Annotated in this window: 64 protein-coding genes, 1 pseudogene and 2 riboswitches (2 of these 67 only partly in view); of the genes and pseudogenes, 45 read left to right on the top strand and 20 right to left on the bottom strand. The window is 31.8% G+C overall.

Going from position 1 to position 56,488, the window contains the following annotated elements; all coding sequences use genetic code 11:
- Both ACFVRR_RS18990 and ACFVRR_RS18985 read left to right on the top strand, forming a co-directional pair.
- A protein-coding gene (locus tag ACFVRR_RS18990) for a helix-turn-helix domain-containing protein (protein ID WP_387331709.1) crosses the window boundary here: on the top strand, window positions 1-161 show its 3' portion. Its footprint begins 58 nt before the window's first position; the window shows 161 of its 219 coding nt (coding positions 59-219); the start codon falls outside the window, past its left edge; it ends in the stop codon at window positions 159-161.
- Window positions 162-237: 76 nt separating this feature from the next.
- Entirely contained in the window at window positions 238-1,017 is a 780-nt protein-coding gene (locus ACFVRR_RS18985; RefSeq protein ID WP_387331744.1) for a DUF817 domain-containing protein, read from the top strand.
- A 116-nt stretch (window positions 1,018-1,133) separates the two neighbouring features.
- Here the strand turns inward: ACFVRR_RS18985 and ACFVRR_RS18980 are convergent, their stop codons facing one another.
- Complete coding sequence (locus ACFVRR_RS18980) at window positions 1,134-1,316, bottom strand: hypothetical protein (protein WP_069034392.1); 183 nt, start codon at window positions 1,314-1,316, stop codon at window positions 1,134-1,136.
- Between the two features lie 426 nt (window positions 1,317-1,742).
- Here ACFVRR_RS18980 and ACFVRR_RS18975 point away from each other — a divergent pair, with 426 nt between their 5' ends.
- From ACFVRR_RS18975 to ACFVRR_RS18960, 4 genes are all read left to right on the top strand, one after another.
- Window positions 1,743-2,450, top strand: a complete 708-nt coding sequence (locus tag ACFVRR_RS18975; RefSeq protein ID WP_387331706.1) for a hypothetical protein — start codon at window positions 1,743-1,745, stop codon at window positions 2,448-2,450.
- A 427-nt stretch (window positions 2,451-2,877) separates the two neighbouring features.
- Window positions 2,878-3,240, top strand: coding sequence for a hypothetical protein (locus ACFVRR_RS18970; RefSeq protein WP_387331704.1), 363 nt, complete (start codon window positions 2,878-2,880; stop codon window positions 3,238-3,240).
- A gap of 222 nt (window positions 3,241-3,462) precedes the next feature.
- Complete coding sequence (locus ACFVRR_RS18965; RefSeq protein WP_387331702.1) at window positions 3,463-4,056, top strand: hypothetical protein; 594 nt, start codon at window positions 3,463-3,465, stop codon at window positions 4,054-4,056.
- Window positions 4,057-4,150: 94 nt separating this feature from the next.
- Window positions 4,151-4,858 (top strand): DNA alkylation repair protein, encoded by a 708-nt coding sequence (locus ACFVRR_RS18960; protein WP_387331700.1) that lies wholly within the window; start codon window positions 4,151-4,153, stop codon window positions 4,856-4,858.
- Between the two features lie 48 nt (window positions 4,859-4,906).
- Here ACFVRR_RS18960 and ACFVRR_RS18955 read toward each other — a convergent pair whose 3' ends face one another.
- The 3 genes and pseudogenes from ACFVRR_RS18955 to ACFVRR_RS18945 all read right to left on the bottom strand — a co-directional run bounded on the left by ACFVRR_RS18955 (window position 4,907) and on the right by ACFVRR_RS18945 (window position 7,584).
- A complete protein-coding gene (locus ACFVRR_RS18955) occupies window positions 4,907-6,304 on the bottom strand; it encodes an amino acid permease (protein WP_387331695.1) in 1,398 nt (465 codons plus the stop codon).
- Window positions 6,305-6,430: 126 nt separating this feature from the next.
- Window positions 6,431-6,723 (bottom strand): annotated as a pseudogene (locus ACFVRR_RS18950) (glycosyltransferase); the annotation flags it as partial.
- Between the two features lie 102 nt (window positions 6,724-6,825).
- Entirely contained in the window at window positions 6,826-7,584 is a 759-nt protein-coding gene (locus ACFVRR_RS18945) for a L,D-transpeptidase family protein (RefSeq protein WP_387331693.1), read from the bottom strand.
- A 232-nt stretch (window positions 7,585-7,816) separates the two neighbouring features.
- Here ACFVRR_RS18945 and ACFVRR_RS18940 point away from each other — a divergent pair, with 232 nt between their 5' ends.
- The 3 genes from ACFVRR_RS18940 (at window position 7,817) to ACFVRR_RS18930 (ending at window position 9,571) form a co-directional block, all read left to right on the top strand.
- The gene (locus ACFVRR_RS18940; protein WP_387331691.1) at window positions 7,817-7,999 is read left to right on the top strand and encodes a hypothetical protein; all 183 of its coding nucleotides are present in this window, start codon (window positions 7,817-7,819) and stop codon (window positions 7,997-7,999) included.
- A 170-nt stretch (window positions 8,000-8,169) separates the two neighbouring features.
- Window positions 8,170-9,042 carry a protease HtpX gene (htpX, locus tag ACFVRR_RS18935; protein WP_387331689.1) on the top strand — a complete coding sequence of 291 codons (873 nt, stop codon included), beginning with the start codon at window positions 8,170-8,172 and terminating at the stop codon, window positions 9,040-9,042.
- A 118-nt stretch (window positions 9,043-9,160) separates the two neighbouring features.
- On the top strand, window positions 9,161-9,571 hold the full coding sequence (locus ACFVRR_RS18930) for a hypothetical protein (protein WP_387331687.1): 411 nt from the start codon (window positions 9,161-9,163) through the stop codon (window positions 9,569-9,571).
- A gap of 84 nt (window positions 9,572-9,655) precedes the next feature.
- Here the strand turns inward: ACFVRR_RS18930 and ACFVRR_RS18925 are convergent, their stop codons facing one another.
- Window positions 9,656-11,092 carry a glycoside hydrolase family 1 protein gene (locus tag ACFVRR_RS18925; RefSeq protein WP_387331685.1) on the bottom strand — a complete coding sequence of 479 codons (1,437 nt, stop codon included), beginning with the start codon at window positions 11,090-11,092 and terminating at the stop codon, window positions 9,656-9,658.
- A gap of 243 nt (window positions 11,093-11,335) precedes the next feature.
- On the opposite strand from ACFVRR_RS18925, the gene ACFVRR_RS18920 reads away from it, so the two are divergent.
- The 3 genes from ACFVRR_RS18920 to ACFVRR_RS18910 all read left to right on the top strand — a co-directional run bounded on the left by ACFVRR_RS18920 (window position 11,336) and on the right by ACFVRR_RS18910 (window position 13,653).
- Window positions 11,336-12,061, top strand: coding sequence for a MurR/RpiR family transcriptional regulator (locus tag ACFVRR_RS18920; RefSeq protein WP_387331683.1), 726 nt, complete (start codon window positions 11,336-11,338; stop codon window positions 12,059-12,061).
- Between the two features lie 94 nt (window positions 12,062-12,155).
- Window positions 12,156-12,938: a methyltransferase domain-containing protein gene (locus ACFVRR_RS18915; protein ID WP_387331682.1), complete on the top strand. Its 783-nt coding sequence runs from the start codon at window positions 12,156-12,158 to the stop codon at window positions 12,936-12,938.
- A gap of 235 nt (window positions 12,939-13,173) precedes the next feature.
- Window positions 13,174-13,653, top strand: coding sequence for a hypothetical protein (locus tag ACFVRR_RS18910; RefSeq protein ID WP_387331680.1), 480 nt, complete (start codon window positions 13,174-13,176; stop codon window positions 13,651-13,653).
- Between the two features lie 23 nt (window positions 13,654-13,676).
- On the opposite strand, the gene ACFVRR_RS18905 is transcribed toward ACFVRR_RS18910, so the two are convergent.
- Window positions 13,677-13,916: a DUF6429 family protein gene (locus tag ACFVRR_RS18905; protein WP_387331678.1), complete on the bottom strand. Its 240-nt coding sequence runs from the start codon at window positions 13,914-13,916 to the stop codon at window positions 13,677-13,679.
- A gap of 482 nt (window positions 13,917-14,398) precedes the next feature.
- Here ACFVRR_RS18905 and ACFVRR_RS18900 point away from each other — a divergent pair, with 482 nt between their 5' ends.
- From ACFVRR_RS18900 to ACFVRR_RS18870, 7 genes are all read left to right on the top strand, one after another.
- Window positions 14,399-14,824, top strand: coding sequence for a DUF7878 domain-containing protein (locus tag ACFVRR_RS18900; RefSeq protein ID WP_387331676.1), 426 nt, complete (start codon window positions 14,399-14,401; stop codon window positions 14,822-14,824).
- 205 nt (window positions 14,825-15,029) lie between these two features.
- On the top strand, window positions 15,030-15,395 hold the full coding sequence (locus ACFVRR_RS18895) for a hypothetical protein (RefSeq protein ID WP_387331674.1): 366 nt from the start codon (window positions 15,030-15,032) through the stop codon (window positions 15,393-15,395).
- Between the two features lie 44 nt (window positions 15,396-15,439).
- On the top strand, window positions 15,440-15,760 hold the full coding sequence (locus ACFVRR_RS18890; protein ID WP_387331742.1) for a VOC family protein: 321 nt from the start codon (window positions 15,440-15,442) through the stop codon (window positions 15,758-15,760).
- Between the two features lie 597 nt (window positions 15,761-16,357).
- Window positions 16,358-17,419 (top strand): DmpA family aminopeptidase, encoded by a 1,062-nt coding sequence (locus ACFVRR_RS18885; protein ID WP_387331672.1) that lies wholly within the window; start codon window positions 16,358-16,360, stop codon window positions 17,417-17,419.
- A 117-nt stretch (window positions 17,420-17,536) separates the two neighbouring features.
- Window positions 17,537-17,797, top strand: coding sequence for a hypothetical protein (locus ACFVRR_RS18880; protein WP_387331670.1), 261 nt, complete (start codon window positions 17,537-17,539; stop codon window positions 17,795-17,797).
- 248 nt (window positions 17,798-18,045) lie between these two features.
- Window positions 18,046-18,591 carry a hypothetical protein gene (locus ACFVRR_RS18875; RefSeq protein ID WP_387331668.1) on the top strand — a complete coding sequence of 182 codons (546 nt, stop codon included), beginning with the start codon at window positions 18,046-18,048 and terminating at the stop codon, window positions 18,589-18,591.
- Window positions 18,592-18,695: 104 nt separating this feature from the next.
- Window positions 18,696-19,181, top strand: coding sequence for a cysteine hydrolase family protein (locus ACFVRR_RS18870; RefSeq protein ID WP_387331666.1), 486 nt, complete (start codon window positions 18,696-18,698; stop codon window positions 19,179-19,181).
- 153 nt (window positions 19,182-19,334) lie between these two features.
- Here the strand turns inward: ACFVRR_RS18870 and ACFVRR_RS18865 are convergent, their stop codons facing one another.
- Complete coding sequence (locus ACFVRR_RS18865) at window positions 19,335-19,478, bottom strand: hypothetical protein (RefSeq protein ID WP_175403504.1); 144 nt, start codon at window positions 19,476-19,478, stop codon at window positions 19,335-19,337.
- 286 nt (window positions 19,479-19,764) lie between these two features.
- On the opposite strand from ACFVRR_RS18865, the gene ACFVRR_RS18860 reads away from it, so the two are divergent.
- From ACFVRR_RS18860 to ACFVRR_RS18850, 3 genes are all read left to right on the top strand, one after another.
- The gene (locus ACFVRR_RS18860) at window positions 19,765-20,721 is read left to right on the top strand and encodes a S8 family peptidase (RefSeq protein ID WP_387331664.1); all 957 of its coding nucleotides are present in this window, start codon (window positions 19,765-19,767) and stop codon (window positions 20,719-20,721) included.
- An 84-nt stretch (window positions 20,722-20,805) separates the two neighbouring features.
- On the top strand, window positions 20,806-21,894 hold the full coding sequence (locus ACFVRR_RS18855; protein ID WP_387331662.1) for an NAD(P)H-dependent flavin oxidoreductase: 1,089 nt from the start codon (window positions 20,806-20,808) through the stop codon (window positions 21,892-21,894).
- Between the two features lie 49 nt (window positions 21,895-21,943).
- Window positions 21,944-22,384 (top strand): NUDIX domain-containing protein, encoded by a 441-nt coding sequence (locus tag ACFVRR_RS18850; protein ID WP_387331660.1) that lies wholly within the window; start codon window positions 21,944-21,946, stop codon window positions 22,382-22,384.
- Window positions 22,385-22,456: 72 nt separating this feature from the next.
- On the opposite strand, the gene ACFVRR_RS18845 is transcribed toward ACFVRR_RS18850, so the two are convergent.
- Window positions 22,457-23,074, bottom strand: coding sequence for an RraA family protein (locus tag ACFVRR_RS18845; protein ID WP_387331658.1), 618 nt, complete (start codon window positions 23,072-23,074; stop codon window positions 22,457-22,459).
- 414 nt (window positions 23,075-23,488) lie between these two features.
- Here ACFVRR_RS18845 and ACFVRR_RS18840 point away from each other — a divergent pair, with 414 nt between their 5' ends.
- The gene (locus tag ACFVRR_RS18840) at window positions 23,489-24,100 is read left to right on the top strand and encodes a hypothetical protein (protein ID WP_387331656.1); all 612 of its coding nucleotides are present in this window, start codon (window positions 23,489-23,491) and stop codon (window positions 24,098-24,100) included.
- A 94-nt stretch (window positions 24,101-24,194) separates the two neighbouring features.
- Here ACFVRR_RS18840 and ACFVRR_RS18835 read toward each other — a convergent pair whose 3' ends face one another.
- Entirely contained in the window at window positions 24,195-24,383 is a 189-nt protein-coding gene (locus ACFVRR_RS18835) for a hypothetical protein (RefSeq protein WP_387331654.1), read from the bottom strand.
- Between the two features lie 320 nt (window positions 24,384-24,703).
- Between ACFVRR_RS18835 and ACFVRR_RS18830 the strand changes: the two genes are divergently transcribed.
- The 7 genes from ACFVRR_RS18830 to ACFVRR_RS18800 all read left to right on the top strand — a co-directional run bounded on the left by ACFVRR_RS18830 (window position 24,704) and on the right by ACFVRR_RS18800 (window position 31,697).
- A complete protein-coding gene (locus ACFVRR_RS18830) occupies window positions 24,704-25,882 on the top strand; it encodes a MalY/PatB family protein (protein WP_387331652.1) in 1,179 nt (392 codons plus the stop codon).
- A 16-nt stretch (window positions 25,883-25,898) separates the two neighbouring features.
- Window positions 25,899-26,348, top strand: coding sequence for a VOC family protein (locus ACFVRR_RS18825; protein ID WP_387331650.1), 450 nt, complete (start codon window positions 25,899-25,901; stop codon window positions 26,346-26,348).
- Between the two features lie 45 nt (window positions 26,349-26,393).
- Window positions 26,394-27,272 carry an aminoglycoside phosphotransferase family protein gene (locus tag ACFVRR_RS18820; protein ID WP_387331648.1) on the top strand — a complete coding sequence of 293 codons (879 nt, stop codon included), beginning with the start codon at window positions 26,394-26,396 and terminating at the stop codon, window positions 27,270-27,272.
- A gap of 441 nt (window positions 27,273-27,713) precedes the next feature.
- Window positions 27,714-28,691, top strand: coding sequence for a VanW family protein (locus ACFVRR_RS18815; protein WP_387331646.1), 978 nt, complete (start codon window positions 27,714-27,716; stop codon window positions 28,689-28,691).
- Between the two features lie 184 nt (window positions 28,692-28,875).
- The gene (locus tag ACFVRR_RS18810) at window positions 28,876-30,150 is read left to right on the top strand and encodes an ATP-binding protein (protein ID WP_387331644.1); all 1,275 of its coding nucleotides are present in this window, start codon (window positions 28,876-28,878) and stop codon (window positions 30,148-30,150) included.
- A 223-nt stretch (window positions 30,151-30,373) separates the two neighbouring features.
- Window positions 30,374-30,958 carry a hypothetical protein gene (locus ACFVRR_RS18805; protein ID WP_387331642.1) on the top strand — a complete coding sequence of 195 codons (585 nt, stop codon included), beginning with the start codon at window positions 30,374-30,376 and terminating at the stop codon, window positions 30,956-30,958.
- Between the two features lie 175 nt (window positions 30,959-31,133).
- On the top strand, window positions 31,134-31,697 hold the full coding sequence (locus ACFVRR_RS18800; RefSeq protein ID WP_387331640.1) for a GNAT family N-acetyltransferase: 564 nt from the start codon (window positions 31,134-31,136) through the stop codon (window positions 31,695-31,697).
- A 318-nt stretch (window positions 31,698-32,015) separates the two neighbouring features.
- Here the strand turns inward: ACFVRR_RS18800 and ACFVRR_RS18795 are convergent, their stop codons facing one another.
- A complete protein-coding gene (locus tag ACFVRR_RS18795) occupies window positions 32,016-32,507 on the bottom strand; it encodes a hypothetical protein (RefSeq protein ID WP_387331638.1) in 492 nt (163 codons plus the stop codon).
- 401 nt (window positions 32,508-32,908) lie between these two features.
- On the opposite strand from ACFVRR_RS18795, the gene ACFVRR_RS18790 reads away from it, so the two are divergent.
- Together ACFVRR_RS18790 and ACFVRR_RS18785 are read left to right on the top strand one after the other, a co-directional pair.
- Entirely contained in the window at window positions 32,909-34,177 is a 1,269-nt protein-coding gene (locus ACFVRR_RS18790) for an MFS transporter (protein WP_387331636.1), read from the top strand.
- Window positions 34,131-34,748 carry a TetR/AcrR family transcriptional regulator gene (locus tag ACFVRR_RS18785; protein ID WP_387331634.1) on the top strand — a complete coding sequence of 206 codons (618 nt, stop codon included), beginning with the start codon at window positions 34,131-34,133 and terminating at the stop codon, window positions 34,746-34,748. The genes ACFVRR_RS18790 and ACFVRR_RS18785 overlap by 47 nt, the downstream gene beginning before the upstream one ends.
- A 39-nt stretch (window positions 34,749-34,787) precedes the next feature.
- Here the strand turns inward: ACFVRR_RS18785 and ACFVRR_RS18780 are convergent, their stop codons facing one another.
- Both ACFVRR_RS18780 and ACFVRR_RS18775 read right to left on the bottom strand, forming a co-directional pair.
- Entirely contained in the window at window positions 34,788-35,366 is a 579-nt protein-coding gene (locus tag ACFVRR_RS18780) for a peptidoglycan recognition protein family protein (protein WP_387331632.1), read from the bottom strand.
- Window positions 35,335-35,562, bottom strand: coding sequence for a hypothetical protein (locus ACFVRR_RS18775; protein ID WP_387331630.1), 228 nt, complete (start codon window positions 35,560-35,562; stop codon window positions 35,335-35,337). Before ACFVRR_RS18775 ends, ACFVRR_RS18780 begins: the two co-directional genes overlap by 32 nt.
- Window positions 35,563-35,860: 298 nt before the next feature.
- On the opposite strand from ACFVRR_RS18775, the gene ACFVRR_RS18770 reads away from it, so the two are divergent.
- Together ACFVRR_RS18770 and ACFVRR_RS18765 are read left to right on the top strand one after the other, a co-directional pair.
- Window positions 35,861-36,079 carry a hypothetical protein gene (locus ACFVRR_RS18770; RefSeq protein WP_335481602.1) on the top strand — a complete coding sequence of 73 codons (219 nt, stop codon included), beginning with the start codon at window positions 35,861-35,863 and terminating at the stop codon, window positions 36,077-36,079.
- A gap of 116 nt (window positions 36,080-36,195) precedes the next feature.
- Window positions 36,196-36,708 carry a hypothetical protein gene (locus ACFVRR_RS18765; RefSeq protein ID WP_387331628.1) on the top strand — a complete coding sequence of 171 codons (513 nt, stop codon included), beginning with the start codon at window positions 36,196-36,198 and terminating at the stop codon, window positions 36,706-36,708.
- Between the two features lie 166 nt (window positions 36,709-36,874).
- Here the strand turns inward: ACFVRR_RS18765 and ACFVRR_RS18760 are convergent, their stop codons facing one another.
- Complete coding sequence (locus tag ACFVRR_RS18760) at window positions 36,875-37,015, bottom strand: hypothetical protein (RefSeq protein ID WP_175403438.1); 141 nt, start codon at window positions 37,013-37,015, stop codon at window positions 36,875-36,877.
- Between the two features lie 80 nt (window positions 37,016-37,095).
- Window positions 37,096-38,595: a glutamate/gamma-aminobutyrate family transporter YjeM gene (gene yjeM, locus ACFVRR_RS18755; protein ID WP_387331625.1), complete on the bottom strand. Its 1,500-nt coding sequence runs from the start codon at window positions 38,593-38,595 to the stop codon at window positions 37,096-37,098.
- Between the two features lie 201 nt (window positions 38,596-38,796).
- On the opposite strand from yjeM, the gene ACFVRR_RS18750 reads away from it, so the two are divergent.
- The gene (locus tag ACFVRR_RS18750) at window positions 38,797-39,495 is read left to right on the top strand and encodes a DUF421 domain-containing protein (RefSeq protein WP_387331623.1); all 699 of its coding nucleotides are present in this window, start codon (window positions 38,797-38,799) and stop codon (window positions 39,493-39,495) included.
- A 49-nt stretch (window positions 39,496-39,544) separates the two neighbouring features.
- Here the strand turns inward: ACFVRR_RS18750 and ACFVRR_RS18745 are convergent, their stop codons facing one another.
- The 5 genes from ACFVRR_RS18745 to ACFVRR_RS18725 all read right to left on the bottom strand — a co-directional run bounded on the left by ACFVRR_RS18745 (window position 39,545) and on the right by ACFVRR_RS18725 (window position 43,986).
- Window positions 39,545-40,057 (bottom strand): cupin domain-containing protein, encoded by a 513-nt coding sequence (locus tag ACFVRR_RS18745; protein WP_335478836.1) that lies wholly within the window; start codon window positions 40,055-40,057, stop codon window positions 39,545-39,547.
- A 16-nt stretch (window positions 40,058-40,073) separates the two neighbouring features.
- Complete coding sequence (locus ACFVRR_RS18740) at window positions 40,074-40,700, bottom strand: methylthioribulose 1-phosphate dehydratase (RefSeq protein ID WP_387331621.1); 627 nt, start codon at window positions 40,698-40,700, stop codon at window positions 40,074-40,076.
- Window positions 40,697-41,350: a 2-hydroxy-3-keto-5-methylthiopentenyl-1-phosphate phosphatase gene (locus ACFVRR_RS18735; RefSeq protein WP_387331619.1), complete on the bottom strand. Its 654-nt coding sequence runs from the start codon at window positions 41,348-41,350 to the stop codon at window positions 40,697-40,699. Before ACFVRR_RS18735 ends, ACFVRR_RS18740 begins: the two co-directional genes overlap by 4 nt.
- A 5-nt stretch (window positions 41,351-41,355) precedes the next feature.
- Window positions 41,356-42,576, bottom strand: coding sequence for a 2,3-diketo-5-methylthiopentyl-1-phosphate enolase (locus ACFVRR_RS18730; RefSeq protein ID WP_387331617.1), 1,221 nt, complete (start codon window positions 42,574-42,576; stop codon window positions 41,356-41,358).
- A 64-nt stretch (window positions 42,577-42,640) separates the two neighbouring features.
- A riboswitch (SAM riboswitch) is annotated at window positions 42,641-42,744 on the bottom strand.
- A gap of 57 nt (window positions 42,745-42,801) precedes the next feature.
- Window positions 42,802-43,986: a pyridoxal phosphate-dependent aminotransferase gene (locus ACFVRR_RS18725; protein ID WP_387331740.1), complete on the bottom strand. Its 1,185-nt coding sequence runs from the start codon at window positions 43,984-43,986 to the stop codon at window positions 42,802-42,804.
- A gap of 146 nt (window positions 43,987-44,132) precedes the next feature.
- Here ACFVRR_RS18725 and ACFVRR_RS18720 point away from each other — a divergent pair, with 146 nt between their 5' ends.
- The 10 genes from ACFVRR_RS18720 to ACFVRR_RS18675 all read left to right on the top strand — a co-directional run bounded on the left by ACFVRR_RS18720 (window position 44,133) and on the right by ACFVRR_RS18675 (window position 55,954).
- Window positions 44,133-44,915, top strand: a complete 783-nt coding sequence (locus tag ACFVRR_RS18720) for a carbon-nitrogen family hydrolase (RefSeq protein WP_387331738.1) — start codon at window positions 44,133-44,135, stop codon at window positions 44,913-44,915.
- A gap of 63 nt (window positions 44,916-44,978) precedes the next feature.
- Window positions 44,979-45,137: riboswitch (SAM riboswitch) on the top strand.
- 71 nt (window positions 45,138-45,208) lie between these two features.
- Window positions 45,209-46,384: an S-methyl-5-thioribose kinase gene (gene mtnK, locus ACFVRR_RS18715; RefSeq protein WP_387331736.1), complete on the top strand. Its 1,176-nt coding sequence runs from the start codon at window positions 45,209-45,211 to the stop codon at window positions 46,382-46,384.
- A 6-nt stretch (window positions 46,385-46,390) separates the two neighbouring features.
- Complete coding sequence (mtnA, locus tag ACFVRR_RS18710) at window positions 46,391-47,440, top strand: S-methyl-5-thioribose-1-phosphate isomerase (protein ID WP_387331615.1); 1,050 nt, start codon at window positions 46,391-46,393, stop codon at window positions 47,438-47,440.
- On the top strand, window positions 47,440-48,543 hold the full coding sequence (locus ACFVRR_RS18705; RefSeq protein ID WP_387331613.1) for a substrate-binding domain-containing protein: 1,104 nt from the start codon (window positions 47,440-47,442) through the stop codon (window positions 48,541-48,543). The genes mtnA and ACFVRR_RS18705 overlap by 1 nt, the downstream gene beginning before the upstream one ends.
- 2 nt (window positions 48,544-48,545) lie before the next feature.
- Complete coding sequence (locus ACFVRR_RS18700; RefSeq protein ID WP_387331611.1) at window positions 48,546-49,916, top strand: ATP-binding cassette domain-containing protein; 1,371 nt, start codon at window positions 48,546-48,548, stop codon at window positions 49,914-49,916.
- A complete protein-coding gene (locus ACFVRR_RS18695) occupies window positions 49,913-50,890 on the top strand; it encodes an ABC transporter permease (RefSeq protein ID WP_387331609.1) in 978 nt (325 codons plus the stop codon). Before ACFVRR_RS18700 ends, ACFVRR_RS18695 begins: the two co-directional genes overlap by 4 nt.
- Window positions 50,891-51,133: 243 nt before the next feature.
- Window positions 51,134-51,535, top strand: coding sequence for a MerR family transcriptional regulator (locus ACFVRR_RS18690; RefSeq protein ID WP_056470089.1), 402 nt, complete (start codon window positions 51,134-51,136; stop codon window positions 51,533-51,535).
- A 57-nt stretch (window positions 51,536-51,592) separates the two neighbouring features.
- Window positions 51,593-52,894 (top strand): glutamine synthetase family protein, encoded by a 1,302-nt coding sequence (locus ACFVRR_RS18685; RefSeq protein ID WP_387331607.1) that lies wholly within the window; start codon window positions 51,593-51,595, stop codon window positions 52,892-52,894.
- A 115-nt stretch (window positions 52,895-53,009) separates the two neighbouring features.
- Window positions 53,010-54,344, top strand: coding sequence for a type I glutamate--ammonia ligase (gene glnA / locus ACFVRR_RS18680; RefSeq protein ID WP_056470085.1), 1,335 nt, complete (start codon window positions 53,010-53,012; stop codon window positions 54,342-54,344).
- A 791-nt stretch (window positions 54,345-55,135) separates the two neighbouring features.
- Window positions 55,136-55,954, top strand: coding sequence for an SDR family oxidoreductase (locus ACFVRR_RS18675; protein ID WP_387331604.1), 819 nt, complete (start codon window positions 55,136-55,138; stop codon window positions 55,952-55,954).
- Window positions 55,955-56,261: 307 nt separating this feature from the next.
- On the opposite strand, the gene ACFVRR_RS18670 is transcribed toward ACFVRR_RS18675, so the two are convergent.
- On the bottom strand, window positions 56,262-56,488 hold the end of the coding sequence (locus tag ACFVRR_RS18670) for a cyanophycinase (protein WP_387331602.1). 997 nt of this gene lie beyond the right edge of the window; only the last 227 of its 1,224 coding nucleotides appear in the window; the start codon falls outside the window, past its right edge; it ends in the stop codon at window positions 56,262-56,264.

The following is a 56,488-nucleotide window of genomic DNA, read 5'->3' as shown; positions in this document are numbered from 1 at the left end:
AGCTTTCGGAAAAGGTTGGGATTACGATGGCGAATCTTTCTATATTGAAAAACGGTAAGGCAAAAGCGATTCGTTTTGCAACTTTAGAAGCAATTTGTAAGGCTTTAGAGTGTCAACCAGGAGATATTTTAGAGTATCAAAATGATGGAGACAACAAATAGATCGTTGAGATTGATATCAATTTATGAAGGAGAGCTAATTGTGAATTTAATACTTCAAAAGGCTGAGTCACATTTGATAAGAGCGGTTAAACAACTTGTTCGATTTGGTTGGGAGCAAGCTTTATCATGTATTTTTCCTGTTGTGATTTTTGCCTCTTTAGCTTTTACTAAAATTGTGCCACTTCCATTTCTGCCAAGATATGATTGGTTACTATTAATCTGTATTTTGATGCAGTGGTTAATGGTGCGTACTAAGCTTGAAACATTGGATGAATTAAAGGTCATCACACTGTTTCACCTAATCGGACTTGCACTTGAACTTTTTAAGGTACATATGGGCTCTTGGGCTTATCCTGGGGAAGGATACTCCAAACTATTTGGAGTGCCACTATATAGTGGCTTTATGTACGCAAGTGTTGCCAGTTATTTATGTCAAGCATGGAGAAGGTTGAATGTTGAACTAATTAATTGGCCACCATTTTTTGTAGTTGCTTCACTTACAGCAGCCATTTATTTGAATTTCTTTACTCACCATTTTTGGATGGATGTTCGTTGGTGGTTATCAGGGCTTGTCATAATTGTTTTTTGGAAATCTTGGGTTACTTATAAAGTTAATGGGACTAGGTACCGTATGCCAATCGCACTATCTTTCGTGTTAATCGGATTTTTTATATGGATAGCCGAAAATATTGCAACGTTTTTTGGTGCTTGGCAATATCCTAATCAATCGGTTGCATGGAGTTTAGTACATCTAGGTAAAGTAAGTTCATGGCTCTTATTAGTAATTGTAAGCTTTCTAATCGTAGCAACGTTAAAGAGGGTTAAAGGCAAGAACACTAAAAAAGCAAAAATGTAGAAGTATTTATGTTTGGCATCAAAAAAAATAACCTGTATCTAAGATTAACTAGTAATCTGATACAGGTTTATTTAATAATTTGTATCGTTAGTATATTTCTAAACCTAATATACTTCCTACTTACCGATAAGATTCATAAACCCTTTGTATATTAGGAAAAGGGAGAAAATTAAAATAGCTAAAATACCAATTAAATCTGTTAATGGCTCTACACTTGATAAGAATGTGCCTGCTAAAGGCATTTTGATTAAAGCAAAACCAGCAATAATACTAGCTAACATTAAAAAAATTCTTTCCATTCATTCATCCCTCCATTCAATATATTTTATGTGCAAGTAAAATGTAAGTGCTTTCAAATGCAAGCTTTTATGAAAAATGTGCGTTTGTCACGGAAAATTAGGGGCTGTTTTCATATGATTGCACTTAGGGAAATTAAGAGGAGTGTGGCATTTAGGATATTATTTAATCTTTTAATAGATTTAGTTTTCTAGTTCCTTTTACATAGATGTGTAGTCGAGCTATTTCTTTCCTTTCTTTTAACCACTTTTTAATCTAATCGCCGTTTCACTTTATATTCTCTTTCATCTATTAATAGAAATTAATAATAATAGGAGTGAAGAATAATTGAGTTCAAGGCATAAACATGATGTATAGCAGAATCTATGAAGTGCATTTCATTAAAGAAATTGAATACTATTTAAAATAGACATTTTTAGGAGGTTTTAATGAAAAGAATTAGTCTGTTCAAGCTATCGTTTATCATATTACCTTTACTACTTGTCGCTTGTCGTTTCACCCCTTCAGAAAGCCAATCAATTATAGATTGGGTAGACTTTGTTAGATGGAATGGGGTTGAGTACTATGGCATACAATCAGGAATTTTAGCTAATGAAGATTTTATTGATGAAAAAGTAGGGGAAGTAAAATTCAGGGTAGCAGATCATGTTACAAATCCCAGTTATAAAATAAAAGATGGAGATGCAGCATTCCATGAGAAAGGAACGGGAATTTTTTCAATCAAGGATAATCCTGAATTAATTGCCTTAAAAGATAAAACTGCAATAAATGGATATAGAATCTATTATGCAAAAGGAACAACTGATTATAAGTGGTATTTTAAAGATGTACCAATCGAAAAAGTAGATTTGATTGAAATATACCAATCTTATTCAACTAGCGCGAAAAAGATATATGAGATTAAAGACAAAGAAAAAATAGTTAACTTTCTAGATATCTTAAAGAATAGTAAGGAAGATTCAAATTTTCAACCAAATAATGCTAATAAAAACCCTACTCAATATGAAATTATATTGTATACAGACGAACCAATCGCCTATAAGTATAATATCGAATTTGACGGTATTAACTACTATTGGCATCCGTGGGATACATCCATTTTGTCAAATGAGATTGGAAAATTTATTCCAAAATAATTTTTTTATATACATGTGAAAGTGATATTCAGGCAAATAATAGTAATGAATTTTTAGTACCTCAAGCATCATTTTTTTTACTTCATTAAAAAAATTGGAACTAGTACTCCAATTGCTGATCTCTATAATGTAGCCTATTTAGATCAGAATGGAAAAAGTATCGAATATTTTATTCAAAAATGAAACTCACAAACTTTTTATTGAGTTTTTACTTTACTACTTACTTTAGTATTTGTTGAGATATTGGAGTAGACACGAAGCTACCATTAACTCTCCGAATGTTATTTACTAAATGAAACAACAACTAGTAAAGAATGTGAAATAAAATATGAATCTAAAACATTTATTTTATACTAAACTCTACATAAAAATGGTAAAATATGGTTATATATTTGTCGCAATCGGATTTTTTACGGAGGGGCTATAATTGAGAAAGCCATATATATTTTTGATATGCGTAGCAATCCTAGCTTTATGCTTAGGTGGATTTTATTTTGAAAAAATGAAGTATACCAAAACAAAAAATGAAATATTAATTGGTTATAACTACACAAATTTCGGGAAAAATGTAATCAAATTTGATCCAGTAAAAGTAGAAAAACAAGAAAAATTAAATCAATTAGAAGAAATATTTTTATTTAGTAAAAAAATAGAAAAACCAATTGTTGATTTAGCTAAATATGATGTCCAGTTATCATTCAGAAGTCCAATAGATGAAACAGTTGAATATAGTTCATTACTTTGGTTCACAAAAAGTGGTGCAATCATAAAAATTAATGGATTTAACTGATATCGAAGTGTTGGTATTGAGAATGCCAAATCAATAAAAAATATAATAAATTACATAGAGTTGTAATGATTAAATAATGTTTAGTAAATAAGTTGTCATGGCAACTTATTTTTTTATGTTATAAGGAAGAGTTGGTTGAATATTTAATAGTAGCAGAAATGATATAATATTGTAGTGGTTTAAAAAGCAAACTTATTAATTAAACTTTAAGTTGGTGATTGAATGTTTCGTTTCTTTAAATCTAAAAAGAAGGTAAGCTTCAGTGAACAATTATGTGAACTGCAAAAGATTGGTATAGAATTAAATTCAAATTTAAATGAAGAATTAATACTTGCTGAGTATAGTGAAGAGGAATTTGAGAATGAACCTTATCTACTATTATTAATTGCATTAGGTAGTGAATTGGAGCTAAACGAAAATTATAATAACTGCTCAAATGAAATATGGTATTTGGATACGGAATGTATTGAGGACACAGGAGATTATGTTCGAATTGCAGAAAGAATTAAAGACTTATCAAAAAATTACCTAGATCTTAAAAATATTAAAGATTATGTAGATATTGAAAATCAAGAGGCATCAATTTCTTTTACTTTAGATGAAGAAGATTATTGTTGGAAGTTAGAAGTAAATGATGACTGGATTGATGAGAAAATTATTGTTAAGTTTAATGATTTATTAGAAATAAAAAATTCGAATAAGAGAGTTTATATTCTAGATTTAAGAGGACAAGATTGTTTAGTTGGTATTTATTCCAAGGAACAAGTAAAGAAGTTAAATAACTTACTCAAAGAATATAAATTTGTATCATTATAAAACAACAAAAACTTGATATTTAACTATTGTGCTAAAGTATTATGGATAAAAGGAAAAAATGTTGAGGGAATGTAAAGAAAGGAAGTGTAAAACGATGGAATTGGAAACGGTTATGCAGGAGTTAGAAGCACTTGGTAAGGAACGGACCAAAAAGACATACATAAGTAATGGTGCACATGAGCCACTATTTGGGGTGGCAACAGGGGCAATGAAGCCGATCGCTAAGAAAATTAAAATGGATCAGCAATTAGCGAATCAATTATATGCTACAGGTAATTACGATGCGATGTATTTTGCGGGGATCATTGCAGAGCCTTTGAAAATGACTGAAGAAGACTTTGAAAGCTGGATTGATGGAGCTTATTTTTATATGCTTTCAGACTATGTAGTTGCTGTTACTTTAGCTGAAGGAGATATTGCGCAAGAGGTAGCCGATAAATGGATTGCAAGCGGAGATGAACTGAAAATGTCAGCTGGTTGGAGCTGCTACTGTTGGCTTTTAGGGAATCGATCGGATACTGAATTTGACGCACTCAAGATTTCAAATCTGCTTGACAAGGTGAAAGATACAATCCATGAATCTCCTGAACGAACAAAATCTGCAATGAATAATTTTGTTTACACAGTAGCCATTTCATATTTACCTCAACATGAAAAAGCGGTGGAAACTGCAAAAGCTATTGGACCAGTCGAAATGAAAAAGGACAAGAAAAAAAGCACCATTTTACATTGCTCTGAAAAAATTCAAAAAGATTTAGATAAAGGATTATTAGGATTTAAACGTAAACATGTAAGGTGTTAAAATCGTCAAAAGAAAAAGCTGAATCATTTTTTCGATTCAGCTTTTTCTTTAATCTTGATATGACTTTTTTCTATTTTTGAAAATAAAAAAGTAGCTTAAGAAGATAATGAGAATTAAACCTAAACTAATAAAGACTCCCATTCTTTGAGTTGCGTGAACTAATCCACCTGAGACCCCCACTAGTATTAATAGAATGCCTAAATAAGAAGTGAAAGGATAACCGAACATTTTAAAATGATCATTATGATTTCTTTCTTTTCTTAGTTTAATTTGTGATGATAAGATTGTTGTCCAATTCAAAATCATCATAACGCCTGCTGCAGTTGTTATATATTCATATATTTTTCCCGGTAGAATAAAAGATAATATTAAAGAAATAGCTACTGCAAACCCCGTTAGAAATAATGCTTTTAAAGCAGTTCCTCGCTTGTCCCTGTTAGCTATTCTTCTAGGTGCCTCACCATCCTCCGCTAAAGAAACCATAATGTTAGTAACTGAGAAAAGAGATCCCACCATCGTTGATAAAGCAGCACTAATAATAATTAAGTTGAAAAAGGAATCGATATAAGGAAAATGAAAAACGGATAAAGCTGAAACGAAAGGACTTTTTGATGCGTTAATTTTTGACCAAGGTACCATCATTAACACAAAGAAAATAGATGAAATATACACAGCAACTAGTGCAATAAGCATTCCGATTCCCGCTTTTGGAAATTCTTCTCTATTTTTCAATTCAGATGAAGCGATTCCAATTATTTCTATGCCTCCAAAAGAAAAGAATACAAATATTAAAGCCGACCACATTCCTTTCATTCCGGTTGCTAAAAATGGGTGAATGCTGTTTAATCCTTTTACTGAATTAGTTTCTGGGGTAATAATTTGGGCAATTAATAATATCCCAAATAAAATAAAGATAACTAAAGTAGATAATTTTATAATGGCGAAAATCGATTCTATTTTCCCGAAATTTTTGACTCCTAAAAGATTAATAGCAAATGCAATAATGACAAAGAAAACTGTAAAAATCAAAAGAGGAGCATTCGGGAACCAAAATTTAGCAAAGGTTCCAAGTGCTACAGCTTCACTAGAGATTATAAATACACCAGATAACCAATACATCCAACCAGATACAAATCCCATCGAGTTGCCAAATGCTTTTTTCGTATACGTTCTAAAAGAGCCTGGCTCAGGATCTGCTACTGTCATTTCCGCAAGTGCACTAAATACAAAAAAGGCGGTGATTCCACCAATTATGTAATTTAACAATATTGCTGGACCTGCTATTTGGATCGATAAACCAGTACCTAAAAAGAAACCTGCCCCTATGATCGAACCAATTCCAATCAAAGAAAGCTGCCACCAAGAAAGTTTAGATGTTTTTCCTTTTTCAAGATTAGCTCTTTTTTTGTCAAGTACTGCCTGTTTTATCGAATGATTATTACCCATTTAAAAGATCTCCTTGCTATTTAAATCAATACTAGTTATACATTCCCCATTTGTATAAATTTAAAACGGTTATTTTAGAAATTTTTATAAATACTTAGAATGACAGTGTCAGTCTATTTTTGGTTAGAAATCTTCTCCCTTAATTTTTTCAAGAACACTAGGTATTCGATTTCTGCTGTATGTAATAGACCATTGAATCTTTCTAGCAAATGGGTACGACCACCTGAGAGAAAGGTTTTAATAAATTTTTGTTCATCAATTGACCGCATTGTAGCCCCAGTCTTTTCAATTCGATCTCGAAAAGACTCTATCGAAAAGTAGACAACCTCTTCACCTCGTGAAATAAGCTCTTCTACAACTGCAATCGTAGGATTGATATGCCCTTTTGAGCCTCCATTAATAAATAAAACACGTGCCATTCCAAGTAGTAGCATGATTTTGTAATTTTTAAGGTGGGAATTATGATAATTTATAACTTGAATATAAAAAAATAGAGGAAGATCCTCTATTAATAGTCGAACCTATAAACCGCCAAGCGCTTTAATCGTAGCAGGTCCTACAATTCCGTCTACTTTTAAATGCCGGTCTTTTTGAAATTTGCGCACGGCTTGGTCTGTATTGTTTCCAAATATACCATCTATACCTTTTGTACTATATCCGAGTGATGTAAGTTTTTGTTGAAGCTTTTTAACTGTAGCTCCACGATTTCCCTTTTTTAATACAGTTCCAGTTGGGATAACGGCATTTGAACCACCACTACTACTTGTTACTTTATATCCATTTGCATTTGCTATTGAGTTAAATGATTTACTTGAAGTTGTAATGACTACAGGTGTGCTCAATTTTACTCTATTAAAGAGCCACTCTACTTCATTATCATACATTCTAACACAGCCATGACTGACGTATTTTCCAATCGAACTTGGGTTATTGTTACCGTGGATGGCATATGTAGTTCCCCATGTACCACGAGCATTTAATCCAAGCCAACGGTTTCCGAGTGGATTTCTAGGATCCCCGCCAGGAATGTGACCTTTATAGTAAGGTCTATTCACAATCTTATTTACAATTTTAAATTTACCTTCTGGCGTCAGAGTTGGACTTTTACCAGTGGCTACTTTAAAAACTTTGTAGAGTTTACCATTTTCATAGTAAGCTAATTGATTTGTTGATTTATTAATTATAATGAATTGAGATGTAGCTGCCTGGCTAGGTTTGATACCAATTCCCACAAACATAAGACAGGTTAAAATTAAAACAGCAAGCCATTTTCTAATCAATACCGTCCCTCCCGAATCATTTTTTTCAAAGTCTTAATCAATTAATCCTATGATTGTAGAAGTTGTCCATTTGTCATTTTTTTCAAATATGTTTAAAATAGCTAAAGAAGATGACATTTGTAATGAATTTTCATAGTTCTTTTGGTTTGTATTATTAGGTGGGAAAATCGTAATGTAATACTAATGGCTCGAAAAGGGGAAATGGTATATATAAAGAAGTGGAGGTGAAAAGATGAAAATTAATAATTATATGCTCCAACTATCAATACTAATCATCATTATTTTTGGTGGGACTTTTATCATTCATTTAATGAAAACGGGTGAATTTTTAATAGATCAAATTATTGGATTTTCAGTAGGGATCTTAATCCTATTCTTTACTTTAATTTGGAGAAAATCTAGCAAACTTTCATAAGTCTTAAAATTTGAGAAATCTACTATAACAAATTTCGGTTTATATAGTAGAATGAATATAAGTTTAAAAAATTATTATGTTCTTGAATTGTATAAGAAATTAGACTCAATATTTAAGAATAAAAGTTAACTATAATAGTCTTTCAAGTAATTAGTTAGGGAGGAACGATTTTGTTTAAACGTATTTCTTTCTTTATTTTTGTTAATATTTTAGTGTTAATTACAATTACAACGATTACAACATTATTAGGCGTACCACGTTATATTGGTAATGGGGGATACTGGGCACTGCTTGCATTTAGTGTAATTGTAGGTTTTAGTGGAGCGATTATTTCATTATTATTCTCTCGTATAATGGCCAAATGGGTAATGGGTGTTAAATTAATTGATCCTCGTTCTTCACAAATTGATCGTTTAAATTTTGTATTAGAAGAGACTTATCGTTTAGCAAAACTTGCTGGTTTAAAGAAGATGCCACAGGTGGGCGTATATGATTCAGTTGAGGTTAATGCTTTTGCTACAGGACCTAGTAAAAGACGATCTTTAGTAGCTGTTTCTAGTGGAATGATTGAGACAATGGATCGTCCTGCGATTAGTGGTGTTTTAGCACACGAAATTGCTCATATAAAAAATGGAGATATGGTTACTACAACTTTATTACAAGGTATAATTAACACTTTTGTCATTTTCTTCTCCCGTTTAGTTGCAAAAATTGTTTCAAATTTTGTAAGAGAAGAGTTATCTTATGTAGTTTATTTTCTTTGTTCAGTAGTATTTGAGATTGTATTTAGTATTTTAAGTAGTCCAATTATTTTCTGGCATTCAAGAAAAAGAGAGTTTAAGGCAGACAGTTATGCGGCAGAACTTGGTGGAAAAGATAACATGATTCATGCTTTAGAATCATTAAGTCGTAATATTAGATTAGTTGATGATCGTCAAAAATCGATTGCAGCTTTTAAAATTAGCGGAAAAGAGAAATTCGCAAGATTATTCTCAACGCACCCACCATTAGAAAAACGAATCGAGCGTTTAAAATCATTATAAAAGATAAAGGCTTTTTACATTTAACAATGTAAAAGGCCTTTTTTTACATGAAATTGAAAGAAGGATTTCATTTAGTTTTAGGGAATATAGATACTAAAAAGATGAGGTGTACTTTAATTTGGAGAGAGATAAAATTGAAAAATTGAAGACAGCAGGAATAATTTTAGGTACCTTTGTTATAACCCTCGGAATTATCATATCTATTTCTATTATTAATTTTAAACACGCTAAAGCACATCCCATTATTATCAAAATTCCTAAATCACAAAGAATCATTACACTAGTTAATAAACAAGAATTAATGAACGTAGATTCAAATTTAAAAACTAATGTTTGTGAAGTTCTCGAACTTCCAAAAACAGATAATAAAAATCAGTATCAAATTGTTTGTGATGATTCTGAGAAATACGGATTTACTGCCAAAGAAATAATAGACAAAAATTCTCACCCTGCCTTGAAAGTCGGTGATACGGTTTACTTAACAATTTATAAAGATGGAAAATTAGTGGTGAGAATAGAAAATGAATAATGGTTAGAAGTCCCAAAAAATGTATGTGATTTATAATATGAATAAAGGAACTTCAAATTAGCTGAAGTTCCTTTTTCTTCTTAATTATCGTTTTTCTCCATTTGAGACAATTACGTCTTTGTACCAGAAAAATGATTTTTTCTTCTTTCGTTCTAATGTTCCACTACCGTCGTCATGTTTATCGACATAAATGAAGCCATAACGTTTTGAGAACTCACCTGATGATGCACTTACAAGATCAATACAACCCCAGCTAGTATAACCCATCAATTTTACGCCATCTTGAATTGCTTCTCCCATAGCATTAATATGCTCACGTAAATAATCAATTCGATAATAATCATTAATTGATCCGTCATCTTCTACTTTGTCATATGCACCTAGACCATTTTCTACAACAAATAATGGCACTTGGTATCGGTCATACAATTGATTTAAACTAATGCGTAAACCTACTGGATCAATTTCCCAGCCCCAGTCACTAGCTTTTAGGAAAGGATTTTTAACTCCGCCAATCAGATTTCCTTGAGAGCTTTCTAAGTCAGATTTTTCCTTTTTCTCTGTTCTAGACATATAATAACTAAACCCAATATAGTCAACAGTGCCTTCTTTAATTAATTCTAAATCCCCATCTTGCATTTCAATATTAATATTGTTTTCTTTAAAGAAGCGTTTAATAAATGACGGATATTCGCCACGAACCTGAATGTCTGCACAGAAGTAATTAAAAAAGCGCTCTTCTTCAAGGGCATACATTACGTTGTTAGGATTCGAATCAAATGAATAAACCGGAGCATATAAAATCATACATCCAATTTGAGAATCTGGAATGATTTCATGACATGCTTTGACAGCAATACTACTTGCAACAAATTGATGATGAAAAGCCTGAAATGTTGGTTGGTATTTATCTTTTTCTTCTTTGATCGAAAAACCAAGACCCATAATTGGCATAATTAATCCACTATTAATTTCATTAAAAGTCATCCAATATTTTACTTTGTTTTTATAACGATTGAAGATTGCGTTCACATATCTTTCAAAGAAGGTTACTACTTCTCGATTTCTCCAACCGCCATATTGTTTTACAAGATTTACTGGCATTTCATAGTGTGAAATTGTAACAACTGGTTCAATGCCGTATTTGTGTAGTTCGTCAAAAACACGGTCATAGAAAGCCAATCCTTCTTCATTTGCTACTAATTCATTTCCATTTGGAAAGATTCTTGTCCAAGCAATAGACATTCGGAAAACTTTAAAACCCATTTCTGCAAATAAAGCAATATCTTCTTTATATCGGTGATAGAAGTCGATTCCTTCGTGGTTAGGATAATTATACTTTGAACGATCAATCTCAAAATTAAATCCAGGAGACTGTAATATGTTCAGTCTTTCCTTTCCTCCTGGAAGAACATCGGCTATATTTAAACCTTTATTTCCTTCATAAAATCCGCCTTCCATTTGATTAGCAGCAGTAGCGCCACCCCATAAAAAATCTTTAGGAAACTTAAACTGATTCATTTTATTACCTCCTAATTTCTTTTTAGTTGTTTACTTAAATCCATATTTTTAATTAATGAGAATATAAACGAATCATAACGTTAACGGAGATGTTAGTAAATAAGTGAATGGAATCTAGTTCCTATTCACAAAAGTTAAAAAATGTTTCATAAATGTAACGCTGTGTTTTTTATTTTGTATGTTAAGATAATAAAATGGATTAAATATATTTAGTAGCTAGCTATAAAAGGAGAACTAATTAAAATGTTTTCAATTGATCAAATCGCGTCTTTTAATGAGTTAGAGTTATCTTTATATAATTACATTTCACAAAATATGGAAAAAGTCGCTTATATGCGTATACGTGAAATTGCTGATGAAACCCATGTTTCAACTTCAACAATATTACGCTTTTGTCGGAAACTAAATTGCGACGGCTTTTCTGAATTTAAAGTAAAGTTAAAAATGTATTTGGAAGCGGAGAAACGAACCTTTGTAAAAAGCGCACAACATACACTAGTGGAATTTTTTGAGAGATCTTTAAAAGGGGATTTAGAAGATAAAGTGAAAGAGGCTGCTATTGAAATAAACAAAGCTGAAAATATAATTTTTATTGGAATAGGTAGCTCAGGTATTCTTGCTGAATATGGCTCGAGGTACTTTTCAAGTTTAGGAAAATTTTCACTTTATATAAAGGACCCACATTTTCCGATCCATTCAAAATTAACAAAAAATAGTATAGCAATCGCTTTGTCAGTCTCTGGAGAAACTATTTTCACAGTAAATCATCTGAATTTACTTAAACAAGAAGGTTGTAAGATTATTAGTATAACGAACAACAAATTAGCAACAATAGCAAAAATTTCTGATCTAAATATACCCTATTATGTAACAGAAGAGTATTTTGAAGAGGCAAATATTACTACTCAAGTTCCAGTGGTTTATATTATTGAATCAATAGCGCGCGAAATTTATCGAATCAATCAATAAGTCAAATGGTTTTTTTACTCATTTTAAGAAGGGATTTCTTCTCATGTGAGGAATGTTATTTATTCTGAAAATGAATAAAGGAGTATTAATATTTATGAAATTAATCGATCCCACATTACATAAAGATTGGGTAACACCACATTCACAAATATGGTACGAACAAATAGGCAAATTATACGGGGAATACACATATCCTTGGAATTCAACAATTACTGAGCCGAATGCGGAGTTAATTTTTATTAATGAAGTATTTGGAATGATTTATAACAAAACTGTTCTAGATGTAGGGTGTGGACATGGAGAATTTACGATTAAATGTAGTGAAAAAGCAAAAGAAATTGTAGGGTTTGATCTTACAACTGATTTTATTAAAAGTGGAAATGAATCGAAAAAACCAAATGTGTCTTTTATAGTTGGCAGTACAAAAAATGAATTACCTTTTGAATCGGAACAGTTTGATTGTGCATATAACCGAAAAGGACCTACATCAGCTTATCAAGAACTTAAAAGAGTAGTAAAAAAAGGAGGTACAATCCTAGGACTTCATCCTGGTGATGAATTAGGAACTGAATTGCCAAAATTATTTCCTAATCTTTTTGAATCAATTAATAGTGAGAATCTAATTTTAAAAACGATAAAACAAAGAGTTGAATTAAGTAAGTTTGAAAGTGTAGAAATACAAGTTATTAATAGTTTTGAATTTTTACATACGCCACTTGATGTTTTAAAACTAAGATGCTTCGGCCAAAAACAATCACTATTAAAAGATATAATAGAAAATAATTTATTAGAAGTAAGTCGAATATTTGAACAAAATGCAACTAATGTAGGATTGCCGATTACTTTTTCGCGTTACATTGTTAGAGCTCAGGTTTAAATTTAGTTAAGAGGAAAAGATATCTCTTTTTTGAGTTCTAAAGTATAAAAAATATCTATTTTACATTTAACCTCAAATAACTGACAGTTAGGATAGAATTTACTGTCAGTTATATGGGGATTTTTTATTTAGAGATAATTTAAAATAGATAAGATGTGCATTAATCTTCAACTAAAAACAATTTATTTTTTTTCACATACTTTATAAATACAAAAAAATTAAGGATGTGGAGAATTTGAATCGCTTTAATAGCCGTAAAGTCGATCAGTTACAATTCGATCTTGAATATAGAACCCAATTTACTTTTATGGTAAATGATGAAACCTTAAGTTGTATTTTAAAAGATATAGCTAAAGAATCAGTAAATATAGTTGGAATATTGCTGACAAAAAGTGGTGAAAACAAAAATTTCGTTAGACTTGTACCAGGTACAACTGAATCACAAGTTAAACATGATTTAAAAGTAGTTAGAGAAATACTTGAATCATTTAATGTGAAATCTAAAGAAGAAACTATTTTCGCACTATTAAATATTCCCCCTGGTATTCCAGGAGTATTTAGTAAAATTTACGGTAGTTTATGGTGTAAGGTTGGTGTGAAATCATTCTTTATAGGAGAAAAAGATAGTCTTTTTTTAACCGTATCAAATATAAAAAAAGCAACGGACATTTTAAAGAATGATTACTTGATACAATGCGAAAATTATTGTGAGTAACCTTGATCTAGATTCTAAAATTATCATTTTTGAATAGTATATTTCTGCAATAATTTGTTTGCTAATTTTATCCCATCTTCTGTTAAGTAAACTGATTTAGCACGATTACTAAAAAATATGAGATTATTATTCGATAAATTATTTAATGTATCGAAAGGATAGCCTTTCCAACTTCGGAGTGTAGTTTCACCTAATACCGTGTTTTCTTCAAATGCTGTTAAATATAATAATAATAAAGTTAATTCATCGATTAGTTCTTGCATTTAAAATAATTCCTTTCTAATTTATATTAAAAAAATAAGGAAATAAGAGGAAACCATTTTAATTATAAGGTTTCCTCTTATTTCTAATTAATAAACTATAAATTAGTACCTCATAATGGCAGCGAAAATAATATCGTAATTTAATCATCTATAATTGGCATTCGATCTCTATGACCACAAACGGGACATGTAACGAGCCGTACATTTACTTTACCGGTTTTAAAAGCTAAAGCAAAATTTAATTTTGATAATTAAAAGCGACTGCTACATCGAGGACAAACAAAATGAGTAGTTCTTGTGCGAATTTCTGAATATTTATAGATAAACACGAATGCTAATATTAAAGTTTGATAATTAAAGAATCTAAAATAAAGTTAAAAAAGAAAAATAATATTGAGGGAAATACCAAAAATAGGAAACAATAGAAAATAAGTACTAAAATACATAATTAAAGATTGAACTAAACACGAAAGGAGAATTTTATGAATTTAAAATTCTTGTTTATATTAAATGATTATATACCTACAGAACCGGCTTACGTTGCCAATACTGGAAAATATATAGATGGTTCATTAAATATCTATTTAAATGAAACTTTATTTTTTCATGATTCGAATTTAAATCTTACTGAGTTTGCGAGTCAATTAAGTGAATGGGTTCAAAAGGTTCAAAATGGATCAAGAGATAACATGAATTATGAATCGATTAATCGAAATGAAGATCTTATGAATTTCCTATATAAAGGAGATAACAAGTGGGGTATTTATTCGGTGTGGCAAATGTTTGAACCGACAGAATATATTAATACGGAGGTATTAGTTGAGTCTGTAAATGGATTTCTTACTGCGTTAAATGATGGACTTATTGAAATCAATTATGATTATACGCTAGATAAATTTAATCAGTAATTTTATGATTATTAATCAATGTTGTTTTACTAAAAAGAGTTGCAAGAGTAACTCTTTTTTTAGTGCACTTTGATAGGAGAATTTTACTAAAAAGATTTGATTTCATATGCTTAATATATCTTTTTAATTATTATATAAAGGTTTAAAAGGAGTAATAGGTAAAATGTTGAATTTTATTAGAAAATCGTAAAAAAATGGAGGATTAATGAGAAAACTTTTAATCGTTTTTTTTAGTTGGATATTCCTATTTGGCTGTTCTATGAAATCAAATACAGAGAGTAAAATTAGTGAAATTGTTGGTATCATTGGAGTTACTTCAATAGATACAATTATTTATTCGGCGGATAAAGATCATGATTTAATTAATAAAATCGAAAAAGGTTTTAAATTAAAAAACATTGAGGATAAACAAATTGAATCCACAGATTTAAGACTCACTTTTCTTGAGAAAGATGGTAAAAAAGAGGAATTTGAAGTGGACTACAAGCAAAGTATGTATTGGCAAAATGGAAAAGGATATAAACTTGATTCTAAGATAACCAAACTTTTACAGGAACAGTTTGGGAATTAAACAATAATGAAGAGGGGCACACAGTTTTTCTAGATCCAGGTACCATATGGACTGAGAAAGTAGGCTTAAGTATTATTTCAGATAATAATAATGGTCAAGGAATGAGATGGATAGAAGTTGCACCTTCAAAAAATGCTGAAACAAGTATTGTACTTCATAATAAAGAATTAATTTCTCAAATACAGCCATCTCTTAATCTAGGTACACCTTCTTTAATGTTTTTTACAAATAAACTTGATGAAATGTATAGTGATTTAACGAACAAGAATGTTACTGTTGGTGAAATTGTTGAAATGCCAAATGGAAGAGTGTTTAACTTTGCTGATGATGAGCAAAATTATTTTGCTGTAATGGAAAAAAAGTAAAAGATTTATGTAATATAAAGCACAGGGTAAAATTTTCCCTTGTGTTTTTTTTATTAATTTTATTTAAAAATCACTTTTACCATGATGATAAAAGTGATTTGTACCTGTTTGCCAATGCCACCAAGAAAACGAGGTTAATACAGGGTATGTTATGAAAATGGGAATAGTTCATTTTTTTCATATGGTAATAATTTCCTAATAAGTAAATCATAGGAATTTTTAGATTGAGGATGATCTTGGGGAGTAATTGAGATTTTTATCAAGTAAATATCTAATTTTCTAAGTTATCTGTTAAAATAATTCGTAAGAGATTATCATAAAAGGAGAATTCAACTTATGATGAAAGTATTTTCAAAAAAAATCGTACTAATAGTCACTTCATTGATGATTTTACTAATGATAAGTGGAGCGTTAATTTCTTTAACTTATATCCCTTTAAAAGTCAAAGAAAATCAAGAGAAACTGAAAATAACAGAAAGTAACTGATATATTTTTTAACAAAAAAGCTCTGAATAAGGGCTTTTTATAGTTCAGAAATTAAAATCACTTAATTAAATGCTACTACACTTGGTGAATATGAAACTGGGGGAATATCTAATGAGTCAAAAAAGAATTAGAGATTACGGTGTGGATATTGGGTACCTGGAAACAGGAAAACTAAATTCGATTACAGATGTTGAAGGAGTTACAGTAGGTCATGTAACGATTAGCGATCAAGACATACAAACTGGTGTTACAGCAATATTTCCTCATCAAGGTAATCTATTTAAAGATAAGTTAATCGCGGCATCGCATGTTATTAATGGGTTTGGTAAGTCGATGGGAATGATTCAGATTAATGAGTTAGGAACGATCGAAACGCCAATTATTTTAACAAATACGCTAAGCATTGGGACAGCTGCAGATGCTTTAATTGAATATATGTTAGAACATAATCCAGAAATAGGTCGTACGACAGGTACTGTTAACCCAGTAATTTGCGAGTGTAATGACATGCTTTTAAATGATGTACGAGCTAGATTTATTACGAAAGACCACGTTTTTCAGGCATTAAGTAATGCTTCTACAGATGTGAAAGAAGGAACTGTTGGAGCAGGAACTGGAATGCTTTGTTATTCATTAAAAGGTGGGATTGGAACAGCTTCGCGAGTTATGAAGATGGAACATGGTACATATACAATGGGTGTTTTAGTCTTATCTAACTTTGGGATTTTAAGCGATTTAAAAGTAAATGGAAAACCTGTTGGAGCAAAATTGCGAGACCATATCTTAAAGGAACGAGACGAACAAGATAAGGGTTCAATCATTATGATTGTTGCAACGGACCTTCCCGTATCTGAAAGGCAGCTAAATCGTATTATTAAAAGAACAGTTACCGGTTTATCAAGAACGGGCTCAATTATTACAACGGGAAGCGGTGAAGTCGTTATTGGCTTTTCAACGGCAACAAAAATACCTCATGAAAAAACAGCGCATTGCATTACGGTTCCGACAATACATGAAGAAGATATTGATCTCACATTTAGAGCAGTAGGAGAAGCAACAGAAGAAGCAGTTTTAAACTCTTTAGTAACAGCAACACATATCGTTGGAAGAGATGGAAATGAAAGACCAGCTTTTAAAGATTTAATAGAAAAATACAATGTTAACTTAATATAGATTATGAAATTCAAAAATCTAACTAGAAAGAAAAGACTTCTAGTTCTAATAACGAGATAAATTTCATAAAATACTCTTAATCTTAAGGATGGACAAGCAATAAGTTAGGAGGATACTATGAAAAAAATTGTATTTTTTGTTTCTACAATTGTCATTTGCTTAGGTGTTAGTTTTTTAGCTTTTGATCAAATTGGTCTAAAAAAGACTAATGTAAAAGAACGCATTCAGATTAAAACTCAAAATGAAGAAATTGCCGATAAAAATATAAATATATTGAAACTACCTTTGCCAAATGCAGATCAAAGAAAATATAGTGTAAAAAAATTACCAATCAATGGCGGTCAAATAGAAATAAAAAAATTAAACAATAAATCATAATAATGTATATGACTAAGTGAAAATTAATCAGATAAAATGACATACCTAATCGTATATTAAAGGGCTGTCATTTTTTCGTTTCGGCTAGAAATAAATAAGTTTTAATAAAAGATTTTACGTCATCTAATTTAATAGAAAGATAGATGCAATAATCGAAAAGGAATAACTACTAGAGGAATATAGTGTGAACATTTTTGACCATTTAGATGAATTGCAAGTAGATCTAAAAGAGAGAAACCTTGAGGAGCTTGAAGAGAAGTATTTTAATATGTAATCAATTAGCGGGGACTGAAAGGGCTAATAAAATTAGGCAAATTGATTTAAAAGACTATATAAAAGAATTGAAAATGGGACTTGAACAGTCAATAAAAATTGCTATTGAACTAGATTCCAAAGCAATCTATTTTGAATATGATTTAGATCATAATTGGGAAGGTGCATTTTACATATGTGAAGAATACAATTCGTTAGAAGAATGTGATGAAGATTGGGCTTGTAATTGGACCGATGACTTTGGAGGTCCAAGTTTTAAACAATTTGCTGAAATTTATGAGGAAAACGGTTTTGATCGTAGTAATTTAGCAATCGGTACAACAATATACCTAGTTGCAAGAACAGTTATATCTTGCATAAGAGCTTTAAATGAGCTACCTAATCAAATTACAATTCCTTTATCCATCGCATTTCATGACCAAGACCCAATTCTTCTGAAACTCAAGTTTTATGTACTTTGTCTACACACTGGAGCATTGATAACTATATCAATGCTTATTTCTATTTTTCAAAATCTATAAGAACTGTATTGAGTGCCTCTTTTATTTTTAAAAAAAGGTAGGACTATAACAAAACAAATAGAATAATAACTTAAAAGAAATATAAAGTTCATGGAGGGTAAATAATGAAAATTGCTTTTCTTATCATTGATATGCAAAAAATATTTTTAGAGGATAAAAAAGAATCATTGAATGTCGAAGGTGCATGTGAATATATAAACTTTGTTGCTGATCGTATCCGATCAAAAGATCACTTAGTTATACATGTTCAAGATATCGAAGGAGCAGAGGAACTAAATTCAGAATTACTTTCTTTCATCCCAGAAATTAAAGTTGAAGAACAAGATATTTGTGTTACAAAAGAACATTCAAATGCATTTTGGAATACTGAGTTAGAGCAGATTTTGAAAGGAAATGACGTTGAGTTAGTAATAATAGCTGGATTTGCAGCAGAACACTGTGTTCTATTTACTTATAACGGAGCTAGCGAAAGGGGCTTTAAACCAGTTTTATTGCAAAATGGAATACTTAGTACAAAAAGTGATGTAATAACTCAAACGTATCGTGATCGAAATATTATTTCATACAATGTTGTCCCATACATTATTTAATAGATTGATAACATAAAAAATGCTCTTATAAGTCATGGTACATTTGAGCACTATTTTATTGGAGAATAAACAAAGAAACCACAAGTTAAAATTAATGATCTTGTGGTTCTGATTTTATCTATAGGAAATGTAGACAACCTTCCTCATATTCTTCTAATGGATACGAATTAATTCATAAATATCAGAGTCAAATCGAACTCTTGTATGCTTGGATTCAATTCGTTCAATTTCTTCTATTTCTTCTCGTAACTCTCCAAACCACCAAAATTTGATTTCAGTTAAAAAATTAGTAAGCATTGTATTCCCCCTAGTTTGAATAATGCCTTAACACTATTAGATTATAAATCCATTTTTTTAAGCTAAGATTAATCTGATGTAAAGGTTAGCAAAGTTTTTTATATAGAGAAATAAGATTTAAAATTTCTTAATTAAATGGTGAATCTATTAATCTCCAACCGTTTTAGAATTAATTTTAAATAAAGTTGAATTAGTTTAAAGGAAAATTATGGATGGATGTAGAATACTAATCTATACCTCAAAGATTTATCCTTTATGAATAAATCCCAAAAAGGAGTTGGTAGGCATGTCTAAATTTAGATTAATTCCTTACAAGCTGGAAGAAATTAAAGGTAGTACAAATGAAGTACCACCTGGAGTTCGTTTAATTGAAGCTAAATCTATTTGGGACAAAGGGTGTCAAGGGGAAGACGTGGTTGTAGCAGTTATTGATACTGGCTGTCAGACTGATCACCCTGAATTACAAGAACGAATTATTGGTGGATTTAATTTTACTGAAGATTACGGTGGGGATCCTAACGTATTCTTAGATAATAATGGTCACGGTACACATGTATGTGGAACGATTGCAGCTTCTGAAAATGGAGAAGGGGTTGTAGGAGTAGCTCCAAAAGCTAAACTTCTCGTTTTAAAAGTACTAACGGGTGCTGGGGAAGGTAGCATTGAATCAATTGTACAAGCGATTGATTATGCGACGAATTGGAAAGGCTCTAATGGAGAAACTGTTCGAGTGATTTCAATGTCATTAGGAGGTCCAGAGGATGATTCTTCGTTGCATGAAGCGATTCAAAGAGCGGTTGAACAAAATATAGCCGTCGTATGTGCAGCTGGTAACGAAGGTGATGGAGATGGCTCAACCAATGAATATAGCTATCCAGGTGCTTACGATGAAGTTATAGAAGTAGGTTCCGTAAGTCTTCAAAAACGATTATCTAATTTTAGTAATACAAATAACGAAATTGATTTAGTTGCTCCGGGAGAAAAGATTCTTTCGACTTATCCGACTAATCAATATGCTGTTCTTTCTGGAACATCAATGGCAACACCACATGTATCAGGGGCAATTGCATTATTAATTCAACAGTTTGAGTCTGAGAATAATGAGAAAATCACTGAACCAGATTTGTTCGAACTGCTAATAAGTCATACAGTTCCAATCGGATACAGTACGTTTGAGGAAGGCCATGGACTTTTAAATCTAGGCGTAAATATACCCTCAAAATCTCCGAATGTAATAAAATAATCGGTAAGGTCCCGGATAGTGTTGGTAGACTATTCGGGACTTTTTTGGTGAGTAAAAAAAGTAAAATTAATAGAGGTGAAAGGAATGTTTAAAAATCAACTAACTGAACTTTTAAAGATAGAATATCCAATTATTCAAGCTCCGATGGCTGGTGGCACCACAACCTCAGATTTTGTAGCTGAAGTATCAAATTGTGGAGCTTTAGGTACAATCGGAGCAGGCTATATGACTCCATCACAAATACGTGAACAAATTAGAGAAATAAAAAAGTTAACAAATAAAAGCTTCGGAATTAATTTATTTGTCCCAAATGATTTTAGAGTAAACGAAAATGAAATTTCAAAATCCAATAATTTATTACAACCTTTCAATGAAGAATTAAATATAAAAAAAAATGACCTCGTACAAGTTCAAAATTTCCATTCTTATAATGATACATTTCACGAACAAATAAAAGTGATCATTGAAGAAGGTGTTCCTATTTGTTCATTTACATTCGGTATACCGTCAAAGGAAATGATAAAAGAGTTGAAGCTTCATAATATTATTTTGATTGGAACAGCAACTACTGTAAATGAAGCAATTGAAATTGAGAAATCAGGAATGGATCTAATTGTCGTACAAGGTAGTGAAGCAGGTGGACATCGAGGTAATTTCTTAAACGATCATGAGGAAAGTTTAATTGGATTAATGTCGCTAATTCCACAAGTAGTTGATCAGGTTAGTATTCCAGTAATTGCAGCAGGTGGAATTATGGACGGAAGAGGCTTAATGGCGTCTCTTTGTTTAGGAGCGAAAGCCGTTCAAATGGGTACTGCTTTTCTAACCTGTATTGAAAGTGGGGCACATGAAGTACATAAGAATGCTATACTAAATTCTACTGAAGACCAGTTAGTTTTGACCCGAGCATTTTCAGGGAAATGGGCAAGAGGAATTGAAAACAAATTTATTACCGAAATGAAAAAATTCGAAGTTGATTTACCACAGTTTCCCGTTCAAAATACGATTACCCAAACGATGAGAAAAGCGTCCTCTGTACAAAATAATAAAGAGTTTATGTCACTTTGGTCAGGACAAAGTCCTAGATTAGCTAAAAAGGAATCGGTAGAAAACTTAATAAATGAAATAATGGATGAAGGTAAAAAACTAGTTCAAGGTTTAGAAAAAAAATGAGTTTAATGCTATGAAAATTAGTTGGTACTAATTTAGATTAGGAGGCTTTATGAATTATTGTGAAGATATGAGAGAAAAGATTGGTAATGCCCCTTTAATTATTGTTCGTCCAAGCGTTGCTATCTTAAATTCTGAAGGTGAAATCTTACTTCAATATGGAGGAGATAATTGGGGTATACCAGGTGGAATTTTACAATTAAATGAATCGGTTGAAGAATGTATTAAGCGATCTATTCTAGAAGATATTGGACTTAAGTTAAATTCTTTATCATTAATTGGAGTATATTCCGGTGCAGAATTTATAAATAAAGTTGAGGGAAGCGGAGATGAATATCATACAGTAGCAATTGGTTATATTTGTAGAGATTTCGAAAATGAAATTTCTCCAAATCAAAATCAGTCAATAAAAGCGCAATTCTTTCAGTTAAGTCAATTGCCTGAGGATATTGATCCTTTTATAAAAAGTCAGTTGAAAAAATTAAAATTTTAGACAAGTAAAAAAGGTTCTAATAGGTTTTTTTCGAAGAACCTATATTAGAACCTTTTTTGTATTTTTTATCAGTTACCTTAGAAGCATACGATCAATATAAGATTTTATAGCTTCAATATTACCAGATACTTGTTCTTCTCTTTGTTCATCTTTTTTTATTTTATCTAGTGATTTTTCTAAAATCGTTTTTGCTTCCGATTGAGGGATTACGACTACACCATCTGCATCACCAACAATGATATCACCTGGGTTAACTGATGTACCTCCACATGATATTGGGATATTAATATCACCTACTCCAATTTTTCCACTTGCAGCTACGGTAGTTCCTTTACAGAATACAGGGAAATTTAATTTTTTAATACCGCGTATATCCCGGATTGCCCCATCAACAACTATTGCACTAACACCCATTGTTTGTGCCATTCCAACAACAAAGTCTCCTGCAATTGCCCGGTATCGATCCCCTTTTGCATCGATTATGATGACATCTCCTGGATTTGCTTCACGAATTGCCTTTAATACAGCCAAGTTATCACCAACAGGAATTTTAACAGTCAGTGCCCTACCTGCGAATCTATATTCTTCTTTTAAAGGCTTTATGGACGGATCCATATTATTAAGCCCATCCATTACATCTGAAATACAAGTTGTTGGTATATTTTTAAATTGATTAATAATAGAAATCACTCCCTTATAAATCATTTATTTAATGAAATTATATAAATAATTTGCTCTCGTGAGAATTTCGAAAAAATTATTAAGCTTGATAAAAAATAATTATTGAATTAAGAAAGGTTGCAATAGATTAATATCGAATAAAATAAGTTGATAATAAAAAACAGTGTAATCTTTAAACATCTTGAATTTAAACATCATGTTAATAAGGATGGATTTCTGATTGAAGTGGAAATAAGTTACTTTCAAAAAAAGTTTATGAGGTTCATTAAGCTTCACTACTTTATTAATATTTTACATTCGTCTATTTTTAGACCAGTCCTATTTAAATTAAGAGTTTGTTTAAGAATGTAACATGATTGACTTCATTATTTAATATATAGATTTATCCTTGTATAGTAACATTTAATTAAGGAGTTGAGGTGCTTGAGAAACAAAACCAAATACGTCTATTTAACACATAAGGTTCAAATAGAATCCACTGAAAAACTGGAAAAGCTATCCCAACTTACAGGGAAAACTAGTGCAGAATTAATCGAAAAAATGATAGAAGAAATGTATGAACTACATATAAATTCAAAGGAAAATGAAGAAGTTATTAATGAAGTTCTTAACGATGAAAATTTATTTGAAGAAATTACCGATCAAGAAATAAGAGATGCAGAGCTAAGATGGCAAAACTCAAAACAAGGGATTAAAGATTTTAGTCAAAGAATGGAAGATTGGAAGAAAGAAGAAAAAAGGAAAAATGCTGAGAAAGCAAAAGAATATAAAAAGAAAATAGTTGATTGGGCTAGAGTTTGGGAAGAGTATTTAAGAAATTACTCTACTTCAATCAAGAAAAATAAAAAACATAATTTCAAGTATTTCAATCCAAATGATAGCGCTGAAGTTTGGAAGAAACAAATGAGGGAATATACAAAGCTTTGGCACCCTGATTATGCGCCAGACCATGGAAATCCTCAAAAATTTGGTGAAATGAAAGCTGAATATGATATTTTAAAAGGTAAAATTCCAACTGAAGAATATAGTTTATAAACGGTAATACATATAAAGATTCAAATTTTCAATTTTGTAAAAAGTAACAGTAGTGGAACAAATATCGTTCCACTACTCATTTAACCTACTGTATTTAATCTTCTTTTGCACTATCCTCAGCAATTACTCGTAGTTCTTGATAAAAAATGTCATGATTACATTCTGGATTTTCAGGTTGTTTATACTTGTCTACAATTTCAAGTAATTCACCAGTATCACCTTTTGCATTGATAATTTCTAATATTTGATTCATATCATCAGTGTATTCATCTTCTTTTTTCATTACAGACCCTCCATTCACATTTTGATGTTAATTATTATTTGCTAGCTTTATGAAAAAAATAGATCGATTTTTAAATATATAGATATCTAATAAAAGTTTGAAGCTAGATATTCATATAAACCCCACCATATTAATAAAGAGTTGTTCTTAGCCAGGAACTTGATACTTTTTTAAATTAATACTAAAGTTTGAAATTTTTAGCGGATTAGTATAATTTGGATAGTAATTATGTTTACGAAAATACTATTAGTTAACTATATACTGGCATAAAAATAGTAAAATCATATTCATAAATGATCGAAAAATGGTGGGGGATTAATATGAACTTTAACTTTAATGAAGAACATAATAGAAAAAATACAAATAGTACAAAGTGGGACTCCGTTGATCGAGTATTTGGATGTACGGATGTACTACCTTTATGGGTTGCCGATATGGATTTTGCTTGTGCACCTGGGATTGTAGAGGCTATAACGAAACGAGCTCAGCATCCTATTTATGGTTATGGACATATACCTGAAGAATTTTTTGAATCAGCAATGAATTGGGCAAGTAAACGTTATAATACTTCCATTAAAAGAGAATGGTTAACAAATATACCTGGTGTGGTACCTGCATTAAATTTGGCCATTGATGCTTTCACAAAACCAGGTGATGAAATCATCATTCAGCCACCAGTTTACTTTCCATTTTTCAGTACAATTCGAAATAATGGAAGAAACATCGTTGAAAATTCTTTAATTGAAGAAGATGGATATTATTATATAGATTTAGATGATCTAGTAAATAAAATTACTTCAAAAACTAAAATGATTATTCTATGTAGCCCTGCAAATCCTGTTGGAAGAGTCTGGACGAAAGAGGAATTATCAGGTTTATTTGAAATATGTAAAAAGAATAAAATTGTTGTAATAGCAGATGAAATACATGCAGATTTAGTCTACAAGAAAGGTAGTCATATACCTTTTTATTCATTAAGTGAAGATGCAGCTAATATGAGTATTACATTTATGTCACCAAGCAAAACATTCAATATTGCAGGCTTATTTTCGTCACTTGCTGTTATTCCAAATGAAGATTTATTTACTGAGTTTTCTCATGCAATTGCTCGTTCTAGTTTAGAAAACTTAAATATTTTCGGAATTGAGGCAGTTATAGCAGCTTATAACGAAGGTGAAAAATGGCTTGATGAATTATTGATTTATTTAAAAGGAAACGCGGATTTCATACATAATTATTTAAAAACAAATATTCCAGAAGTAAAAATGAGAGTTACAGAAGCAACGTATTTAGGCTGGCTTGATTTTAGAGGTTTGGGCCTAAGAGGCGACCAATTAAACGAATTTATGATTAATGATGCTAAACTAGGTTTAAATGAAGGTCGCGGTTTTGGAATAAATGGGGATGGTTTTATGAGGTTGAATTACGCTTGTACACGTAAAACATTAGAAGAAGCCATGACACGATTAGAGAAAGCTGTAAAAGCTAGTAAGAAATAGAGAAGGAGATGACATTATGACGTTAAAAATAACACCATGTATTGTTATGAGTGGGAATGCTAAAGAAGCGGTTCATTTTTATGAAAAAGAACTTGAAGCAGAGGTACTTAATATACAAACATACGGTGAAATGCCAATACCTTGTCCAGAAGCATTAAAAAATAGTGTTGCAAATGCAATTTTAAAAATCGGAGAAAGTGACCTTATGTTATTCGATGCGCCGATTCAATCGAATCCAATTATGGACAAAGATTTTCAACAAAATACACCTAATTATGAACATAAAAAAGTAGAAGTTGCGATTAATCTTTCAATCGATAACGTAGAAAAAACAAAGCGCATTTTTAATTCATTACAACAAGATGGACATGTTATTGCCCCTTTAGAAGCAGTACCATTTAGTCCCGCATTCGGAACCGTTACTGACAAGTTCGGTGTTACATTTATATTAATTACTCAAAAGTAAAATTCACATAATTTATTAGTTTGATAGCAAAAATAGGGAGATTAGATGGATAAAATAACTGTTGAATTAGTAAAACAATTAATTAATGAACAATTTCCAATTTGGTCTAGCTTAGATATAAAGCCTGTAGAATTTAGTGGCAACGATAACAGAACGTTCCATTTAGGGGATAAAATGAGCGTTAGATTACCAAGTGCAGAATGCTATGTTCCTCAAGTTGAAAAAGAGCATAAATGGTTACCTATTTTATCGAATAAACTAAGTTTACCAGTATCTAAACCGTTAGCAAAAGGAAGTCCTAGTAAATACTATCCTTGGCCATGGACAATCAATGAATGGATTGATGGAGAATCTTTAAATAAAGAAAATATAAGTGATTTAAGTCAATTTGCAATAGATTTAGGACAATTTTTAAAGGAGTTCCAGTCAATTGATGCTCATGGAGGGCCGATTGCAGGAAAGCATAATTTCTTTAGAGGTGGAAACCTAGATGTTTACGACCAAGAAACTAGAGATTCAATTGACCAAACGAAAGAGATTTTTAACAAAGATTTACTAACAGTAATTTGGGAAACAGCTTTAAGTTCCAAATGGGAGTATGAACCAGTATGGGTGCACGGTGATATTGCTCCTGGAAACTTGCTTATTAAAAATGGTGAACTATGTGCAGTCATTGATTTTGGAATACTTGGAGTAGGAGATCCATCATGTGATGCTGCAATGGCATGGACATTTTTCGATGATGAAAGTAGAAAAGTTTTTAAAAACAGTTTAAACTTTGATGAACATACTTGGAATAGAGCGAGAGGCTGGGCTCTATGGAAGGCTTTAATTACATTTAGTGCAAATAAAGACAATGGTACACCTATAAGAGAAGAATCATTTAATACGATAAATGTCATCATGAATGATTTTACATATTAAATAGATGAAAAATTTACGAGTTGCTTTATGAGCGACTCGTATTTTTTTTGGTACTTCATTGAGGGTGCAAATAAAAAAGCTCGAACTGCAATTAAATAATGTAAGTGCAAATGAAATGGTTAAAACTGCAAATAAAAAAGTGAAATCTACAAATTAAAAAGTCAAAACAGCAAATAAAATTTTGTAATCTGCAAATAAGCTACCAATGATGAATAAATAGAATGAAAACCACAAAAATAAATAGAAATAATAATAACAATGACTTTAAAATCGATGAAAATAATCAATAAACTGTAAAAATAGCTAAGAGAAGACGAAAAGTCATTCTCTATTTTTATGGTAAAAAAGGATTGGTAAGAAAGAGCATACGAGTATGACTATAATGAAAAAACATGAAAGTATTGAATCTTGTTCATACTAATGTTGGGGTGAAATACGACTATGATACAAAAATTACTTGCTAGTTTATTATTAATGACGCAATCAGTTGAACTTCCTGACAGCTTAACTGTGATTCAACAGGGCCATCCAATTGCTGTAGTTAATCGTGAAGATTTTACAATGTCACTTCCGGGTACACCATTGATAAACGATAAAAAGTTTAATGAATTTATTGAAAAACTTGATCAACAAATTTACCGTAACCCTATAAATGCGACAATCAATGAACAAGGTAGGATTGTACCAGGCCAGGTAGGTTACAGGCTATATAAAAAAGAGTTTAAGGATAAATTTACTACCTATTTTTATAGTAAAGGACCCTCTAAAATTGAAGTACCAGAGTTAGATATTTATCCTAAAGTCGATAGTGAATTATTAGCTCATATTAGGATTCAACAAATTGGACAATATGTAACTTACTTTAATTCGAATAATAAAAGTCGAGTACATAATATTTCTCTTGCAGCAAAAGCAATTGATAATTACGTAGTTTTCCCAAATGAAGTTTTTTCTTTTAATAAGGTAGTAGGAGAGAGAAGCGGAGCAAAGGGATATAAACGTGCACCAATCATTGTAAGGGGAGAATTGTCTGAAGGGGTAGGAGGAGGAATATGTCAAGTGTCCTCTACTCTATTTAATGCAGTCGATCGGGCTGGTCTAAAAATTATTGAAAGATATACCCATAGTAGACGAGTACCTTATGTACCAGCAGGACGAGATGCTACTGTTAGTTGGTATGGACCAGACTTCCGTTTTCAAAATAAATATAATCAGCCAATTCTAATTCGAGCAAAACAATATGGCGGAAGTATGATTGTTACACTTCATTCTTCTGATGTAATCAATTATGAAGTAAGAAGTGTCCCTATAGCTCCAACTCGTTTGCCTGAAGAAATAAATACAGAAGAAGACAAACATTCTTCAAATCCTTCTAGAAAAGGAAAAATAGTACCACCGCATAAGTCGGTAGGTGATTAAAGATTAATACATACTAAGTAAACCCCACAAGGTAAATTAAAGAGCCTTATGGGGTTTTTGTGTTTTTCATGAACAAGAATCATTTTGAATAAAAATTAATGAAAGTCTAATCCTTTCAACACTAGACTTATAGAAACTATAGATTTAGAATTATAAGAAAGATTTGAAAACAAAGGAGAATTGCATGACAAAAATAAATGTATTATTTGATTCGAGGGATATGGAACGAAATACATTACCTTATTACTACGATTACGGAAAGATCATTTCAACAATTCAAAGTCAGCTAATTGATACATTTGGAGTAGATTTTCAAATGTATTCAGATGAGGATACTACAAATGAAATCTGGGAAATTCTAGAAGAAGATCTTAAAGAAGAATCGAGTGAAGTTCAATTAATCAGCCATATTTATAATGAGCTTGAAACAAAAACTATTTCTTCGAATCACACTGATAAAAAATTGGAACTCATCATTAAGCCAAGGGTTGAAAATGGATTATATTATTATCCTAATTACGGAGTAGCTTTATCGAAAGCGATGATCTTTGAAGCGGATAATCAATATAATAGAGACCTGATTTTTGCTAAAAATGATTCATGTCTTTCATCCTTTTTTCAATACGTACTAAAAAGAAAACGAGATTATATTAAAAATTATGTAACAGTCTATACAGATACAGATGACGGTGTCGAAACAACGATTGAAAATATTACCAAAATGGTTAATAGAGAAGATGTATTTTTAGAAGAATCATTAAAAAGAGAAATATATCGATCAATAGATCATTTCTTTAATGAAAGTCGAGATTTCTTTAGAACATATGATATCCCATATAAACGAGGATTTTTATTATATGGAAATCCAGGAAATGGAAAAACAACATTAGTAAAATCAATTGCAAGTAGTATTAACGCACCGGTTGCATATTGGCAAATAACTGAATACACATCAAGTTATACAATTAAAGAGGTCTTTAGTTCAGTGTTAAAATTAACGCCAATGGTACTAGTTATCGAGGATATTGACAGTATGCCTCCATCGGTTCGCTCAGTATTCTTAAACACGATTGATGGTGCAACTTCTAAAGAAGGTTTATTTTTAATTGGAACGACGAATTATCCTGAAAAAATCGACCCAGCTTTAATGAATCGCTCTGGTAGATTTGATCGAGCATATGAAATTAAACAACCAACAAAAGAAATGCGTTCTGAATACTTACAAAAGAAAAAATTAAATCGAATTTTAAACAATGAAGAATTACAGCTACTAATCGATTCAACAAATGACTTCTCTTATGCTCAATTAAATGAGTTATATATCTCAATCATCATTGAGTGGGACTGTGAACAAAAAGTAGATATCATTCGATTATGCGACGAAATGAGATCAATTTTACGTAAACAAAAAAAGCAAAATTGGGAAAAGAATCAAACTATGGGATTTTCTTTTGAATAATTGATTTTATTGTATATGTAATTGTTTCGTGTAAGTTAACTCTCAAAAGATAGATGCAAGGGCTTCTATCTTTTTTCTTTTTGGCTTTGTTAAAGTAGGTGGTTGAAATTGTTCTTCAACAAAATACTAGATTAGTTGCATAAGAAAAAGGGATTATGAGGAAAAAAATGGAATATATTTAATAGTGAAAAATGTGCTTTGTCATTAAAATTTGGAGGAATAAATGAAAAAAAATCTTATGTGCCGATTCTATTCATTGACAATGATGTCGTTTCTTTTATTAGGAATCATTATAGTAACTGGTTGCTCTTCAACCAATATTGTAAAGTCCACACCTCAGGATCAAAATGAAAAGACTATAAAAACTGTCTTAGAAAAACAGTTTACAGGACCTGATATAAAATTAATTGAGATGTTATCGTCGGAAGAAAATGTAACAGTCATAGGAAAAGATGGGGAAGCTACGCAACCCCCAAAAAACACAGAGCTAGAAAAATATTATGAAAAAAACTACCAACCTTATTTTACTGAAAGGATGTACAACAATTTTATCGCTGCATATGCATTTAATTATCAATTTTTAGCACACAAAAGCGGATATCAAATAAAAGTAGATAACATTGATATTAAAAAAATTGAGACGACTGAAGGAGCCTATGAATTTAAAGTTTATGTATTATACGGAAAAGCTGGAAGTAAACAAAAGCTCGCTGAAGTTTCAGGTAGAGTTTATTTTACCAAAGATGGCAAAATAACTAATATTCGATACTTAGATGATGGCGGATTTACAAAAGCGATGAATAATTAAATAGCGAATTGTAAGTATTAGCTTTGTGAGCAAGGATTGAGCTTTTTGTTATACATTTTCTTTCTTCTGAAAATGCTTGCTCTCTTCCTCAAGAATTATTTCTTTGGGGTGACAGTTTTTTTATTATATAAGTTTGATTAGGTCATAATTTAACGTTTTCGAGAGGGGAAATGATATGAATCCTATTTTATTAGATGTTCCGTTACAAATAGAAACAGACAGACTAATTCTTCGAGCACCACTTCAAGCTGGTGACGGCAATGTAGTATACCAAGCTATTAATGCTTCATTTAGTGAATTAAAGCAATGGTTGCATTTATTCCAATCAATTCCTACTATTGAAGAAACGGAAATTCTCCTTAGAAATGCCCATATAGATTTTTTGAAAAGAGAAAGTTTTCGCTATCTGATCTATCATAAGGATACTAATGACTTTATTGGAACTGCTAGCCTTCACAGAATTAATTGGGAGATTTCTAAAGGTGAAATTGGATACTGGATTAACACGCAATATAGTGGCAATGGATTTATGACAGAAACAGTAAGTGAGTTAACAAACCTTGGCTTTCAGCAACTTAAATTTAGAAGAATTGAAATAAGATGTGATTCTAAAAACACTAAAAGCCGTTCGATCCCTGAAAAACTAGGTTTTGAGCTTGAAGGTACATTACGTAATGAGGATCTTACAGCTGACGGTAAAAAACTAACTGATACCTGCATCTATGCAAAGGTAAATTAGACTAAAATTTTTAAATCCATTATGCAACAAACGCATACATTAGTGAATAAAAAAAGAATAGCGCTTCTACTTAAAAGTACCCTATAGAATAGACATTTAAAAGTCTACTCTATAGGGTACTTTTGTTAATTATTAGAAAACCGGAATCGTGGAAATTTGAGATGAGTAAAAAGTATTCACTGAGAAAGAAGTTAAGTTACTTTTTAATTATCAGTACGTGAAAGCAGTTAGTTCAAAAGGTATCACTTACATTGAATTTAAGCGTATTTGTATCCTTTACTATCGCTCAAAAATCAAGTTTTAAATTTAACAAAAACTTTATTTAAAATAAAACTTTTTCTTTTCCCAATAATTTACTAGATTAGTATGCATTTCCCTTGGTTTTTCAATTTCACTCCATTCAATACTCCCACTATATCTCCAAAAAATATTTTTTAAGGGAAGTTTATGTCTTACACGAACTTGCTCTTCTTTCGAATAATGAACACGAATAAAGGTAGTTCTAGAAGATTTTGTTTTAATAAATTCAATATTTTCAATTTCATCCCAAAATATTTTATTACCAACAAAGTCTACAACTACACCTTCTTCGTCCCAGTAAATCCCGATCCCTTTTTTACGATAATTCCATAATTTTATTGAACCCCTAAAAAGTAAAAAGATAAATAACAAGGAGCCAATGAATACAAATATAGTTGAAATTGAGAAATGTTTGGTATTTATTATTGCCATCAAAAGTATTAAAAGAAATAGTATACCAAATATGACAAAAAGGAATATTGTTAAAATCTTTGGTTTGTATGCTTTCACTTATCTATTCATTCTCCTTATCTACATCTATCTTTATATTATTAAAGAATATTTTGAACATGTATAGGAAAATAAAGTAATTTTAATTAATTTTATCATTTTAATTTTCTAAATGTACCAGAATTTTAGGTCCCTAGATTTACGAATCATTTAGAATGTTATTAAACTAATATGCGTTTTCGTAAGTAAAGTAATTTATTGAACAGGCCCATTTGGCATACGGAAAATGGATTAAAGAAAAATTAGCAATCTAAAAAAATAATAATTTTAATTCCATTTTTTGAATAAAGTTAAACGAGGAATATAACTAATTTTCAGAAAAAACGATTGAAAACCGACACTTGTGTCGTTATAATTAAATAAAAACGACACAAGTGTCGGTTTTAAGGGGGCTAAACAAGATGAAAGTTCTAAGGAATAATAAAGGTTTCTTAACAATAATGGTTGCTCAAGCGATTTCAAATATTGGTGATTGGTTAAGTATTGTCGCGATCATTACGCTTGTAGGGTTAAAATGGAATGCTTCGCCAATTGAGGTTTCATTTATTATTTTATGTCTCGCTGTTCCTATGGCATTATTAGGACCTGTTGCTGGAACAATAGCAGATCGCTTTAGTAGAAAGCAATTGATGGTTTTATCGGATATTGTCCGTGCTGGTTTATTTGTTTTACTTGCATTAGCAAATACGTTGTGGATGGTCTATATTTGTTTGTTTACGATTGGATTGTTTTCTGCAGTTTTTAATCCTGCCAAAAATGGTAAGTTAAAGGAACTAGTTCCGAATGAAGAAATAAAAAGCGCGATGTCAATTACAGCTATGATTGACTCTGCTACAAAAATTTTCGGACCGATTTTGAGTGGAATTCTAGTTTCGGCAGCTGGAACAACGCCAGTATTTTATATTAATTCAGTATCATTTATTATTTCTGCAATCTTGATTTTCTTACTACCAAAAGTTGCCCAGCAGATTAAAGAAGAAAAAGTGAAGGATAAAGCTAAATCTTCCTATAAAACTGAATTTATGGAAGGTGTTTCGTTTATTAAATCTAATACTCAAATTTTAGTCGGTATGTTTTTTTTAGGTTTTAGTCTCTTAATCTTGCAGTTATCAGATTCGCAAATTATAGTTTTAATAAGGGAACTTAAACATGCATCACCAGGTTTATTTGGCTATTTAGTAACTGGTTCTGGTGTAGGAATGTTTTTTTCTAGTTTAATATTAGCGAAAAAAACAAATTATCGTGCCTATAATTTAATGTTAATAGGAGTTTGTGGAATCGGATTTGGTTTTGGTATGATGGCTTTATTCACACATTTTAATCTCGATTTTTCAATTGTTTGGGCACCATTATTAGGGTTGTTTGCCGGATTTGCAGCTGGCTTAGTATTTGTTCCATTCCAGGCATCTGTTCAAGTCGATACCCCAGTTGAGTTAACAGGTAGAGTATTTGGCGTAATAGGAAGTGTTACCACAACAGCAACAATTATTGGACCTTTATTAGGTGGATGGCTATCCACTGTAATTGGTGTCATTCCAACATTTATTATTTCTGCATCACTTTTAGTATTTGTCTCAATAATAGGTTTCTTAACGAAAAATAGAGTAGAGCGGGGGAAGAAAGATGTCTCCGAAAGTCAGCAAGGAGCACCAACAGCAACGTCGAACTAAAATTTTAGAAGCAGCAAAACAAGTGTTTATCGAAAATGGGTATGAAAGAACGACTATGAAGCATGTGATGGACGCATCAAATGTAAGTAGAGGTGGATTATATCAATATTTTGCTAATAAAGAAGAATTGTTTGAATCACTTTTATATGAGTCACTACTAAGAGTGTCTGAAGAAACAAGGAAATTATTGAATCAACATGTTGATTCATATTGGGAATTACTTTTATTAAGAATGTTCGGTGAAAGAAGAGTGCCAAATGATCGAATGGATCCTTTGGCACCAATTACTTTAGAGTTTTTCATAACTGGTAGAAATGATGAAAGAAGAAAAAAGTATGGGAAAGAACGATATTTTTATGGAATTAAAATCTTTTCCGATGTCATAAAAGAAGGTCAAAAAAACAAAGAATTTAGTAAAAAGTATGATAGTGAAATTTTAGCAAGAATGATTGTTTCATTTATTGATGGACTTGCACTAGACTATGCAATACTCTCAGCGGAAGAAATAATGATAGAAGAACAATCGATTATGTTTGTACAATTTTTAAAATTTGCTCTCGAAGTAGAATAAAAATGCGGTATTGTTATTAAATTAACATCCCGATTAAAATTATTGATTTAACATTTTCCAAGTCTTTTCTCCAACAATCCCATCCAGTGTTAGACCGATCTGTTGTTGAAAAAGCTTTACGGCATTTGCAGTCTGAGTACCAAAATGACCGTCTGGTGTAATGCCTAAAAGCTGTTGAATGGTAATGACATAAATATTTGAATCTCCTATTTTCATAACATGACCGGGGTATATTAATGAGCGATTTAATAAATGTCCTGCATTTATTTTGAAATGATTAAAAATCTCGTTATATTTTACAAACGGGTATGGACACGGTTTTCTAGTAACATCAAAATGACGGACGATATCTTTTTGGGTTAAATTAAACATTGAACATAAATCATTTACAACCATCATTGTTCGATTGATGGTCGTATTTGAAATACGATTATCCTTTTCAACACACATTTCAACTGATATCGATAATAAATTGGCATTTGGCTTTAATGCATCTACACCTCGAAAGGGTACACCATTCACATAAGTATATTTTTCATTTGCATGGAATGTGACCTCATTTAAAGGGATAATACAAATTGCCTCTTTAGGATCGACAAAAATATGTGCAAAAAGCATAAGATGGTTTTCTCCCTTGACTAATTGCCTCCGCATTTTGCCCAGGTAAAACCTCGCCAAAATATTTATAATGTCCGGTTGCTGTCGCACCAGGATTTGCAGTCCAATGAATAACGATTTTTTTAACTCCATTTAATTTTTGACCAGATCGTGTAAATTGATTAATTGGGATGAATTTATTTGTCCAACTTGGCATGAAACAACCTCCAAATATAAATTTTTAAGGATTTTAGTAAAAATGTTTCCAATTATCACTAATATTAGATTATGAGTACTAAATTTTTATCATGTTGAAAATGGTAGCATTTCAGGAATGCGATCAAAAAATAGTACGATAATCGTTTCCGAGACTGAATAAAGCGAAATAGACTGTGGGAGCTTGGAAGGAAATCTCTGTACGAGACTTGGACAGTTATATAATTGAATTCGATATAGTACATAAAATTGAAAACTAAGAATATGGCTATACTAATCGTGACCAAAGGAGTGATTAGATGAATTTTCGATCAAAGGAACAAATTTTGACGGAGCAGCCATCAATAGAAAGAAAAATAGAATTTAGAGGAAATAAATACAAATTAGTTGATACAGTTCATGATGTTTCACACGGTGGATTTGATGATCTTACATGCTATACTTACCGAAATGATACGGAAAATGCGGAAATATTGCTATATGTGCAAAAAGGAAAAATCGTAATTGTTGAACCTTAAAGGATTTAAGACTGTCCTGTATATACAGGCAGTTTTTGTTTGTTTTAGGGCTAATATGATGGCATTTAGAGATATTAAGTGAAAGGGTAGATTTGGAAAAATAGGGGGCATGTGGATTGAAAAAAATTATTCTTTTATTCTCAATTCTTTTGTTAACTGCTTGTTCACATGGTAATGGTGCAGTTGAATCATTAAAAAAAGAATATCCTAAAACGATAAAACAAGTGGTAGATCAATTATCAAAAGATGTACAAAAAGAATTAGTTGTACCAGAAAAGATCCCGTTTAGAGCAAAGGATGTCACAATGGATGTACAAAAAAATCAAAAAAATGAAGCTATTAATGCTACCTCGTTTAATTACTCAAATGAAGAAGTAGAGGTTACAATGTTTGTCATCACATATCATAATAAAAAAGCTTCCTTCCCAGATCAACAACAAGCATTAAAAACAACCAAATTAAAAGATGGTACAAAAGTTTTGATTGTTGCTGATGATGATAATACAAAAACAATTCGATGGAAGAAAGACGGTCTTTATCATTCAATTTCACTTCTTTTTTCAGAAGAAACTGGTAAACAATACACTATTCGAGATTTAATAAAAACTGCAAATTCGATGAGTAAATAATGAAAAGAGACCGCCAAAAAAATGACGGTCATTTTTTTATACATTTAAGCAAATTGGCAAACAGGGTAGAAAAATCGACTAGAAGCCATTTTTAGGTATCAGTATAAATATAAATGCATCTACGCCTCTGACTTCTCCTAACGGCTCGCCAATCGGTGAGTTTTCTTTATGAATTTTTAACTTCATTAAGAGCTTCAGTATTTGATTTACTTGGAGCAAAATAACCTTCTGAATTAACTGCAGCTGGTGTAGGTTGCCCTTTATTTTTGTTCTTCTTTTTTACATGTGGATTTTGATTGTGACCCATGAATATCACCTCCAACTTTAGTATGTGCTATATTTCCGACTTACTTTCGGAATTGTTATTAACAATAAGTGGGAAGATTGCTAGGCAATTTTCTTCTCTTTTTGGGTATGCTTTCTTGAACGGTTAAGAATGAGTAAAGCTAATATTGAAAAGAAGATTGGACCTGCAATCATCCAGATTGTGGAGTTGTAATCACCTTCAATAGCCGGTTGAATGATTGTAAAAAAGTTTGCAAATCCAACTACTAATATAACGAGAATGCTTGCAAATAAAGCAGATGAATTTGATTTTAATATTTGGAATGGTTTATCGATTTGATCATTCCTTTTAAACATGGGATAGGCAATTCCTAAAAAAATATAAGGTAATGTCATTGAAACATTCGTCATTAAAGTTATTTTATTAAAAAATGCAGATGCTCCTTGACCGCCAAAGGAAGTTAGGACAATAATGATGGATACAATTGCAAATTGTACCCACATTGCATTGACAGGCATACCTTTTTCATTTGTGTCTGAAAATTTTGTCGGCCATAGGTATTTTGGTGTGCCTTTTATGATTGTTTTTAATGGTGCATAAATTAATGTGAAAAATGCTCCGGTATATGCAAGGAACATTGATAAACCAGTAATTCTTGCAAACCAAATGCCAATTAGATCGGCAGTATGTGTTGATAAATTAAAAGCTTTTCCAAGTTCTAATCCTAAATTGTACATAAGTACATATGTTATGTTCCCTAAGTTCGTTGTACTAGCACTTAAATCATTTGACCAGTTAATAAAAATACCTACTAAAAAAATACCTAACGAATATCCTACTGAGATAATAATTGCTGAAATTGTAATCCCTTTTGGAAAATTACGTTCAGCGTTTTCCGTTTGATCAACTAATCCGCCGATTGCTTCTAAACCGCCATATGCAAAGATTGCAAATACAACAAATGATAAGATTGAGAGGGTAGATAGATAATTTGGATTAGGAGAGTGAGCAAATGCTGATGAAAAGCTTTTAATTGGTTGCGCAAATTTTCCTCCATTGAATAGAAAAATAAGGATACTTGTGATTAGCAATACTATATTTAATGAGAAAACTGTAATTCCACCAATCGTTGTTACCTTACTAATACTTTCAATCCCTTTTGAAGCAAAATAGGTCACAACTAACATCCAAAGTAATGCTAATAAGCCAATTGATTGAGTAGATGAAAGTCCAAATAATGAAAGGGACTGCGTTTTGTCTCTACCAAAAATAAAGGTTGATAGGGGAATCCAAACCTTTGAAGAGACACTAACCATAAAAATTACATAGGAAGAGAACCACATAAAGGTTCCAATAAAAGCGAATCTAGGCCCAACTGAATCGGCCATCCATGTATAAATTCCACCTTCTGAATGCTTATATGCAGCTCCGAACTCAGCCATCATAAAAGCAAAAGGAATAAAAAAAGTAATAGCTGAGAGTAAATACCATGGAATTGCACTATATCCCATTAAATAGAATGCTGTAGGTATATTTCCAAAACCATATACAGTTGTAAATACCATTAATATTAAGCCAACAAGTGAAAGTTTTTTACTCAAGATCTCACCTCAGTTAATTAGTCGATTATAAATGAATAGTATTATTTTCTTCAATAATCGGTAATTTATGAGGACATTACAACCAATCAGGTTTACTAATTTTTTAGAAATAATAAAGAATAGTTTCGTACTATTTTTCAAACGCTAAGTTGATTGATAAATTCTTAAAATAGATGGTTTGAAAGAGAAAGGATGAACTAAATGAGCTTTAATGAAGTAGTATTAAGAGTTATATGCTCATTTTTTGTTTTATTTATTTTAACGAGATTAATGGGGAAGAAGGAGATTAGTCAATTAGATGTTTTTACATTTGTAACAGCTATTACAATAGGAAATATAGCAGCATCAATTACGACATCTAAAACATTAACTATTGAAGATGGGATTATTGGATTAGTTGGCTGGGCAGTTTTGACGATTATCATGGGGTATTTAAGTTTAAAATCTAAAACTGTACGTCGGGTAATTCTTGGGGAACCAATAATTTTAATTAGACAAGGAAAAATAATGGAAAATGCATTAAAAAAAGCTAGATTAGATACAGAGCAATTTCAAGGAATGCTTCGTAATGAGAATATTTATTCGTTGAAAGATGTAGAGTACGCTATATTTGAAATCGATGGCAGTTTATCTATTATGAAAACAAAAGATGTTAAAACGAAAAAAAATAAAACATGGAAAAAAACTTTATTATTTCCGACTTCAACAGCAGTCATATCTGACGGGGAAGTAAATGAAGATGCATTATCAAATTTAAACTTGGATAAAAAATGGTTAATGGCTCAACTTGAAAGGGTAGGTATAAAATCAGTTTCAGATGTGTTTTTTGTTGAAGTACAAACCGATGGGTCGTTATATATCGATTACCGAGAAGATCATTTCAATGAAGAGGAAAATTAATTGACTCACATCCTAAAAGTGGATATGAGTCAATTTAGTTTTTATCAAATTATTCGTAAATCGGCACCCAGCCTTCAGTAGTAACAAACAATCGAACAGCAACTACTTTACGATCCTCTGCTAATGTGAAGTAGTGGCGTACATTTGGTGGTACAGAAATTAAATCTCCAGGATTCAAATTAACATGGAAAAATCCTTCATTTCCTTCGATAATAAACGTACCGTGACCGCTAACTATGAAGCGAACTTCGTCATCTGTATGATGATGCTCGCGGTTGAAGTTTTTAAGTAAATCATCAAGATTTGGAGTTGCTTCTGAAAGAGTAATAATATCACTTGCTAAATAGCCACGTCTTGATGAAATACTGTCGATTTCAGCTTTAAAAGTTTCAAGAATTGCTGCTTTTTCATCATCTGATAAAATAAATTTTTCTTGTAACGAACTATGTAATTGTTCGATATTCCAATTTTCGTAAATTACACCTTGTTCTTCTAAATATGCTTTTACCTCAACATCACTTGTAATATGATAATCTTTTTTTTCTACCCAAATTGTTGCCATTCTTCATTCCTCCAAATTAGTTCTTTATAAATGTATTTTTTTGTATACCTTGTAAAGCGTATTGGAATAGAAACTCATAAGCTTCTAAATGTTTTTTTGCTTCAAATGCTGATTCTGCCCATACTGTTATACCATGATTGTGAATTAATACAGCACCATGATCATTCTTAATATGTGGAAGAAATTCATTTGCAAGAGTGGGGATATGCGCATGATTTTTTATAATTGGAATTGTAATTTCTGCATCTTCTTCCCAAAGTCCCAACGCTTTAATAATTTCAATACCAGAAAAAGCTAACTCATCTTGATATGGGAAATCCTTTGTTATAAAGTTATTTGCTAAAGTGTGTACATGAAGAACGCATTTTGCATTTGTGTGCTGATAAATTAGACGATGCAAAATGGCTTCCGCTGATGGTTTTTTTGATTCATCCCAAACAGATTGGTCAAATTCATTAACGAGTAAAAAATCGTCATAAGTATGTTTAGTTTTATCTTTACCACTAGTTGTAACTAAAAAGTTTAAAGGCTCCTCATTTACTTTAATTGATAAATTTCCGCTAGTTCCTAAAAACCAATCTCGATCAGCAAGTACTTTTTTTACTTCGCGAATTTCATCATAATGTTTGAAAAAGTCCTTCATACTAGCACCTCCGTCTCTAATGAAGCTCGAATATCATAGAAATTTTCAAAAGGAATGAAAGGTAAAGATAATTCTTCACATTTATCTTTTAAGAAATCTCGAGCAAAAATTAAATTAGCTTCTTTTGCAATTTGTAAGTCAGTAATTGAATCACCAATGACAATGATAAAATCATTTGCTTCACTAAATTTTCTTTTAACAGATGGTTTACACATTCCACAATCATTCGTACAGTTTTCATCACAAGAATGATCCCAATGAATCTTTACAGTTTGGCCTGTAAAGTCAGTACGATTACATAAAATATCCGAAGATGGAAGGTAATCAGCTAATATTGGATGAACGAAAAAATCTAATCCGCCACTTACAACTTTTAACTCATATTGTTGTACGCTTACAAATTGTATAAAATCGCTAAAACCATCTCGAATGACTGTACGATTGATTACATAATCGGTCATTTCTTGTTTTTTCGTTGAAGGAATCGTAGCAAACATTTTCTCTACACCTTCTCGAATCGATATATTGCCATTTAATACTTCACTTGTTAATCCACTTACTGAAGGTGGAGCAAATTCTTTAATTAAATTAACGATATTGTCTCCCTCTGTAATTGTTCCATCAAAATCACAAAAAATCTTTATTGCCATTGTTGTTACCCCCAAAGTTGTAATGCTTTTTGTAGTGATGTATTTGGAAGTGCGTAGTCTTTTAGGTCAACTCCAGATAATGTTGCTGAAATTGCTTCTCTAAATGCATTACCTCCACCAATTGGTCCATCCGGATGACCATGAACACCGCCGCCAGCGTTGATGACCTGCTCAATTCCAAAATCTTGAATTAATTGAGGAACAAGTCCTGGGTGAATTCCAGCAGAAGGTACTGGGAATGTCTCTTTTAATCCATTTGAAACTGTTAAATTTTCAGCGATTTTTAAAGCTGTCTCTTTTTCTAACGCAACTGATCCATATGGTGAAGGGAAAAGACTAAAATCTGCGCCAGCAATTCGTAAAAGTTTACCAAGTAATAATCCTGCGTCAATACCATAAATTGGAGATGAACTAAATGCACCCGATACAGCAGGATGGGCCATAATTGGAATATTAATTGATGGATCTTCTGCCAATCCTTGCAGTACATCAATTCCATACGAGAACACATTTAATAAAAATACATCAGCACCAGCTTCAGCAGCACGTAATGCTTTTTCTTTTAACTCGTATGTTCGGCCAGTTAAATTCACCGCGTATAATGTTTTGTGTCCTGTTTTTTCATAAACTTGGTTCAAAATATTTTTTCCGTGAGTGACGCGATCCGTAATAGATGTAATTGTGTCAAAAAGGATCTCGTCATCTTTTATTAAATCTACGCCACCTAAAGCTTGCTTTTTTAATTCCTCTGAAATGTATTGAATATCTCTGCCGATAATTGATTTAAAAATGCTCATTAATAAAGGTCGATCATATACATCCAATTTCTCTCGAATACCTTTAATACCAAATTTTGGACCCGGAAAAAGAGCTAAAATGTCATCCGTAAAATTTAAATCAATCAGTTTAATTTCACCATCAAGGGATAGCTTACCGAAAACGGTTGTTAAAATTGCTGGTAGATCAGCTGAAAAATTTAAGCTAGGATAATAGATTTCAATAATCCCTTTTGTCGGTTTATAGCCTAGAAAGTTAACGACATTTTCTTCGCATTCTATTTCACGTACTGAAAGAACTTTGCCTTTATGCTTTTGTAATTGAATTTGATCATTTTGAGGTAAATTCGTCCATGAACCAACCGTTAAACCTAGCGCGATTGACTCTGCCTTTTTTTCTAAATGATGATTTTTATCATAAACTTGGTAAGTTGCTATTACTCCACTCATTTCAAAACCTCCAAAAAGTTTTAGTCAAACAAAAAACCTCTCCACTAAGGAGAGGTTTACCTACACCTTATCTGCCAGCAAATGCTGCGAGAATTAGCACCGTACTAGTTAACTAGCCGGTTGCCGGGTTTCATCGGGCTCGGTCCCTCCACCTACTCTGAATAAAGTAATATTTAATTTTGAATTCTTAATCTAATCGAATTATTTCATGAACAATCACAATTGTCAAACATTAAATTTTGAAAATATTTCAATCTCTTTTAATCTAGCAACTGCTTCCTTCAATCGATCAATATCTGATAGTAGGCCGACTCTTACATATCCTTCTCCATATTCTCCAAATCCATTTCCGGGAGCGACTGCAATATGAGCCTTTTCAAGTAAAAGATCAGCAAATTCCTGTGATGTAAAACCTGATGGGATTTTTAACCATGCAAAAAACGAACCTGCAGGTGCAGTTACTTCCCATCCAATTTCGTGACAGCCGCTAATAAATACATTTCTACGCTCTTCATAAAGTGCTAATAGTTGTTTTACACTTTCTTGAGATTCAGTTAGCGCAGCAGCTGCAGCTTCTTGAACAGCAGGGAAGATGCTAACATAAAGATGATCCTGTAAAAGATTAATTGCTGAAATAATCTCTTTATTTCCAACTGCAAAACCAATTCTCCAACCAGCCATATTATAAGTTTTAGAAAGGGTATAAATTTCAATCCCGCATTCCTTTGCTCCTGGAGTTTGAAGATAACTTAAAGGTTTTTTGCCGTCAAAACCAAATGCACCGTAAGCAAAATCATGACAAACAGTAATCTGATTATTTTTTGCAAGCGCAACTGTTTCTTTAAAAAATTCTTCAGATGCTATAGCACCTGTGGGATTATTTGGATAATTGATAAATAATATTTTACTAGCATCCAAAACATCTTGAGGAATTAATTTATAATCTGGTAAAAATTGATTTTCTTCAAGTAATGGAAGCATGTATGGAACTGTTTTTGAAAGAGATATACCAGATAAATAGTCTGGATAGCCTGGGTCTGGAACTAAAATTGTATCTCCTTCGTCACATAAACAAAGTGGTAGCTCTACTAATCCAGCTTTTCCACCGAATAATATGGCTACTTCTTCCTCTGGGTCTAAATCAACATCATACTCTCGTTTATAAAATTCTACAACAGCATTTTTTAAAGAGCTCATTCCTCTAAACGGAGAATAACGATGAGTTAAAGGGTTTTCAACAGACTTTTGTAATGCTTTTATAATATGGTCGGGTGTAGGTTGATCGGGATTTCCTTGACCAAGATTAATGACATCATGACCATTATTAATTGACTGATTCACTTTTTGGACTAGTGAAGCAAAAAATTGTTTTGGTAAATTGTTTAATAGTTTACTATGATTCAAGTTAATCACTCCAAAAATATAATAAAATTAATTTGAATAGATCGTTTCTTAATCGACTGATTTTCATGAACGACTGTTGCAATAACTTTCACCATCATATATGCTCGATTTAAAAATGTCTATAAAATTTAGAATAGGGTGAATAAATTGTGATTAAAATTGCGTGTATTCAATCTGACGTTATTTTAGGTGAATCAAAGACTAATTTAGAGAAAATGAAAACTCAAATAAACGAAGCTATTAAAGAAAATATTCGTGTAATCGTACTACCTGAGCTATGGACAACAGGCTATTGTCTGGAAGAAATTGGTTTGCACACAGGTGAACAAGAAGTGATTATTTCTGAACTTCAATCCATCGCAAAATCAAATAATGTAATATTGATTGCTGGTTCGTTCCCAATTGCAAGAGAAAATGGTGTTACGAATACATTAATTGTTATTAGCAGTACTGGTGAATTAGTAAAAACTTATGATAAAGTTCATTTGTTCCAGTTAATGAACGAGCATCACTATCTTCAATCAGGGGAAACAGATGGCCTTTTTGAAATCGATGGATTAACGGCTGCAGGATTTGTTTGCTATGATTTGCGTTTTCCTGAATGGATTGGAGCTCATTCGCAAAAGGGTGCAAAAGTTTTATTTTTTGTTGCCGAATGGCCAATTCAAAGAATGAATCATTGGGAAATCTTACTAAAAGCAAGAGCAATCGAAAATCAGTGTTATGTTGTTGCATGTAATCGAGTAGGAAAAGATTTAGCAAATACATTTGGTGGAGGATCAATGATCATTGACCCTTGGGGAGAGGTAGTAACCAAAGGTAGCACGAATGAAGAAATCGTTTATGGCGAAATTGATTCAAAAAAAGTTGATGAAGTACGCGGTACAATCCCTATTTTTGAAGACAGAAAAGAAGAAATTTACAAAAAGTTTTAAAAAAGTAATTGACAAATTAAAAATCAATAAACTAAAATACGAATATAAAATCAAATATGCGAACTCTTATTTCGAGTAGGCGGAGGGATTTGGCCCGACGATGCCCAGCAACCGACCATAATACCATTGTGAAATGGGGCGTATTGTTTACGCCTGAGCTTAAATGTTCAGTAAGGCACGGTGCTAATTCCAACAGAAAAGAAATTTTCTGGTAGATAAGAGACGAAAGTCAATTAGTATTGCCTCTTTTCGTCTCGGAAAAGAGGCTTTTTATTTTGCAAAATTCAAGGGGGATGAATTTGGTGACTGTCATTGAACGAAAAGAATATAGACCTTTAACAGAAGCAACTGCAATTACTTATTTACAAAAACTTGGCTATTTTAAAAATGAACTATGTGAATGTATAGAAATTGGGGATGGGAATTTAAATTTAGTATTTAAAGTTAATCCAGTAGGAAGCGAGAAAGGGTTAATTATAAAACAGGCTCTACCATATGCAAAAGTTGTTGGTGAAAGCTGGCCACTTACATTAAAGCGAGCTACGATCGAGAGTAATGCGACAAAAATATACAATGAGTTAATCCCATTACATGCACCTAAAATTTTAGAGCATGACGAAGATCAAGCCGTAACTGTAATGGAGGATCTTTCACACTTACAAATTCTACGAAAAGGTTTCATTGAGAAAAAAAGCTATCCGTTTTTAGCTGAACATATCGGTGAATTTTTAGCAAAGTCATTATTTTTCACTTCAGACTTTGGAACTTCACCAGCTAAGAAAAAAGAGCTAGAGTATCTTTTTAATAATCCTGACTTATGTGATATAACAGAAAATCTTGTGTATACAGATCCATTTTTTAACAGTGAAACAAATAGTTTTGAAGAAGAATTAACAGAAGAAATTAAAGAACTATGGAATGATGCAGATCTACAAATTGAGGTTGCGAAACTAAAATTAGATTTCTTATCGAAAAAAGAAGCTTTATTACATGGTGATTTACATACGGGAAGCATTTTCGTATCTGAAACAGAAACAAAAGTAATTGACCCGGAATTTGCATTTGTCGGACCAATCGGATTTGATTTAGGGCAAATTCAAGCAAATTTACTTTTTCAACTTTTCAGCCGTACTGAACTAAAAGACGAAATTATTGAACACATTTTAAACATTGAAAAAGTGTTTAATGAAACATTTATCCGACTATGGGAAGAGCATAGCGTTAGACCATTTAACCAAAAAGCTCTAATAAAAGAAAAGTTAGAAGGATATTGGGTGGATGCAATTGGGGTTATTGGATGTGAATTAATCCGAAGAAGTATCGGTCTTGCTCACGTTGAAGATATTGATTCACTGGAACATAATCAAAAAATTGAAGCAAAGAAAAAAGTCTTAAAATTCGGAGTTTATTGTATAAAAAATAGATTTACTATTAGAAATATTGGAAATTTACTTATTGGATTGGAGTAATAATCGATGACTGCATTACAGCAAATACCTGAATCATTACAATGGAACGGTGAAAGTTTAAAAATTTTAGACCAAACTAAATTACCAACTGAAATACGCTATTTTGATGCAACGACATTATTAGATGTACGTGAAGCAATCGTAAAATTACAAGTAAGAGGAGCACCAGCAATTGGTTTAGCTGCTGCGTATGGACTATATTTAGGTGTTCGAGAACTTCAAACTGAACAAGTTAATGAATTTCATCAACAAGCTAGATTATTAGCGGATGAACTAATTAGTGCTAGACCAACTGCAGTAAATTTAGCATGGGCCGTTGAAAAACTAATTAGCTCTAGTAAAGAAGCAGTGACAGTATCCGAAGCTAAATTAATCATCATGGAAGAAGCAATTAAATTACATGTAGCAGATGAAGCAACTTGCAAAGAAATCGGTGAAAACGCATTAACATTATTACATGACGGAGCAGCAGTATTAACTCATTGCAACGCAGGGAGTATCGCGACAAGTCGATACGGAACAGCTTTAGCTCCACTTCACTTAGCAAAAGAAAAAGGCTGGGAAATTTCGGCTTATGCAACAGAAACAAGACCAGTATTTCAAGGTGCAAGACTAACCTCTTGGGAATTGAACCAAAGTGGTATCCCGGTTACATTATTAACTGATAATATGGTCGGCTACTTATTACAAAATAAAAAAGTAGATGCAGTTATTGTTGGTGCTGATCGCATTACTGCTAACGGAGACACTGCTAATAAAATTGGAACATTACAATTAGCAATTTTAGCTAACTTTTACCAAATCCCATTTTATGTAGCTGCTCCTTTATCAACAATCGATTTAACAATCGAAACAGGGAATGAAATTGTCATTGAACAACGTGATCGTACTGAAGTAACGCATATCGGAAATGTTCAAATTGCCCCTGAAGGAATCGATGTACTAAACCCAGCGTTTGACGTGACGCCGAATGAATTAATAACTGCGATTATTACGGAAAAAGGCATTGTTTCTAGCGATTATAAAGAAACGTTTAAAAGTTGGGAGGAAGAGTAATGAAAAAAATTATTGCAACACTATCAATTGCATCAGTATTATTAACAGCTTGTGCAAATGAACAAAATGTAGTTTCAACCAAAAAATCTGAAAATGCTAGTACTGAAGTAAAGAAAGTATCCGCAAGTAGCAATTCTGAAATTCCTGAAGCAATAAAAAAGAAAACAAAAATTGCTTTAATTATGGAGTTTTCAATTGGAACTTTTTCTTCACAATATATCGATGGCGTGAAAAAACAAGTTGGGAAATTTGGTGGAGAAGTACAAGTATATAATGCTGATAATGATTTAGCAAAGATGGCCTCCAATTTAGATACAGCCGTCAATTCTAAGGTTGATGGAATTTTAATCGATCATGGGCGAAAAGAAACATTAGAAAAAGGTGTGAAAAAAGCGTTAGCTGCAGGCATTCCAGTTGTTTCTTTTGATAGTGATTTAAATATTCCTGGTGTTACAGTAATTGACCAAGATGATTACAGTTTAGCATGGAAAAGTTTAAAGAGTTTAGCAGAAGGATTAAACGGAAAAGGGAATATCGCAACAATTTGGGTAGGTGGTTTTACACCGATGGAGCGCAGAAAAGTTATTCTTGATGCATTTTATAAACGTTATCCGAATATAAGAGAGGTTGCCAGATTCGGAAAAGCAAGTAGTAATACGATGCTTGATACACAAGCTCAAGTAGAAGCTTTATTAAAGAAATATCCTAAAGGTCAGCTTGATGCTATTTTTGCAACTTGGGATGAGTTTGCAAAAGGGGCTACAAAAGCAATTCAACAAGCTGGACGTAATGAAGTAAAAGTTTACGGAATTGATTTAAGTGATGAAGATCTTCAATTAATTCAAGAAAAAAATTCACCGTGGGTTACTTCAGCTGCAAGTGATCCGGGAGAGATTGGAGAAGTTCAATCTAGATTCCTATATCAAAAAATAGCTGGAGAAGAAACGCCAGATATATATTCTTTAGAACCTAAATTAATAGAGAAAGAGGAGCTTCCAAATACTCCAATTAAAGTTAGTGATCTAAGGAAATATAGTAATAACTGGATACCTTCACAAGCTGCAACTTCACCATGGATGGAGAAATTAGATAAGGGGAACTAAAGATGACTATTAAACTAGAATCTGTATTTTTTAGTTATGGAGAATCAGAGGTACTAAAGGATATTAATTTTACAGTCAAACCTGGAAAAATAGACGGTCTGGCTGGTTTAAATGGTGCAGGTAAAAGTACGTTAATGAAGATTCTAGCTCATAGAATTCAACCAACAAATGGTAAGTGTAAAGTAAGTGAAAATTCAACAATAGCATATGTCCCTCAAGAAGTTGATGAGGGACTTGTGCAAGGATTAACTGTAATTGAAAATTTAATAATTGCATTGAATAGAGAAATTAAGAAATTCTTCTTCTCAAAAAAGAAAAGTGTTGAATTTGTTCAAAATCGACTTTCAAATTGGAATTTGAATCTACCATATTATAAACAAGTAAGTGATTGTACAATATATGAAAAACAATTTATTTTAATTGCAAAAGCACTACTAAATGATGCATCCTATTTCCTATTTGATGAGCCCACTTCTTCCCTAGGAAATACTGAAAAAGAGCAATTTTTCTCATTCTTACATAATTTAAAAAAAATGGGGAAAGGTATTGTCGTCATTTTACACTCAATTGACGAACTTATAAAATTTACTGATGAATTAACGGTATTAAGAAGTGGAGAAATCGTGTATCAAGGTAGCTCATCGACGTTATCTGTGGAAGAAATAATCGGTCAAATGTCTTCTGGTAAATTTTCATTTAAAAAAACCATAAAAGAGCGCAATGAACCAGCTTTTCAGTTTCGTAATATCCAATTAAGTGAAACGAAACCTTCTATTAATATAGAAATAAATAAAAATGAAGTAATTGCCATTTATGGTGCAAATGGAAATAAGAAAACAAGTTTAGCAAAAACAATTTGGGGCAATCGAAACCAATATGAATTAATAATAGGAAGAAACTCATTTTTGATCAAGTCTCCCCAGCATGCATATAAACAAGGAATTGCATTTGTACCAGAGGATCGAAGAAAAGAAGGGTTATTTCTAAATCATTCGATTAGAGAGAATATCTCATTCAACAAAAGAGGTTGGATAAACAAAAATCTCGAATTTGAGAGTTCTCAATCCATAATTAATACTTTAAGTATTTATCCAAAGGACACTGAAAAAGAAATTTTACATCTTAGTGGAGGAAATCAGCAAAAAGTAAGTATAGCAAAATGGATCTCACCGAATTTAAAGTGTCTTATATTAGATGAACCACTAAAGGGTGTTGATATTTATGCTAAACAACATATTTTCCAATACATTGATGAATTTTGTGCTAACGGTGGTTGTGTTATTTATTTCACGAATGATATTGAAGAAGCTAATGTGATAGGAGACAAAATATATACAATTATACAAGGTGAGTTATTGGAGGGTATACAATGACGCAATGGGCACAAACACAAGGTAGAAGATTATTTTTGGATTTTGGAGCAGTATTCCTACTTCTAGTCGTTATTGCATTTTTTTCAATGACATCGAATTCCTTCTTATCTTATAGTAATATTACTGATATTTTAAGATCGATTTCAATCGTAACATTACTGGCGATTGGAGTTACGTTTAGTTTAATCATTGATGGTTTAGATTTATCAGTTGGATCAACCGCGAGTTTAAGTACGGTTACAGCAGCTTATTGTTTAATTGTTTTTAGACAAGAGCTATTGATTACACTATTAATTCCCATTGTTTTTGGTTTAATAGTTGGATTATTAAACGGTATGTTTATAACGAAAGGGAAATTACCGGACTTATTAGTTACTCTTGCTATGATGTTTGTTGTAAATGGTTTACATTTAACCTTAACAAAAGGTTCATCGATCTATGAAGGAATGACAATTAATAATAAAGCAACTACAGGTCATTTTATTCCTTCGTTTTTATATCTTGGGCAAGGGTCATTTTTTAATATCCCAGTTGCAGTCATAATAATGATAATTTGTATTTTGATTACACATTTATTTTTAGAAAAGACAACTTGGGGAAGAGTATTCTTCTTTATTGGAGGAAATAAAACTGCTGCACACTTATCTGCAATACCCGTAAACAAGTATCGAGTTTATGCTTATATTATTAGTGGGCTATTTGCATCACTTGGTGGGATTTTACTTGCTAGTCGAGTTGGTACAGGGCAAGTTTCAGCAGGTACACCATTATTAATGGATAGTATTACAGCGGCATATATAGGAATTGCTATGTATGGAAAAGGGAAACCAAATATAATCGGAACATTTTTAGGTGCGTGCTTAATGGGGGTCCTTTTAAACGGATTCACGATGCTAAACGTACCATACTATGCGCAAGATATTATTAAAGGTATTTTATTATTAATTGCAATTTTGTTAGCCAAAAAAAATTAAGAATTTGCTTCCAGACAGACCGAATTCGGAAATTGTCAAACACTAGTCTAATAATAATATTTGAATACAAACCGTTATAATCTCCAAACTAATGGAGATTATTTTTTTTATAAATAGTAGAATTTTAACTAAACTTGCATAGAATAAAAAACAAATATTTTCATGTTAGATTTTCTAACATCGTATTGACAGATTATCTAACATGAAATAAAATACTTATAGATGAACGAAAGGAGCATTGCTATGAATGATCAAGTAAGACGCTCAACGCCACTTTTCCCAATCGGAATAGTCATTTCGTTAACTGAATTATCTGCAAGACAAATTCGATATTATGAAGAGCATGATTTAATTCGTCCTGCTCGTACTGAAGGTAATCGTAGATTATTTTCTTTCAATGATGTCGATCGATTATTAGAGATTAAAACTTTTATAGAACAAGGCTTGAATTTAGCAGGAATTAAAGAAGTACTAAATTTGAAATCGTCAGAAAAATCCAAAGAAACAGTGGTTCAACAAGTCATTGTTGAAAAATCAATATCAGATGAACAGCTTCGAAAAATGCTTCGTCAAGAGTTATATCAAAATGGTAAATTAGGTAGAACTTCTTTACGACAAGGAGATATGTCTCGATTCTTTCATTAAGTTATTGATTAAGTCCGGATTATTCTAGCTTTTATATTTATATGGGGGGAAATATAAATGAAAAAGGAAACGATTTTAAATAGTGCCAAAGAACATAGTCTTGAATTTGTACAGTTATTTTTCACAGATGTAGAAGGGGTATTCAAACATTTAGAACTACCAATCACGCAAATTGAAAAAATACTTAATAATGAAACTATGTTTGATGGCTCTAGTATTAATGGATTCACAAAAATTGAAGCAAGTGATATGATGCTTTTCCCAGATTTGAATACTTGGAAAGTCGACACTAACGAAAAAGTTGGACTCTTCATTTGCGATGTTTATTATCCAAATGGTACACCTTTTGAAGGTGATCCAAGAAATGTGCTTAAACGAGCAATTGAAAAAGCGACTGACAAGGGATTTACTTCTTTTAATGTAGGACCTGAACCTGAATTCTTCCTATTTAAAAAGGAGGGAAATCAGTTAGTTCCAAATGACAATGGTGGATATTTTGATGTAGCCCCCCTAGATAAAACAGTTACAATACGACGTGAAATTACGAAAGCACTTCAGGCTTTAGGGTTAGAAGTTGAGGCTTTACATCACGAAGTTGCAATCGGTCAACATGAGATTGATTGGAAGTACGCACCAGGATTACAAACAGCTGATAATATTCAACTATTTAAATATACTGTTAAAACGATTGCTGAAAAAAATGGTTTAGTTGCTACATTCATGCCAAAACCAATTTTTGGAGAAAATGGCTCAGGTATGCATTGTCATATGAGTCTAGGAAATGATAATGGTAATGCCTTTTATGATCAGCATGATTCAATTGGATTATCTGAAACAGCACGACAATTTATTGCAGGTGTACTAACACATGCTCGTGCAAATGCTTCAGTTACAAATCCTACAGTTAATTCATATAAACGTTTAGTTCCAGGCTATGAAGCACCAGTTTATGTAGCTTGGTCACAAAGTAATCGTACTTGTACAATTCGAATACCTGCTGCAAGAGGTGCAGGTACAAGAATCGAAGTACGAAATCCAGACCCATCTGCAAATCCTTATTTAGCTTTAGCTGTTTTATTATCTGCAGGCTTGGATGGTATTGAAAGAAAATTAACACCTCCAGTCGAACGAAGTGAAAACCTGTATTTGATGGATGACGTAACTAGAAAAGCAGAAGGCATTGAAACATTGCCAGGAAGTTTACTTGAAGCAGTTACAGAACTTGAAAACAGTGAATTCCTACAGCAAGTATTAGGGAAACACGTATTTTATTCATTCCTTCAAAATAAAAAAGAAGAATGGGATGCATATCGATTACGTGTATCAGAATGGGAAAAAGAAACATATTTAAACTGCTAATCACTAAACTTAAAATAAAAAAAATAGAAAAGTGGAAGTAGGTTATCTCTACTTTTCTATTTTAAAGTGTGTTAGACTAATTTTGTTTGTTGCATACGAAAGGGGAACTTTTATAATGGCTAAGTTTACAAAAGAAGATATTTTCCGTATTTCAAAAGAACAAAACGTAAAGTACATACGTCTACAATTTACGGATTTACTAGGAATTATCAAAAACGTTGAAATTCCAGTAAGTCAGCTTGAAAAAGCTTTAGACAATAAAATGATGTTTGACGGTTCTTCAATCGAAGGATTCGTTCGTATCGAAGAATCAGATATGTATTTATTCCCTGATTTAGACACTTGGGTAGTATTCCCATGGACTGCTGAAAAAGGAAAAGTAGCTCGTTTAATCTGTGATATTTACAATGCAGATGGCACTCCATTTGAAGGGGATCCTCGTAATAACTTAAAACGTATGTTAAAAGAAATGGAAGCTCTAGGCTTCACAGATTTCAACTTAGGACCTGAGCCAGAATTCTTCTTATTTAAATTAGATGAAAAAGGTGAACCAACTCTTGAGTTAAATGATAAAGGTGGTTACTTCGACTTAGCACCAACTGATTTAGGTGAAAACTGCCGTCGTGATATCGTTCTTGAACTTGAAGAAATGGGCTTTGAAATCGAAGCATCTCACCACGAAGTAGCTCCAGGGCAACATGAAATTGATTTCAAATATGCTGGTGCAATCAAAGCTTGTGATGACATTCAAACATTTAAATTAGTTGTAAAAACAATCGCTCGTAAACACGGTTTACACGCTACATTCATGCCAAAACCACTATTTGGTGTAAACGGTTCAGGTATGCACTGTAACTTATCATTATTTACAAATGGTAAAAACGCATTCTACGATGAGACTGGTGAATTAGGTTTAAGTGAAACTGCACGTCACTTCATCGCAGGAATCTTAAAACATGCTCCAAACTTTACAGCTGTTACAAACCCAACTGTAAACTCATACAAACGTTTAGTACCTGGCTATGAAGCGCCATGTTACGTTGCTTGGTCTGCAAGAAACCGTAGTCCACTAATTCGTATTCCTGCATCTCGTGGCTTAAGTACACGTGTAGAAGTACGTTCAGTTGACCCAGCTGCAAATCCTTACTTAGCATTATCAGTATTATTAGCAGCAGGTTTAGACGGAATCAAAAATAAATTAGAAGCTCCAGCTCCAGTAGACCGTAACATCTACGTTATGTCTAAAGAAGAGCGCGAAGAAGTTGGAATCATCGATTTACCAGCAACTTTAGCAGCTGCACTTGATCTATTAAAAACTGACGAAGTAATCGTTGGTGCTCTAGGATCACACTTATTCGAACACTTTGTAGAAGCAAAAGAAATCGAATGGGATATCTTCCGTACTCAAGTTCACCCTTGGGAAAGAGATCAATACATGTCAGTATATTAATCAAATCAACCCTTGACGCTATTGGCGTTGAGGGTTTTTTATTTATGGGCAGTTTGTTGATTTCATATTAATTAATTAAATTACTCATGAATCGCTTATAGAAGAATGCATACGAGATCAACTTCAGATGATGAAGTAGCGTAATGGTTAGGTGTGATGGGATACATCAATCCATTTGCTAATGAAGGGCTACAAAAGGGATACTTCAGACGAACTGTTCAGTAGCCCTTTAGGGTTTGTTCAGTAACAAAGGCTTACACACGCAGAGCAAACCACCAGATATTACGGGTGGTTATGTTTAAATAAATACGTTGAACGCAGTTTGAATGTTCACATTTATTTCTTAAATAATTAACTCGTAAGTATATATAAATATGATAAACTATTAGAAAATAATCATAAAAATCATGAATACGTTGTATTTGGAAGATCTAACAATTTACAAACTGAAAAACAAAAAATAGGGGAACACTATAAGATTTGGGAATTGAAAGGATTTAATGAAGTAAGCTTGAGGGATATGAACGCGAAAGATCTATCTAACCAAAATTAGAACTTGATATTCGGACTAGTGCGAATAAAATGAAGTGATATAACCAAATTTTAGATGTGATTGTGGAAATAATAATTATTGAAGTAAATCGATCGTTAAAAATGTTATTAAAAGCTCTGGGGTAGTAGTAACAAAAGAAGTTTAAGTAAAGATAAATATGGTTGTACTATTGAAAGGGCTATTTTAGCAACTTATATAATATAACGATATAAGAAAGTAATAGAAAGAAGTGAACAATTTGATTCTAGTCACAGGTGCAAATGGTACTGTAGGTAAAGAAGTTGTGAGAGAACTACAAAAGGTAAATGCTAATTTTAAAATATCCACAAGTAAAAAAAATACAAGTAATGTTTATTTAAACTTTGAAGATCCCAAATCAATTAGACCTGCTTTTCAAGGGATTACTAAGCTTTTTTTAATACGTCCCCCACATCTTGCGGATAAGAAGTATTTTGAACCAGTTATTGAAATTGCAAAAGAAGTAGGGATTGAACAGATTGTTTTTTTGTCTTTATTAGGTGCTGATAAAAATAAGATAGTTCCGCATGCCAAGATAGAGGAATTAATAATCAACTCAGGGATACCTTATACATTTTTAAGACCAAGTTTTTTCATGCAGAATTTATTAAATCAACATGTTGAAGAACTGGTAAAGGAAAATATTATTTTTGTACCAGCTGGTAAAGGGGAAACGAGTTTTATCGATACAAGAGATATCGGTGTAGTGGCTGCAAAAGCACTAACCGAAAATGGTCATAGGTTCAAATCTTATTCGTTAACTGGAAATGAAGCTATTAGTTATTTTGAAGTGGCTGAGATCTTATCAAAGCACTTACGAAAAGACATAATATATACTAATCCAAGTATTTTAACCTTTTGGAGAAAAATGAGAAAAAAAGGGTTAGCTCGCGAATTTATAATAGTTATGATCGGTATATACACAACCGCAAAATTAGGACTTGCAAAAAAAATAACAACAGATTTAGAGGATTTATTAGGGAGGGAACCAATTAAATTTGAACAATTTGTTATAGACTATTTAGACTCGCTTAAATGATTGAATTGTATTTAAACTAGTAAATGAATTTAATTTTTTAATGTGGTAAAGTTAACTTCAAAGTATTTAATCTACCGGTTCTATTTAGACTTACTATTGAAATTTCGTTATGTTGCTTGAAAATTGGTAGCTCTCAAATTTTTAATATCCTGATTTATTTTCTAATGTTAAAAAGAAGTTTAGTGCACTTCGTCATATAGATGAATCTCGCAAATAGAAGAGCTTATTCTTTTACCAGAAGAATAAGTTCTTTTTGTTCGAAACAAAAGAAGATTTACGTAGCGTAAATCTTCTTTTTTACTTTAAGTTAGTAACTTACATTCAGTACAACATTACTAACAGTATATTTACTATTGCTATAGTATCCTTTTGTGTTTGTGTCTTTTATAAACTTTAACGTAAATTTAGGACCTGATTCGTAACTATCACCATACAAATAAGAAACATTTGTATCTACCAATCTTGTAATTGTCGTAGTTGTTTCATACGCTGCAAAGATATCTGAAGAATCTCGAATCGTCGAATAGTATGGTG

It is taken from the genome of Gottfriedia sp. NPDC057948 (assembly GCF_042887255.1).
Classification (GTDB): Bacteria; Bacillota; Bacilli; order Bacillales; family Bacillaceae_G; genus Gottfriedia.
This window is presented reverse-complemented; position numbering and strand designations above follow the sequence as displayed.

What these genes read in the sequence shown, in the direction of transcription:
- ACFVRR_RS18800 (WP_387331640.1), top strand. Translation starts at nt 31,134, where the DNA reads ATGAATCCTATTTTATTAGATGTTCCGTTACAAATAGAAACAGACAGA.
- ACFVRR_RS18860 (WP_387331664.1), top strand. Translation starts at nt 19,765, where the DNA reads ATGTCTAAATTTAGATTAATTCCTTACAAGCTGGAAGAAATTAAAGGT.
- ACFVRR_RS18730 (WP_387331617.1), bottom strand. Translation starts at nt 42,576, where the DNA reads ATGAGTGGAGTAATAGCAACTTACCAAGTTTATGATAAAAATCATCAT.
- ACFVRR_RS18750 (WP_387331623.1), top strand. Translation starts at nt 38,797, where the DNA reads ATGAGCTTTAATGAAGTAGTATTAAGAGTTATATGCTCATTTTTTGTT.
- ACFVRR_RS18880 (WP_387331670.1), top strand. Translation starts at nt 17,537, where the DNA reads ATGAAAAAAATTGTATTTTTTGTTTCTACAATTGTCATTTGCTTAGGT.
- ACFVRR_RS18900 (WP_387331676.1), top strand. Translation starts at nt 14,399, where the DNA reads ATGAATTTAAAATTCTTGTTTATATTAAATGATTATATACCTACAGAA.
- ACFVRR_RS18920 (WP_387331683.1), top strand. Translation starts at nt 11,336, where the DNA reads ATGTTTTCAATTGATCAAATCGCGTCTTTTAATGAGTTAGAGTTATCT.
- ACFVRR_RS18690 (WP_056470089.1), top strand. Translation starts at nt 51,134, where the DNA reads ATGAATGATCAAGTAAGACGCTCAACGCCACTTTTCCCAATCGGAATA.
- ACFVRR_RS18785 (WP_387331634.1), top strand. Translation starts at nt 34,131, where the DNA reads ATGTCTCCGAAAGTCAGCAAGGAGCACCAACAGCAACGTCGAACTAAA.
- mtnA (WP_387331615.1), top strand. Translation starts at nt 46,391, where the DNA reads ATGACTGCATTACAGCAAATACCTGAATCATTACAATGGAACGGTGAA.
- glnA (WP_056470085.1), top strand. Translation starts at nt 53,010, where the DNA reads ATGGCTAAGTTTACAAAAGAAGATATTTTCCGTATTTCAAAAGAACAA.
- ACFVRR_RS18700 (WP_387331611.1), top strand. Translation starts at nt 48,546, where the DNA reads ATGACTATTAAACTAGAATCTGTATTTTTTAGTTATGGAGAATCAGAG.
- ACFVRR_RS18760 (WP_175403438.1), bottom strand. Translation starts at nt 37,015, where the DNA reads ATGGGTCACAATCAAAATCCACATGTAAAAAAGAAGAACAAAAATAAA.
- ACFVRR_RS18775 (WP_387331630.1), bottom strand. Translation starts at nt 35,562, where the DNA reads ATGCCAAGTTGGACAAATAAATTCATCCCAATTAATCAATTTACACGA.
- ACFVRR_RS18820 (WP_387331648.1), top strand. Translation starts at nt 26,394, where the DNA reads ATGGATAAAATAACTGTTGAATTAGTAAAACAATTAATTAATGAACAA.
- ACFVRR_RS18810 (WP_387331644.1), top strand. Translation starts at nt 28,876, where the DNA reads ATGACAAAAATAAATGTATTATTTGATTCGAGGGATATGGAACGAAAT.
- ACFVRR_RS18865 (WP_175403504.1), bottom strand. Translation starts at nt 19,478, where the DNA reads ATGCTTACTAATTTTTTAACTGAAATCAAATTTTGGTGGTTTGGAGAG.
- ACFVRR_RS18885 (WP_387331672.1), top strand. Translation starts at nt 16,358, where the DNA reads ATGAGTCAAAAAAGAATTAGAGATTACGGTGTGGATATTGGGTACCTG.
- ACFVRR_RS18915 (WP_387331682.1), top strand. Translation starts at nt 12,156, where the DNA reads ATGAAATTAATCGATCCCACATTACATAAAGATTGGGTAACACCACAT.
- ACFVRR_RS18790 (WP_387331636.1), top strand. Translation starts at nt 32,909, where the DNA reads ATGAAAGTTCTAAGGAATAATAAAGGTTTCTTAACAATAATGGTTGCT.
- ACFVRR_RS18965 (WP_387331702.1), top strand. Translation starts at nt 3,463, where the DNA reads ATGTTTCGTTTCTTTAAATCTAAAAAGAAGGTAAGCTTCAGTGAACAA.
- ACFVRR_RS18940 (WP_387331691.1), top strand. Translation starts at nt 7,817, where the DNA reads ATGAAAATTAATAATTATATGCTCCAACTATCAATACTAATCATCATT.
- ACFVRR_RS18695 (WP_387331609.1), top strand. Translation starts at nt 49,913, where the DNA reads ATGACGCAATGGGCACAAACACAAGGTAGAAGATTATTTTTGGATTTT.
- ACFVRR_RS18740 (WP_387331621.1), bottom strand. Translation starts at nt 40,700, where the DNA reads ATGAAGGACTTTTTCAAACATTATGATGAAATTCGCGAAGTAAAAAAA.
- ACFVRR_RS18975 (WP_387331706.1), top strand. Translation starts at nt 1,743, where the DNA reads ATGAAAAGAATTAGTCTGTTCAAGCTATCGTTTATCATATTACCTTTA.
- ACFVRR_RS18830 (WP_387331652.1), top strand. Translation starts at nt 24,704, where the DNA reads ATGAACTTTAACTTTAATGAAGAACATAATAGAAAAAATACAAATAGT.
- ACFVRR_RS18855 (WP_387331662.1), top strand. Translation starts at nt 20,806, where the DNA reads ATGTTTAAAAATCAACTAACTGAACTTTTAAAGATAGAATATCCAATT.
- ACFVRR_RS18770 (WP_335481602.1), top strand. Translation starts at nt 35,861, where the DNA reads ATGAATTTTCGATCAAAGGAACAAATTTTGACGGAGCAGCCATCAATA.
- ACFVRR_RS18705 (WP_387331613.1), top strand. Translation starts at nt 47,440, where the DNA reads ATGAAAAAAATTATTGCAACACTATCAATTGCATCAGTATTATTAACA.
- ACFVRR_RS18735 (WP_387331619.1), bottom strand. Translation starts at nt 41,350, where the DNA reads ATGGCAATAAAGATTTTTTGTGATTTTGATGGAACAATTACAGAGGGA.
- ACFVRR_RS18925 (WP_387331685.1), bottom strand. Translation starts at nt 11,092, where the DNA reads ATGAATCAGTTTAAGTTTCCTAAAGATTTTTTATGGGGTGGCGCTACT.
- ACFVRR_RS18960 (WP_387331700.1), top strand. Translation starts at nt 4,151, where the DNA reads ATGGAATTGGAAACGGTTATGCAGGAGTTAGAAGCACTTGGTAAGGAA.
- ACFVRR_RS18815 (WP_387331646.1), top strand. Translation starts at nt 27,714, where the DNA reads ATGATACAAAAATTACTTGCTAGTTTATTATTAATGACGCAATCAGTT.
- ACFVRR_RS18825 (WP_387331650.1), top strand. Translation starts at nt 25,899, where the DNA reads ATGACGTTAAAAATAACACCATGTATTGTTATGAGTGGGAATGCTAAA.
- ACFVRR_RS18805 (WP_387331642.1), top strand. Translation starts at nt 30,374, where the DNA reads ATGAAAAAAAATCTTATGTGCCGATTCTATTCATTGACAATGATGTCG.
- ACFVRR_RS18745 (WP_335478836.1), bottom strand. Translation starts at nt 40,057, where the DNA reads ATGGCAACAATTTGGGTAGAAAAAAAAGATTATCATATTACAAGTGAT.
- ACFVRR_RS18870 (WP_387331666.1), top strand. Translation starts at nt 18,696, where the DNA reads ATGAAAATTGCTTTTCTTATCATTGATATGCAAAAAATATTTTTAGAG.
- ACFVRR_RS18850 (WP_387331660.1), top strand. Translation starts at nt 21,944, where the DNA reads ATGAATTATTGTGAAGATATGAGAGAAAAGATTGGTAATGCCCCTTTA.
- ACFVRR_RS18685 (WP_387331607.1), top strand. Translation starts at nt 51,593, where the DNA reads ATGAAAAAGGAAACGATTTTAAATAGTGCCAAAGAACATAGTCTTGAA.
- mtnK (WP_387331736.1), top strand. Translation starts at nt 45,209, where the DNA reads ATGAATTTGGTGACTGTCATTGAACGAAAAGAATATAGACCTTTAACA.
- ACFVRR_RS18955 (WP_387331695.1), bottom strand. Translation starts at nt 6,304, where the DNA reads ATGGGTAATAATCATTCGATAAAACAGGCAGTACTTGACAAAAAAAGA.
- ACFVRR_RS18905 (WP_387331678.1), bottom strand. Translation starts at nt 13,916, where the DNA reads ATGCAAGAACTAATCGATGAATTAACTTTATTATTATTATATTTAACA.
- ACFVRR_RS18835 (WP_387331654.1), bottom strand. Translation starts at nt 24,383, where the DNA reads ATGAAAAAAGAAGATGAATACACTGATGATATGAATCAAATATTAGAA.
- ACFVRR_RS18980 (WP_069034392.1), bottom strand. Translation starts at nt 1,316, where the DNA reads ATGGAAAGAATTTTTTTAATGTTAGCTAGTATTATTGCTGGTTTTGCT.
- ACFVRR_RS18780 (WP_387331632.1), bottom strand. Translation starts at nt 35,366, where the DNA reads ATGCTTTTTGCACATATTTTTGTCGATCCTAAAGAGGCAATTTGTATT.
- ACFVRR_RS18895 (WP_387331674.1), top strand. Translation starts at nt 15,030, where the DNA reads ATGAGAAAACTTTTAATCGTTTTTTTTAGTTGGATATTCCTATTTGGC.